The sequence below is a fragment of the Streptomyces sp. G-G2 genome (assembly GCF_030063135.1).
Taxonomy (GTDB): domain Bacteria; phylum Actinomycetota; class Actinomycetes; order Streptomycetales; family Streptomycetaceae; genus Streptomyces.
The window spans coordinates 55,970-113,170 of the sequence record NZ_JASISO010000022.1; the positions used below are offsets into that span (position 1 = coordinate 55,970).

Annotated in this window: 55 protein-coding genes and 1 pseudogene (2 of these 56 only partly in view); 50 read left to right on the forward strand and 6 right to left on the reverse strand. The window is 72.9% G+C overall.

The window, feature by feature from the left end:
- The 5 genes from QMF80_RS18925 to QMF80_RS18945 all read left to right on the forward strand — a co-directional run.
- Positions 1–254: the 3' end of an ABC transporter permease gene (locus QMF80_RS18925; protein ID WP_283454811.1), read on the forward strand. It extends 862 nt beyond the left edge of the window; the window shows 254 of its 1,116 coding nt (coding positions 863–1,116); its start codon lies off the left edge, out of view; it ends in the stop codon at positions 252–254.
- Positions 251–1,516, forward strand: coding sequence for an ABC transporter permease (locus QMF80_RS18930; RefSeq protein ID WP_283454813.1), 1,266 nt, complete (start codon positions 251–253; stop codon positions 1,514–1,516). Before QMF80_RS18925 ends, QMF80_RS18930 begins: the two co-directional genes overlap by 4 nt.
- Positions 1,513–1,911: a cytidine deaminase gene (locus tag QMF80_RS18935; RefSeq protein ID WP_283454814.1), complete on the forward strand. Its 399-nt coding sequence runs from the start codon at positions 1,513–1,515 to the stop codon at positions 1,909–1,911. The genes QMF80_RS18930 and QMF80_RS18935 overlap by 4 nt, the downstream gene beginning before the upstream one ends.
- Before the next feature lie 109 nt (positions 1,912–2,020).
- Positions 2,021–3,298: a thymidine phosphorylase gene (locus QMF80_RS18940; protein ID WP_283454816.1), complete on the forward strand. Its 1,278-nt coding sequence runs from the start codon at positions 2,021–2,023 to the stop codon at positions 3,296–3,298.
- 106 nt (positions 3,299–3,404) lie between these two features.
- Complete coding sequence (locus QMF80_RS18945; RefSeq protein ID WP_283454817.1) at positions 3,405–3,758, forward strand: STAS domain-containing protein; 354 nt, start codon at positions 3,405–3,407, stop codon at positions 3,756–3,758.
- Here QMF80_RS18945 and QMF80_RS18950 read toward each other — a convergent pair.
- The gene (locus QMF80_RS18950; RefSeq protein WP_283454818.1) at positions 3,672–4,649 is read right to left on the reverse strand and encodes a sigma-70 family RNA polymerase sigma factor; all 978 of its coding nucleotides are present in this window, start codon (positions 4,647–4,649) and stop codon (positions 3,672–3,674) included. The two genes, QMF80_RS18945 and QMF80_RS18950, sit on opposite strands and share 87 nt — an antisense overlap.
- Positions 4,650–4,753: 104 nt before the next feature.
- On the reverse strand, positions 4,754–5,815 hold the full coding sequence (locus tag QMF80_RS18955) for a ScbA/BarX family gamma-butyrolactone biosynthesis protein (RefSeq protein WP_283454819.1): 1,062 nt from the start codon (positions 5,813–5,815) through the stop codon (positions 4,754–4,756).
- 460 nt (positions 5,816–6,275) lie between these two features.
- On the opposite strand from QMF80_RS18955, the gene QMF80_RS18960 reads away from it, so the two are divergent.
- Entirely contained in the window at positions 6,276–6,917 is a 642-nt protein-coding gene (locus QMF80_RS18960; protein ID WP_283454820.1) for a ScbR family autoregulator-binding transcription factor, read from the forward strand.
- A gap of 78 nt (positions 6,918–6,995) precedes the next feature.
- On the opposite strand, the gene QMF80_RS18965 is transcribed toward QMF80_RS18960, so the two are convergent.
- The gene (locus QMF80_RS18965; protein ID WP_283454822.1) at positions 6,996–7,700 is read right to left on the reverse strand and encodes a TetR family transcriptional regulator; all 705 of its coding nucleotides are present in this window, start codon (positions 7,698–7,700) and stop codon (positions 6,996–6,998) included.
- 158 nt (positions 7,701–7,858) lie between these two features.
- Here QMF80_RS18965 and QMF80_RS18970 point away from each other — a divergent pair, with 158 nt between their 5' ends.
- The 22 genes from QMF80_RS18970 (at position 7,859) to QMF80_RS19075 (ending at position 30,602) form a co-directional block, all read left to right on the forward strand.
- Positions 7,859–8,740, forward strand: coding sequence for a helix-turn-helix domain-containing protein (locus QMF80_RS18970; protein ID WP_283454824.1), 882 nt, complete (start codon positions 7,859–7,861; stop codon positions 8,738–8,740).
- An 18-nt stretch (positions 8,741–8,758) separates the two neighbouring features.
- Positions 8,759–9,616, forward strand: a complete 858-nt coding sequence (locus QMF80_RS18975; RefSeq protein WP_283454826.1) for an MBL fold metallo-hydrolase — start codon at positions 8,759–8,761, stop codon at positions 9,614–9,616.
- A 179-nt stretch (positions 9,617–9,795) separates the two neighbouring features.
- Complete coding sequence (locus QMF80_RS18980; protein WP_283454827.1) at positions 9,796–10,443, forward strand: AAA family ATPase; 648 nt, start codon at positions 9,796–9,798, stop codon at positions 10,441–10,443.
- 40 nt (positions 10,444–10,483) lie between these two features.
- Positions 10,484–11,278 (forward strand): AAA family ATPase, encoded by a 795-nt coding sequence (locus tag QMF80_RS18985; RefSeq protein WP_283454829.1) that lies wholly within the window; start codon positions 10,484–10,486, stop codon positions 11,276–11,278.
- Positions 11,279–11,314: 36 nt separating this feature from the next.
- Positions 11,315–12,796, forward strand: coding sequence for an MFS transporter (locus QMF80_RS18990; protein ID WP_283454831.1), 1,482 nt, complete (start codon positions 11,315–11,317; stop codon positions 12,794–12,796).
- 225 nt (positions 12,797–13,021) lie between these two features.
- On the forward strand, positions 13,022–13,774 hold the full coding sequence (locus QMF80_RS18995) for an HAD family hydrolase (protein ID WP_283454833.1): 753 nt from the start codon (positions 13,022–13,024) through the stop codon (positions 13,772–13,774).
- Positions 13,771–15,120, forward strand: a complete 1,350-nt coding sequence (locus tag QMF80_RS19000) for a class I adenylate-forming enzyme family protein (protein WP_283454834.1) — start codon at positions 13,771–13,773, stop codon at positions 15,118–15,120. The genes QMF80_RS18995 and QMF80_RS19000 overlap by 4 nt, the downstream gene beginning before the upstream one ends.
- Entirely contained in the window at positions 15,117–15,887 is a 771-nt protein-coding gene (locus tag QMF80_RS19005) for an SDR family NAD(P)-dependent oxidoreductase (RefSeq protein ID WP_283454836.1), read from the forward strand. The genes QMF80_RS19000 and QMF80_RS19005 overlap by 4 nt, the downstream gene beginning before the upstream one ends.
- Positions 15,881–16,165, forward strand: coding sequence for an acyl carrier protein (locus tag QMF80_RS19010; protein ID WP_283454838.1), 285 nt, complete (start codon positions 15,881–15,883; stop codon positions 16,163–16,165). The genes QMF80_RS19005 and QMF80_RS19010 overlap by 7 nt, the downstream gene beginning before the upstream one ends.
- 3 nt (positions 16,166–16,168) lie before the next feature.
- The gene (locus QMF80_RS19015) at positions 16,169–17,236 is read left to right on the forward strand and encodes an AvrD family protein (protein WP_283454840.1); all 1,068 of its coding nucleotides are present in this window, start codon (positions 16,169–16,171) and stop codon (positions 17,234–17,236) included.
- 134 nt (positions 17,237–17,370) lie between these two features.
- Entirely contained in the window at positions 17,371–18,111 is a 741-nt protein-coding gene (locus QMF80_RS19020; protein WP_283454842.1) for an AAA family ATPase, read from the forward strand.
- Positions 18,108–19,583 (forward strand): MFS transporter, encoded by a 1,476-nt coding sequence (locus QMF80_RS19025; RefSeq protein WP_283454843.1) that lies wholly within the window; start codon positions 18,108–18,110, stop codon positions 19,581–19,583. The genes QMF80_RS19020 and QMF80_RS19025 overlap by 4 nt, the downstream gene beginning before the upstream one ends.
- 1 nt (position 19,584) lies before the next feature.
- Positions 19,585–20,031 carry an ester cyclase gene (locus QMF80_RS19030; protein ID WP_283454845.1) on the forward strand — a complete coding sequence of 149 codons (447 nt, stop codon included), beginning with the start codon at positions 19,585–19,587 and terminating at the stop codon, positions 20,029–20,031.
- Complete coding sequence (locus tag QMF80_RS19035; protein WP_283454847.1) at positions 20,028–20,927, forward strand: FAD binding domain-containing protein; 900 nt, start codon at positions 20,028–20,030, stop codon at positions 20,925–20,927. The genes QMF80_RS19030 and QMF80_RS19035 overlap by 4 nt, the downstream gene beginning before the upstream one ends.
- Positions 20,924–21,451 carry a (2Fe-2S)-binding protein gene (locus QMF80_RS19040; protein ID WP_283454849.1) on the forward strand — a complete coding sequence of 176 codons (528 nt, stop codon included), beginning with the start codon at positions 20,924–20,926 and terminating at the stop codon, positions 21,449–21,451. The genes QMF80_RS19035 and QMF80_RS19040 overlap by 4 nt, the downstream gene beginning before the upstream one ends.
- Positions 21,448–23,832, forward strand: a complete 2,385-nt coding sequence (locus tag QMF80_RS19045; RefSeq protein WP_283454851.1) for a xanthine dehydrogenase family protein molybdopterin-binding subunit — start codon at positions 21,448–21,450, stop codon at positions 23,830–23,832. Before QMF80_RS19040 ends, QMF80_RS19045 begins: the two co-directional genes overlap by 4 nt.
- Positions 23,829–24,233: an acyl carrier protein gene (locus QMF80_RS19050; RefSeq protein WP_283454852.1), complete on the forward strand. Its 405-nt coding sequence runs from the start codon at positions 23,829–23,831 to the stop codon at positions 24,231–24,233. Before QMF80_RS19045 ends, QMF80_RS19050 begins: the two co-directional genes overlap by 4 nt.
- Positions 24,230–25,000, forward strand: coding sequence for a 4'-phosphopantetheinyl transferase family protein (locus QMF80_RS19055; RefSeq protein ID WP_283454853.1), 771 nt, complete (start codon positions 24,230–24,232; stop codon positions 24,998–25,000). The genes QMF80_RS19050 and QMF80_RS19055 overlap by 4 nt, the downstream gene beginning before the upstream one ends.
- Before the next feature lie 216 nt (positions 25,001–25,216).
- Positions 25,217–26,413: an IS701 family transposase gene (locus tag QMF80_RS19060; protein ID WP_283454854.1), complete on the forward strand. Its 1,197-nt coding sequence runs from the start codon at positions 25,217–25,219 to the stop codon at positions 26,411–26,413.
- A gap of 35 nt (positions 26,414–26,448) precedes the next feature.
- Complete coding sequence (locus QMF80_RS19065) at positions 26,449–27,570, forward strand: ParB/RepB/Spo0J family partition protein (RefSeq protein WP_283454855.1); 1,122 nt, start codon at positions 26,449–26,451, stop codon at positions 27,568–27,570.
- A 19-nt stretch (positions 27,571–27,589) separates the two neighbouring features.
- Positions 27,590–29,182 (forward strand): MFS transporter, encoded by a 1,593-nt coding sequence (locus QMF80_RS19070; RefSeq protein ID WP_283454856.1) that lies wholly within the window; start codon positions 27,590–27,592, stop codon positions 29,180–29,182.
- Between the two features lie 37 nt (positions 29,183–29,219).
- Positions 29,220–30,602 (forward strand): FAD-binding oxidoreductase, encoded by a 1,383-nt coding sequence (locus QMF80_RS19075; protein WP_283454858.1) that lies wholly within the window; start codon positions 29,220–29,222, stop codon positions 30,600–30,602.
- 69 nt (positions 30,603–30,671) lie between these two features.
- On the opposite strand, the gene QMF80_RS19080 is transcribed toward QMF80_RS19075, so the two are convergent.
- Both QMF80_RS19080 and QMF80_RS19085 read right to left on the reverse strand, forming a co-directional pair.
- Entirely contained in the window at positions 30,672–31,064 is a 393-nt protein-coding gene (locus QMF80_RS19080; protein WP_283454859.1) for a VOC family protein, read from the reverse strand.
- Entirely contained in the window at positions 31,061–31,795 is a 735-nt protein-coding gene (locus QMF80_RS19085) for a class I SAM-dependent methyltransferase (RefSeq protein ID WP_283454861.1), read from the reverse strand. Before QMF80_RS19085 ends, QMF80_RS19080 begins: the two co-directional genes overlap by 4 nt.
- A 304-nt stretch (positions 31,796–32,099) precedes the next feature.
- Between QMF80_RS19085 and QMF80_RS19090 the strand changes: the two genes are divergently transcribed.
- The 22 genes and pseudogenes from QMF80_RS19090 to QMF80_RS19195 all read left to right on the forward strand — a co-directional run.
- The gene (locus tag QMF80_RS19090; RefSeq protein WP_283454862.1) at positions 32,100–32,924 is read left to right on the forward strand and encodes an SDR family NAD(P)-dependent oxidoreductase; all 825 of its coding nucleotides are present in this window, start codon (positions 32,100–32,102) and stop codon (positions 32,922–32,924) included.
- Between the two features lie 60 nt (positions 32,925–32,984).
- Positions 32,985–34,187, forward strand: a complete 1,203-nt coding sequence (locus QMF80_RS19095) for an acyl-CoA dehydrogenase family protein (protein ID WP_283454863.1) — start codon at positions 32,985–32,987, stop codon at positions 34,185–34,187.
- Positions 34,188–34,216: 29 nt separating this feature from the next.
- Positions 34,217–34,723 (forward strand): PhzA/PhzB family protein, encoded by a 507-nt coding sequence (locus tag QMF80_RS19100; RefSeq protein ID WP_283454865.1) that lies wholly within the window; start codon positions 34,217–34,219, stop codon positions 34,721–34,723.
- Positions 34,724–34,734: 11 nt separating this feature from the next.
- The gene (locus tag QMF80_RS19105) at positions 34,735–35,358 is read left to right on the forward strand and encodes an isochorismatase family protein (protein WP_283454867.1); all 624 of its coding nucleotides are present in this window, start codon (positions 34,735–34,737) and stop codon (positions 35,356–35,358) included.
- The gene (locus QMF80_RS19110) at positions 35,355–37,226 is read left to right on the forward strand and encodes an anthranilate synthase family protein (protein ID WP_283454869.1); all 1,872 of its coding nucleotides are present in this window, start codon (positions 35,355–35,357) and stop codon (positions 37,224–37,226) included. The genes QMF80_RS19105 and QMF80_RS19110 overlap by 4 nt, the downstream gene beginning before the upstream one ends.
- A complete protein-coding gene (locus QMF80_RS19115; RefSeq protein ID WP_283454871.1) occupies positions 37,223–37,591 on the forward strand; it encodes a hypothetical protein in 369 nt (122 codons plus the stop codon). Before QMF80_RS19110 ends, QMF80_RS19115 begins: the two co-directional genes overlap by 4 nt.
- A complete protein-coding gene (locus tag QMF80_RS19120) occupies positions 37,584–38,447 on the forward strand; it encodes a PhzF family phenazine biosynthesis protein (RefSeq protein WP_283454873.1) in 864 nt (287 codons plus the stop codon). Before QMF80_RS19115 ends, QMF80_RS19120 begins: the two co-directional genes overlap by 8 nt.
- A 15-nt stretch (positions 38,448–38,462) precedes the next feature.
- A complete protein-coding gene (gene phzG, locus QMF80_RS19125) occupies positions 38,463–39,167 on the forward strand; it encodes a phenazine biosynthesis FMN-dependent oxidase PhzG (RefSeq protein ID WP_283454875.1) in 705 nt (234 codons plus the stop codon).
- Positions 39,168–39,271: 104 nt separating this feature from the next.
- Positions 39,272–39,793: a flavin reductase family protein gene (locus QMF80_RS19130; RefSeq protein ID WP_283454876.1), complete on the forward strand. Its 522-nt coding sequence runs from the start codon at positions 39,272–39,274 to the stop codon at positions 39,791–39,793.
- Positions 39,794–39,855: 62 nt separating this feature from the next.
- The gene (gene wrbA / locus QMF80_RS19135) at positions 39,856–40,479 is read left to right on the forward strand and encodes an NAD(P)H:quinone oxidoreductase (RefSeq protein WP_502962880.1); all 624 of its coding nucleotides are present in this window, start codon (positions 39,856–39,858) and stop codon (positions 40,477–40,479) included.
- A 109-nt stretch (positions 40,480–40,588) separates the two neighbouring features.
- On the forward strand, positions 40,589–42,166 hold the full coding sequence (locus QMF80_RS19140) for an amino acid adenylation domain-containing protein (protein WP_283454879.1): 1,578 nt from the start codon (positions 40,589–40,591) through the stop codon (positions 42,164–42,166).
- Positions 42,163–42,453 carry a phosphopantetheine-binding protein gene (locus QMF80_RS19145; protein WP_283454881.1) on the forward strand — a complete coding sequence of 97 codons (291 nt, stop codon included), beginning with the start codon at positions 42,163–42,165 and terminating at the stop codon, positions 42,451–42,453. The genes QMF80_RS19140 and QMF80_RS19145 overlap by 4 nt, the downstream gene beginning before the upstream one ends.
- 7 nt (positions 42,454–42,460) lie before the next feature.
- The gene (locus QMF80_RS19150; protein WP_283454882.1) at positions 42,461–43,477 is read left to right on the forward strand and encodes a 3-oxoacyl-ACP synthase III family protein; all 1,017 of its coding nucleotides are present in this window, start codon (positions 42,461–42,463) and stop codon (positions 43,475–43,477) included.
- A 145-nt stretch (positions 43,478–43,622) separates the two neighbouring features.
- Positions 43,623–44,723: an AMP-binding protein gene (locus QMF80_RS19155; RefSeq protein ID WP_283454885.1), complete on the forward strand. Its 1,101-nt coding sequence runs from the start codon at positions 43,623–43,625 to the stop codon at positions 44,721–44,723.
- On the forward strand, positions 44,723–46,102 hold the full coding sequence (locus tag QMF80_RS19160; RefSeq protein ID WP_283454887.1) for an aldehyde dehydrogenase family protein: 1,380 nt from the start codon (positions 44,723–44,725) through the stop codon (positions 46,100–46,102). The genes QMF80_RS19155 and QMF80_RS19160 overlap by 1 nt, the downstream gene beginning before the upstream one ends.
- Positions 46,103–46,194: 92 nt before the next feature.
- Positions 46,195–48,180, forward strand: coding sequence for an FAD/NAD(P)-binding protein (locus QMF80_RS19165; protein ID WP_283454889.1), 1,986 nt, complete (start codon positions 46,195–46,197; stop codon positions 48,178–48,180).
- Positions 48,177–49,598: a nitrosuccinate lyase gene (locus QMF80_RS19170; RefSeq protein ID WP_283454890.1), complete on the forward strand. Its 1,422-nt coding sequence runs from the start codon at positions 48,177–48,179 to the stop codon at positions 49,596–49,598. Before QMF80_RS19165 ends, QMF80_RS19170 begins: the two co-directional genes overlap by 4 nt.
- Positions 49,595–50,806, forward strand: a complete 1,212-nt coding sequence (locus tag QMF80_RS19175) for a 3-deoxy-7-phosphoheptulonate synthase (protein ID WP_283454893.1) — start codon at positions 49,595–49,597, stop codon at positions 50,804–50,806. The genes QMF80_RS19170 and QMF80_RS19175 overlap by 4 nt, the downstream gene beginning before the upstream one ends.
- Positions 50,803–52,179, forward strand: a complete 1,377-nt coding sequence (locus tag QMF80_RS19180; RefSeq protein ID WP_283454894.1) for an ATP-grasp domain-containing protein — start codon at positions 50,803–50,805, stop codon at positions 52,177–52,179. The genes QMF80_RS19175 and QMF80_RS19180 overlap by 4 nt, the downstream gene beginning before the upstream one ends.
- A complete protein-coding gene (locus QMF80_RS19185) occupies positions 52,176–53,525 on the forward strand; it encodes an MFS transporter (RefSeq protein WP_283454896.1) in 1,350 nt (449 codons plus the stop codon). Before QMF80_RS19180 ends, QMF80_RS19185 begins: the two co-directional genes overlap by 4 nt.
- An 89-nt stretch (positions 53,526–53,614) precedes the next feature.
- Complete coding sequence (locus QMF80_RS19190) at positions 53,615–54,412, forward strand: LuxR family transcriptional regulator (protein ID WP_283454899.1); 798 nt, start codon at positions 53,615–53,617, stop codon at positions 54,410–54,412.
- A gap of 19 nt (positions 54,413–54,431) precedes the next feature.
- Positions 54,432–55,448: pseudogene (locus tag QMF80_RS19195) on the forward strand (histidinol-phosphate transaminase); the annotation flags it as partial.
- Between the two features lie 88 nt (positions 55,449–55,536).
- On the opposite strand, the gene QMF80_RS19200 reads toward QMF80_RS19195, so the two are convergent.
- Positions 55,537–57,201: the 3' portion of a class I adenylate-forming enzyme family protein gene (locus QMF80_RS19200; RefSeq protein ID WP_283454901.1), read on the reverse strand. Its footprint extends 18 nt past the window's final position; 1,665 of the gene's 1,683 nt are visible here — the last part of the coding sequence; its start codon lies beyond the right edge, outside the window; its stop codon occupies positions 55,537–55,539.

The window sequence follows — 57,201 nt, forward strand, 5'->3', positions numbered from 1 at the left end:
TGGGCCGCAACAGCCCGGTCGGCATCCTCTTCGCCGCCTTCCTGATGTCCTTCATCGACAAGGCTTCGGCCGGTCTGGACACGGCCGGGTACGCGAAGGAGATCGGCACGATCATGAAGGGCCTGATCGTGATCGCCGTCGTCGTCTCGTACGAGCTCGTCCGCCGCTACGGCATCCGCCGCCAGCAGCAGAAGGTCGGCGAGGAACTCGCAGCGGGCGGCGCCCTCAAGACCGACAAGGAGGTCGCGGCGTGAGCACCAGCACCGTTTCCGCGACGAGCGCGGCCCCCAAGAAGCAGGCCGGCCGCAAGAAGCTCACCCTGCCCTGGATCATGCTGATCATCGCGGGCGGCCTGGCGGTCGTCTCGCTGGTCCGCGTGATCAGCGGGGCGAACGACCTGACCTCCGTGGGCCAGGTCTCCGGCGCCCTCTCCCTCGCCGTTCCGATCGGCCTCGCCGGCCTCGGCGGTCTGTGGGCCGAACGCGCGGGCGTCGTCAACATCGGCCTCGAAGGCATGATGATCCTGGGCACCTGGTTCGGCGCCTGGGCGGGCTACCAGTGGGGCCCCTGGACCGGCGTGCTCGTCGGCATCGCGGGCGGCGCCATCGGCGGCCTGCTGCACGCGGTCATCACGGTCACCTTCAACGTGAACCACATCGTCTCCGGTGTGGCCATCAACATCCTGGCCCTCGGCTTCACCCAGTACCTGTCGAACTTCACGTTCTCGGACGCGCCCGGCGGCTCCTCCAAGCAGTCGCCGCGCGTCGAGCCGATCTACCAGATCACCGTGCCGGGGCTGTCCGACTGGATGGCCACCCTGCAGGGCAAGCACTGGTTCTTCGTCTCGGACCTCGCCGGAGTCATCGGCGGTCTGGTGACCAACCTGTCGCTGCTGACCGTCCTGGCCCTGCTGCTGGTCCCCGGCACCTGGTGGGTGCTGTGGCGCACCACCTTCGGACTGCGGCTGCGCTCCTGCGGCGAGAACCCGGTCGCCGCCGAGTCCCTCGGCGTCAACGTCTACAAGTACAAGTACATCGCCGTGATCGTCTCGGGCGGCCTCGCGGGCCTCGGCGGCGTGTTCCTGTCCATCGTCGCCAGCCCGATCTACCAGGAGGGCCAGACCGGCGGCCGCGGTTACATCGGTCTCGCCGCGATGATCTTCGGCAACTGGATGCCGGGCGGCATGGCGCTGGGCGCGGGCCTCTTCGGCTTCACCGACAGCCTCAAGCTGCGCGGCGGCGCCGAGAACGTCCACGCGATGCTGCTGCTGATCGCGATCCTCCTCGTCCTGGCCGTCGCCTGGCAGCTGTACAAGAAGAAGTACGTCCCGGCGGTCGTGTCGGCGGTCTGCGCCGCGGGCCTCTTCCTCTGGTACGTCCTGACCGACGCGGTGCCGAGCCAGTTCGTGGACGCGGCCCCGTACCTGACCACCCTGCTGGTGCTCGCCCTCTCGGCGCAGCGCCTGCGGATGCCGAAGGCGGACGGCCTGCCGTACCGCAAGGGGCAGGGCAAGTGACGACCGCGCTCAGTCCCGACTGGGAGGCCCTGCGGGTGGCCGCCCGGGACGCCATGTCCCGGGCCTACGCCCCCTACTCCGGCTTCCCGGTCGGCGTCGCCGCCCTGGTCGACGACGGCCGCACGATCACCGGGTGCAACGTCGAGAACGCCAGCTACGGGCTCAGCCTGTGCGCCGAGTGCGGGCTACTCTCGGCCCTCCAGGCCACCGGGGGCGGCCGCCTCACGCACTTCACGTGCGTCGACGGCAAGGGCGAGATCCTCGTCCCGTGCGGCCGCTGCCGACAGCTCCTGTACGAGTTCGGCGGCCCCGAACTCCAGGTGGAGACGCCCGAGGGCGTCCTGCCGCTGGCGGCCATGCTGCCGCAGGCCTTCGGGCCCGACCACCTGAGATAGCCGTGCGGACGGCCCTTCGCCCCTGGGGGCGGAGGGCCGTCGTACGTCCCCCCCTTTGACCACTTCGTTCAACCCCTCATCTCTCTATGCGCGTAGAAGGAAGTCATCCATGGACGTCATCTCCGTCATCCGGACCAAGCGTGACCGCGGCGAGCTGAGCCCGGAGCAGATCGACTGGGTCATCGACGCGTACACGCGCGGTGTCGTCGCCGACGAGCAGATGTCGGCGCTGGCGATGGCCATCCTGCTCAACGGCATGAACCGGGCCGAGATCGCCCGCTGGACCGCCGCGATGATCGCGAGCGGCGAGCGCATGAACTTCGACTCGCTCTCCCGCCCGACCGCCGACAAGCACTCCACCGGCGGCGTCGGCGACAAGATCACCCTGCCGCTGGCCCCGCTCGTCGCCGCCTGCGGCGCGGCCGTACCGCAGCTGTCGGGCCGCGGGCTCGGCCACACCGGCGGCACCCTCGACAAGCTGGAGTCCATCCCCGGCTGGCGCGCGCTGCTCTCCAACGAGGAGATGCTGCACGTCCTGGACACCACCGGCGCGGTGATCTGCGCGGCGGGCGACGGGCTGGCTCCGGCGGACAAGAAGCTGTACGCGCTGCGCGACGTGACCGGCACGGTCGAGGCCATCCCGCTGATCGCCTCCTCGATCATGTCGAAGAAGATCGCCGAGGGTACGGGCTCCCTGGTGCTGGACGTGAAGGTCGGCTCCGGCGCCTTCATGAAGAACATCGAGGACGCGCGCGAGCTGGCCCGGACCATGGTGGGTCTGGGCACCGACTCGGGCGTCAAGACGGTCGCGCTGCTGACCGACATGTCCACCCCCCTCGGCCTGACCGCGGGCAACGCGCTGGAGATCCGCGAGTCGGTGGAGGTGCTCGCCGGCGGCGGCCCGGCCGACGTGGTCGAGCTGACCCTGGCGCTGGCCCGCGAGATGCTGGAAGCGGCCGGGATCCGGGACGCGGACCCGGCCAGGGCGCTGGCCGACGGCTCGGCCATGGACGTGTGGCGCCGGATGATCGCGGCCCAGGGCGGCGACCCGGACGCGGCCCTGCCGGTGGCCCGGGAGCAGCACGTGATCACCGCCCCGGCCTCGGGCATGCTGACCCGCCTGGACGCCTACGCCGTGGGCGTGGGCGCGTGGCGCCTGGGCGCGGGCCGCGCCCGCAAGGAGGACCCGGTGCAGGCGGGCGCGGGCATCGAGCTGCACGCGAAGCCGGGCGACGCGGTGACGGCGGGGCAGCCGCTGATGACCCTGCACACCGACACCCCGGAGAAGTTCGAGTACGCCGTCGCGGCGCTGGAGGGCTCCTTCGACATCGCCCCGGCCGGTACGGGCTTCACCGCGACCCCGATCGTGCTGGACCGCATCGCCTAAACGGGGACCGTACCGCCCGTACCGCCCTTACGGTCCTGGGGGCCCGCTCAGCCGTCGACCCCCGTACCCCGCGATGAGTTTCGCGGGGTGCGGGGGTCAACCGTTCGTGGATACGAAATGGTTCGTGCTGCCCGGGCCCGGGATGACGCCCGCGGAGACGCGGGAGGCCGCAGCCAGGCTCCGTGGCGGGCTGGGGGTGGTGTGTGACGTCAGCGCCGTCACCGAGCCCGGCCTGGCGGCCGTGGAGGCCCTCGCGCGGCTCGCGCTGGAGGCCCGCCGGGGCGGGGCGGCGCTGAGCGTCACCGGGGCCGGAGCGGGCCTGCTGGGCCTGCTCCGGCTGACCGGCATGACCGTCATGGGCGGCTCCGACGGGCTAGCCGAGGTGTTCGGGGAGCCCGAAGAGCGGGAACCACCGCCCGGTGTCGAGGAAGGCGTTGAGGCCGACGATCCGGCCCTCTGAGACCTCCAGGACCTGGAGCGCCCACGGCGTGTGACCCGGGCCGTCCTGCGCCGGGCGGTACTGGCCGAAGGCGGGCATGCCGTTGGCGGTGGTCGCCACCAGCCGCGAGCCGCGGCAGCCGATGCCCTGGTTCAGGTGCCAGGCGGCGATGTCCTCGTGCCCCTGGAGCCACAGGTCGTACGGCGGCATCGACAGCACCGCGTCCTCGTGCAGCAGGGCGGTGAGCCGCGAGATGTCGTACGCCTCGAAGGCGGACAGGTACTGCTCCAGCAGCTTGGCCTGGTCGGCGTCGAGCGGGTCCGCCGGGTCGCTCGGGCGCGTCCGGGTCGTGGCCATGGTGGCCCGGGCCCGCTGGAGGGCGCTGTTCACCGAGGCCACGGTGGTGTCCAGCAGGGTGGCGACCTCGTCCGCCTTCCAGGCCAGGACCTCGCGCAGGATCAGTACGGCCCGCTGCTTGGCGGGCAGGTGCTGGAGGGCGGCCACGAACGCCAGCCGGACCGATTCCTTCGCCAGCGCCAGCTCGGCCGGGTCGGCCGTCTGCGGCAGCACCCGCGCGTCCGGCACCGGCTCCAGCCAGGTCACCTCGGGGCGTTCGCGCAGGACCGCGGAGGCCTGGTGCTGCGGGGCCGTGAGGTCCATCGGGCGGGCCCGCTTGCTGCCCGCGGCCAGCAGGTCCAGGCAGACGTTGGTGGCGATGCGGTACAGCCAGGAGCGCAGCGAGGAGCGCCCCTCGAACCGGTCGTAGGCGCGCCAGGCACGGATGTACGTGTCCTGCACGGCGTCCTCGGCGTCGAAGGCCGAGCCGAGCATCCGGTAGCAGTACCCGGTCAGCTCCCTGCGGTATTCGTCCATCGCGGAGTCCAGCTCCGGCTTGGTCGCGAGGTCACTCATGTCGGTCGAACCCCCTGGTAGATCCCGATACTTCGGAACCTACCCGAGGGGTCCGACAACGGCAGCCCGGCGACGGTTGCGGCCGCCGGGAGGGGGCAGACGCGCTAGGCGGAGATCGCCGGAGCGGCGGCCGGGCGCAGCGCCGCGTGGGTCGCCGCGTGGGTCACCGCGTGGGTCACCGGCGGGCCGGTGACGGGCCGGCGGGCGGGCAGCGGAGTCGTGCTGACACGCGCGGTGAACAGCTCCTGGCCCTCCTGGTGGATGGAGACCCGCACCCGCCCGGTGCCCGGTTCCGGCTCCGCTTCGACCCAGCACGGTGCGTCGAGTTCGGCGAAGCGCGTGAATTTGGTGTCCATCGCGGCGGCCATGGCCCGAGCGGGCCCGGCGACGACGTGGGCGGCCTGCCGGGCGGCCTCCAGCATGAGCGCTCCGGGCACGTGGTCGACGGGGTGGTCGAAGAGCACCGGGTGCTCGGTGTCCACGCGCAGCTGCCAGCGGCGCGGCGAGGTGGTGGCGGCCAGGACCACGTTCTCCCGCAGCTCGTGGCCCACCAGCTTCGGGGAGATGGGCAGCGGCACCGGAACGGTGGCGGCGGTGTCCACATCGGCGTAACCGGCCCGCAGTCTGCGGTAGATGGCGGGGGCGTGGCTGCTGAAGCGGGTCTGGGCGCTGCCGAGCCAGACGCCGTCGCGGCGGGCCTCGACGTGCAGGGAGAGCGCGCCGAGCTTGCCGCGGCGCTGTACGACGTCGTGGCAGTTGACGTACAGGGTGACCTCGGCGGGCCGCAGGCGGGCCTCCAGCGCGGCGGCGCCGGGGGCTATCGCGTAGCGGAAGTGCTCCCAGATCAGGTGGTGCCCGAAGGGAACGGTGTAGGCGGCGTGCGAGAGCAGCGGGAAGATCTGGCGGACGGTCTCGGCGAACAGGAGCGGGTCGTGCAGGCCGTTCTGGGAGCGGTAGAAGCAGTGGGCGCGGGGCCACTGGGCGGTGATGGTGAAGGAGTCCTGGTCGTCGCGGTGCCAGCCGGTCAGGAGCACCTCCGACAGGGCGGACTTGTGCACGTACTCGCGGGGGACGGTGGTGGTGACGGTGGCGGGCGGTTCGGCCGGCCCGCCGAAGGGGAGCTGCGGGATGGCGCCGGACTCGTAACGGGCGTACTCGAACTCCATGTGTATCCCCCTGAGATGGCCGTGCAGGAACAGGTGTTGAGCAGGCGTGGATCGGGTGTGGGGCTGGGGTGGCGCGGTGGCGGTGCCTGGGCGGTGCCGGGTGGCGCGGTGGCGCTGGGCGGTGCGGGCGGCGCGGGTGGCGCGGGTGGCACGGAAGTGGTGCAGGTGCGGGGCGCAGTGCCGGGCAGGTGCGGGGTGGTTCCTGAACGGACCGGCCGGGGATCCCCCGGTGGACGATGTTCCGGGGTGGCCAGCTCGAATTAAACTAGAGAGTGCTCGTTTTGTTTGTCGAGCGGGAACGGGTGGAAAGTCGAGAGTGGCTTGAACTGGCTGCCGGAGGATGCGTTCATCGGAGGGGAGGCCCTACCCGGCCGGCCGGGCCCGCTGGCATAACATAGAGGGCGTTCGTTTTTTTCGAGGGGTGCTCACATCATCCGACCCAGGCGCAAGTGGAGAGACCGTGTCGCAGGCCAGGCAAGCCCGAGCCATCCGGACCCGAGAGAAGATCCTCAGGGCTGCCGCTGAAGTGTTCGACGAACACGGTTTCTCCGGCGCGAGCATGAACAAGATCGTGCGCACCGCCGACACCACCATGGGCGCGATGTACTTCCACTTCGCTTCCAAGGAGGAGATCGCGAAGGCGGTCATGGCCGAGCAGGCGACCGACCTGTCCTTCACGGACGGTGAGGACGGCCTGCAGCGGCTCGTCTACATCAACCTCGAGCTCGCCCACCAGATGCGCACCAATGTGCTGTTCCGGGCCGGTGTGCGGCTCGCCGTGGAGCAGGGCGAGTTCGGTATGCGGGACGCGGCCCCGTACCGCATCTGGATCGACCTCTTCCGGGGGCAGCTCGAAGCGGCCCGCGCGCGCGGCGAGCTACTGCCCGGGGTGGACGCGGAGGACTTCGCCGAGATCCTCGTCGGCGCCTACACCGGTACCCAGCTGATGTCGAACATCACCACCGGCCGGGAGAACCTGATAGGGCGGATCTCCGCCCTCTGGGGTTACCTGCTCCCGTCCATCGCGGCCCCCGGGGTGATCGCCCGGCTCGACCTGACGGGCAAGGCGCGGACCGGTGGACGGGGCGCGGCCCGGCTCTGAGCGGAGCCGGGATCCGTTAGTCCGTGGCCGCTCCGGGCGGCCCGGACCGGTGGGGAAACCTGTCGAGCGGGGGCGTTTTCAGGCCACCGAGGGGTTCTTGCCGGGTGTCGAGGGGTCCGCTGCCCGGTCACCAGACCCGGAGGTTGCGGACGTACGGGAGATTCCGGACCACAGGACCTCCCATACTTCGGCCAGTCGGCCACGCACGCTCCAGCCACTGCCCGAGGCGGACTCGTACTGTCGCTGTACGGACACCTCCAGGTTGGAGACGAGGCAGGCGACGAGCACCCCGACGAGCTCCGGGTCCGCGCCCGCGCCCGCCCGCCGCTCCAGCTCGCCGCCGCGGTAGGCCCGCGTCAGCAGCGAGCGCACGGCAGGGGTCCACGCGTCGTACCAGTCGGCGGTCACCGGCAGCTCGCGCGAGAGCCGCGCCGCGGCCCGGACGACCGGCTGCTTCTCCAGCAGCCGGGCCAGGGCCTGGGTCACCTCGGAGAGCGCCTCCAGGGCGGAACCGCCGGGACCGGTGGACGCCGCGGCCTCCTCGACGGCGTCGGCGGTCAGGTCGTGGCCGCGCTCGCACACCGCCTCCGCGAGGTCGTTCTTCGCGGGGAAGTGGAAGGTGAGGGCGCCGATGGTGGCCATCGCCGACCTGCTGATCCGGGTGAGCGAGGTGCCCGCGTACCCCCTGCGGGCGAATTCCTCCCCTGCCGCCTCGATGAGCAGGTTGCGGGTCCGGCCCGCCCGCTCCTGCTTCGTACCTGCACGTTCGTGGTGTGTCGTCATGGCTGGCCCCTTGCTGGACGGTGGTCGGCGTCGTTCCGGCCCCCCGGCCGTGCGCTGCACTTGTAGCATCCCAGAAAAACAAAGCGAGTACTCTCTATGGTGTAGAAAAAAGAGCGAGCGTTCTCTACGCTTACCGGGGAGTGAGGAGGAGATGCACGATGACTCGTAACGCACCGCGGCTCGTGGACCCGAAACTCGCCGAACTGGGAAACTTCCTCGCCGAGCGCCGGGCCGACGTCACCCCCCAGCAGGTCGGACTCCCCGGAGGAGCGGCCCGCCGGGTACCGGGACTGCGCCGCGAGGAGGTCGCGATGCTCGCGGGCATCGGGGCCTCCTGGTACGCCTGGATCGAACAGGGCCGCGCCCGGAACGTCTCGCCGGAGATCCTCGCGGCCATCGCCCGGGTCCTGCGCCTCGACGAGGCCCAGCGCCTCTACGCCATGCGCCTCGCCGGATACGCGGCCGTCGGCCGCCCCCAGCGCTGCGCCGACGACGACCTGCCGCTGCTGCTCCAGGTCGTCGACGGCTTCCTGCCCAGCCCCGCCTACGTCCTCGACCACTGCTGGGACGTCACCGCGGCCAACTCCACCGCCACCCGGCTGCTCGGGCTCGGCGGCGAGGGCGCCAACTACCTGCGCACGCTCTTCCTCGACCCCGCCGCCCGCGACCGCTTCCCGCAGTGGGATCAGGAGGCAGCCGCGGCCGTCGCCGCCTTCCGCGCACAGGGCGGCGAACTGCTCGCCGACGCGAGACTCGGCGCGCTGGTGCGCGAACTCACCGAACAGAGCACGGTGTTCGCGGCCCTCTGGGCCCGCCACCGGGTCGCCGACCGGGCCGAGGGGGCCCATCGGCTGCGCCACCCCGATCTGGGGGAGCTGGAGTTCACCAAGGTCTCCCTGTGCGTCAACGGTCGCGCCGGGCTCCAGCTGATCCTGCTCAGCCCGCAGTACGGCACCGCCGAGTTAACCGAGCAATGGGCCGCCTCCGGGCGGACCGACGCCCTGACCCGCCCCCTGGGCGGGCGCGGCGTCATCGTCTGAGAAGAGGACCGATCCGCCATGACGACCGCCACCCGGTGGAACACTCCGGCCACCACCCCGCGCACCCTGCGCTTCGGTGAGCACACCGTCACCTGGCTGCCCGACGGGTACGTCCAACTGGACCCCCGGCGCTGGCTCCCCGGCACCACGGCCGAGGACTGGACCGGCGAGAACGCCGAACTCCTGGACTCCGAAGGCTTCCTGGCCGCTTCCATCGGCGCCCTGCTCATCCAGCACGGCGACCGCGCGATGCTCGTCGACGCGGGCTTCGGCCCCCATGACATCCCCGCCGCGCACACCCACCCCACCCTCGGCGTGCTCGTCGGCGGACAGCTCCCCGCGGCCCTCGCAGCCGTCGGCGTGGACCCCGCGGCCATCGAGCTGATCGCCTTCAGCCACCTGCACGACGACCACTTCGGCTGGGCCTTCCGCCCCGGCCAGGGGCTCGCGTCCCCCTTCGTCAACGCGTCCTTCGCCGCCTCCGCCGCCGAATGGGCCAACTGGGCCCAGCCCACCGATGGTTCACCCCGGATGCGGACCGTCGGGGACGGCGAGGAGATCTTCCCCGGCGTGACCGTCCGGGCCGCCCCCGGCCACACCGCCGGGCACACCTCCTTCGTCCTCAGCTCGGGCGAGCGGCGGCTGATCGCCTTCGGGGACGTCTTCCACACCCCGGCCCAGTTCGCCCGTCCCGACTGGAAGGTGGCGATGGACTCCCTGCCCGAGCAGGGCGTAGCGTCGCGCCGCGCGCTGCTGGCCGAGCTGGCCCGTCCGGGCACCGCCGCCTTCGCCAATCATTTCTCCGACGTGGTATTCGGACGGCTCGGTGATCATTCCGGTACGCCCTGCTGGGAACCTTTGGAAGAATTTTCCTGAAAAACGCCACGGTACTTGCAGATCTTCCGTCCCGGCTTCACTATTCATGAAGCCGGGGCTTTCTGTGCGTGCCAGTCGGCTCTTCGCCCTGCCCGGCCTATTGCTGCTGGCAACAGGTGCCGTGCTCATACCAGCAAGAGAGGCTGTGCATCAGCCCGGGCTGCTGAAATGATTTCTGCATGAGCCAGAGAATCGCCATTGTCGGCGCCTACGGATCTGGAAAGACCCTCCTCTCCGAGGCCCTCTCCGAAGTGACCGGACTTCCCTACACCCAGGGCACCGCCATGCGCGAGCCCATCGGTGGGGAGGGAAAGCACATCTGGAACTGGACCGAGGGTGAGCTGCTCCAGCTCACCGTGAAGCGCTATGCGGAGCGCACCCTCAACGAGGCGGCCCACCCGGCCGGCTTCATCAGTGACGGATCGATGATCCACGAGTGGGTGTTCGCCAAGCTCCGCCTGGTCCTGGGCCCGAACCCGGGCACCGAGCAGTCGGTCGACAGCCGCTTCCGCAGCGAGGTCACCGCGGCCTACGAAGACGTCGCGGACAACATCGGCAAGCTCGCTGTCCGGCACGCGAAGAGTGCGTACGACGTGTTCTTCCACCTGCCGATCGAATTCCCGCTGGACGAGGACAACCGTCCCATCAACGAGATCTTCCGCACGCTTTCGGACGAGGTCCTGCTGCCCGCCCTCGCGGACACCGGGATTCCGGTCCACACGGTCACCGGCACCCCCGCCGAGCGGCTGGAGCGGATTATCGAGATCACCGGCCTGCCCACCGTCGTCGACATCGACAAGGCGCTCGCAGCCGTTCAAGGAAAGTAGTTCAACCCACCCCAAGCGCCACCAGAGAAAGGCACCGAAAATGCAGCTCGAGGTTCCCAAGTGGGGCGACAAGCCCGATCTCAAACTGGCGATATCCGGCACCTACTCGTCCGGTAAGTCGACCACCACGGAAGCCCTCGCCATCGCGACCGGTATCCCGCGGACGCACGCCAAGACCTCCCGTGAGCTGCTCGTCGACCTCGTCCCCGGTAAGACGGTGATGGAGTTGAACGCCATGGAGCTGGTCAAGCTCGGCCTGCGCCGTTACGAGGAGCGCCTGGTCAACGAGTCGGGTACGGGCGCGTTCATCTCCGACGGTGGCGTCTTCCACGAGTGGGTGTACTTCGAGGCCCGCATGCGGGTCGGCATCAACCCCGGCATGCCGTGGTGGTTCCAGGGCGTCAAGAAGACGCTGGGCGTGGTGTCCAAGGGCTTCTACCAGAGGTACACGGACACCCTCGGCGACATACAGAAGGACCGCGCCAAGCGGTCCTACGACGCCTACGTCCACCTGCCCGTCGAGTTCGACATGGACCGCGACGGCCACCGCCCGGTCTCCGAGGAGTTCCGCCGTCTCTCCGACGACCTCCTGGTCGGCGCCCTGGACGAGATCAAGATCCCGTACCGCATCGTCGGCGGCCCGATCCCGCAGCGCATCGAGAAGATCGTCGAGATCTTCGAGCTGCCGGTGGTCGTCCCGATCAAGGAGGCCATCGAGGAGGCGGAGCGCCGCGTGGCGGCCGACATCTCGGACCTCCAGAGCAACCTCGCGTACATGGAGTCCATGCGGAAGAAGTCCTTCGGCCGCAGGCTCGCGTACGCCTTCCGCTACTGATCCACCCCCCTGACCGTCCGACCGGAAGGAAATGGCGTGCCCACCAGCGTGCAGGCCAAGCCGCGTCGTCTCGGAGCGATTCTCGGCCTGTTGGCCTTCGCCCAGATGATCATCGCGATCGACTACAACATCATGTTCGTGGCCCTGCCCGACATCGGCAGCGACCTCGGATTCTCCGCCCAGAACCTGCAGTGGGTCATTTCGGCCTACTCGGTCGCCTTCGGCGGCTTCCTGCTGCTCGGCGGACGCGCCACCGACCTCTTCGGCCGCAAGAACATGTTCCTCTTCGGCCTCTTCCTCTACGCGGCCTCCTCGATCCTCGGCGGCCTCGCCACCGAGTCCTGGCTGCTGGTCGCGGCCCGTGTGGTCCAGGGCCTGGGCGGTGCGTTCCTCGCGCCCGCCACGCTCTCCCTGGTCACGACCCTCTTCGCCGAGGGCACCGAGCGCAACCGGGCCCTCGCGGTCTGGGGCGGCGCGGGCGGCTTCGGCATGGTGCTCGGCGCCATCCTCGGCGGCATCCTGACCGACGCCTTCGGCTGGCAGGCCGTCATGTGGGTCAACGTGCTGTGCGCCGGAGCGGCCATGGCCTACGGCCTCACCGCCCTGCCCACCACGGCGAAGACCAACGCCCGCGGCTTCGACCTCCCCGGCGCCGTCAGCGGCACCGTGGCCTCGACCCTGCTGGTGTTCACGCTGGTCAACGGCCCCGAAGCGGGCTGGGGTTCGGTCACCACCATCGGCAGCCTGATCGCCTCGGTGGCCATGTTCGCCATCTTCCTCACCATCGAGTCGAAGACCAGCGCCCCGATGATGCCGCTGCGGCTGTTCACCAACCGCAACGTCTCCGTCGGCACCTCGATCACCTTCCTCTTCATGGCGACCTTCGGTGCCTACGCCTACTTCCTCACCCAGTACTGGCAGGTCGTCCAGGGCTACAGCGCCTGGGCCACCGGCTTCGCCTTCCTCCTCCCCTCCGGCTGCGTCCTCATCGGAACCGTGGCCGCCGGGAAGCTCATGAACTCCTACGGCGCCCGCAAGACCCTGCTCATCGCGCTCACCGTGGGCCTCGTGGGCACCGTGGCCCTCGCCCTGACCCTGACCCAGGACAGCTCGTACGCGGTCATCGCCGCACCGCTGGTCGTCCTCTCCCTCGGCCAGGGCGTCATCTTCACCGCCATGTTCGCCGCCTCCACCACCGGCATCGCGAACGAGGACCAGGGCATCGGCTCGGGCATCGCCACCACCGGTCAGCAGATCGGCGGCGCCGTCGGCCTCGCGGTCCTCATCGCCATCGCGGCCTCCGCCGCGGGCGGGGACGGCGCCACCGACCCGGCCAGGCTCACCGACGGGATCCTCGCCGCGACCTGGGCCACCGCCGCGGGCATCGCGCTGACCTTCCTGGCCACCCTCGCCCTCAAGAAGCCCACGGCCACCCAGGTGGCCGAGGCGGCGCCCGCGGAAGCGGTCACCGTGGGCGACCCGATCACGGTGGCGGCCCCCGTCACCGAACGCGTCTGACGCACCCACCCCCGCTGCGTCCGGCGCCGCCGCGTGCGGCTCCCTCCTCCTCACTTCCCCCGTGGGGGAGGGGGCCGCCCGCGAAGCGGCACACCACAGCCGCACGAACCGGCACACCGCACGAACCGGCACACGCACGAGCCGGCGCACCGCACGACCCAGGACACCGCACCACGCGCATCGCACCACATACCGCACCATCCCGGCCGGAAGTGGAGAGACGCAGTGAACGGCTACCGCACCGCATTCTTCGACGTGGACGGCACTCTCACCACCGCCCCGAGCATGTTCCGCTTCCTGCGCCACTACCTCGCCGCGCTGGGCAACCCGCCCCACGAGTACGACAGCCGCCGCCGTGAACTCAAGGCGATGAACCAGGTCGGCTGCCCCCGTACGGTCACCAACCGCGCCTACTTCGCCAACCTCGAAGGCGCCTACGCCACCGAGGTCTCCTTCCACGCCGAGGACTGGTTCCGCGACGAACTGCGCTCCGGCGCCTTCTTCCACGACCAGGGCGTCGCCGCCCTGCGCCGCCACCAGGACGACGGCACCCGGATCGTGTTCGTCTCCGGCTCCTTCCCCGCCGTCCTCGACCCCATAGCCGAGCACCTCGGCGCCGACGAGGTCTGGTGCACCGAACCCGACATCGCCTGGGGCCGTTACACGGGCCGGCTCACCCGGCCCCCGATGCTCGCCGACGCCAAGGCCGAGGTGGTCAGGGCCGTCGCCGCCCGCCACCGCACCACACCGGCCGAGTGCATCGCGTACGGAGACCACATGTCCGACCTGCCGATGCTCAGAGCCACCGGGGCAGCGGTGGTCGTCGGCGGCGACAAGGTGCTGCGCACCCACGCACGTATCCACGGGTGGTCCCTGCTGCCCGCCGCGCCGGTTCCCCCGGCGCTCGACCTGCCGCAGTGGCACAGCGACCGGGAGACGGCCGCTCACGACGAGGTGAAAGAGGTGGAAAGCGTATGACGTCATGGTTCTTCGACCGGATGCGGAACTTCGGTGAGGCCGATGCCATCGTCTTCAACGGTGTGAGTTACAGCTACGCCCAGCTGGCCAGACTGACCGGTGAGTGGGAGAGATTCCTCGACCGGGGCGGCGTCCACGCCGGCCAGGTCGTCGCCCTCGAAGGCGTCAGCAGCGTCGAGGCCTGCGCGGGCCTGCTCGCCCTGATCGAACGCGGCGCGATCATCGTCCCGATGACCCCGCTGCCGCCCGCCAAGCGCGCCGAGTTCCACGAGGTCGCCGAGGTGGAGACGGTCATCACGATCGACTCCCAGCAGTGGCGCCGCAGCATCGAGATCACCGGGCGCTCCTCCGAGCACGAGCTGTACGACCAGCTCCGCACGGACGGGGTCCCCGGACTGGTCCTCTTCAGCTCCGGTACCACCGGGCGCAGCAAGGCCAGCGTCCTCGACTTCTCGAAGGTCCTGGCCAAGTACGGGCCCCCGACCCGCCCCCGGCGCACCCTCGGGTTCCTCAACCTGGACCACATCGGCGGCATCAATACCCTGCTCCACACTCTGAGTCAGGGCGGTGCGCTCGTCACCATCGACGAGCGGACCCCGGACAAGGTCTGCGCGGCCATCGAGTCCAACGCCATCCAGATCCTGCCCACCACCCCGACCTTCCTCAACATGCTGCTGATCTCCCGGGCGTACGAGCGGCACGACCTGTCCTCGCTCCAGCTGGTCAGCTACGGCACCGAGCCCATGCCGGAGGGCACCCTGACCCGGCTGGGCAAGGCCCTGCCGCGGACCCGGCTCAAGCAGACCTACGGCCTGTCCGAGCTGGGCATCATGCCCACCAAGTCCCGCGACGACGGCAGCCTGTGGGTCAAGCTGGGCGGCGAGGGGTTCTCGTACCGCATCGAGGACGGGATCCTGTGGATCCGCTCCGACATGGCGATGCTCGGCTACCTCAACGCCCCGGCGCCCTTCGACGACGAGGGGTTCTTCAACACCCAGGACGCGGTGGAGACGGACGGGGACTACGTCCGGATCCTGGGCCGCAAGTCCGAACTCATCAACGTCGCGGGGGAGAAGGTCTACCCCAGCGAGGTCGAGAACGTCCTGCTGGAGCTGGACTACGTCGCCGACGCCGTCGTCTCCGGCCGCCCCAGCCACGTCACCGGCCACGTGGTCAAGGCCGTCGTCCGGCTCATCGCGCCGGTCGACGACGAGCGGGCCACCGCCCGGGCCATCCGTGAGTACTGCGCGCAGCGCCTGGAGGCCTTCAAGGTGCCGGTGGTGGTCGAGGTGACCACGGCGGAGACGCACTCCGACCGGTTCAAGAAGATCCGGAGCGCCGTGTGAGCACGTCCGAGCCGACGAGCGCGAAGCCGGCCGACGAGCCCGGCGACGGGCGGGTCGCGGTGGTCAGCGGCGGCAGCCGGGGACTGGGCCGGGTGCTCGCCGAGCGGCTGCTGGCCGCGGGCTGGCGGGTCGCGACCTTCAGCCGCAAGCCCAACGAGTTCACCGAGGAGACGGCCGGGGCCCACCCCGAGGCCTTCCTCTGGCAGTCGGTGGACCTCCACGAGGCCGGGGAGATCCGGCAGTTCACCAAGGCGGTCCGGGACCGCTTCGGCCGGGTCGACCTCCTGGTCAACAACGCGGGGGTGCTGCACCAGGAGCTGTTCCTGACCGTCGCTCCCCAGCGGATCGAGGACCTGCTGGCCGCGAACCTGACGGCGCCCGTACACCTCACCCAGGCGTGCGCGCGGCTGATGATGCGCGGCGGCGGATCCATCGTCAACATCTCGTCCATCAACGCCATCCGCGGCTACCGCGGGGTCGCCGTCTACGCGGCGGCCAAGGCGGGCCTGGAGGGGTTCGGCCGGGCACTCGCCCGGGAACTGGGGCCCGTGGGCATCAGGGTCAACACCGTCACCCCCGGGTTCTTCGACAGCGAGCTGACCTCGGACGTCACCGAGCGGAACCGGGACAAGATCCAGCACCGGACTCCGCTGGGCCGGCTCGGCAGCGCGGAGGAGATCGCCGATTCGGTCCTCTTCCTCGCCTCTTCACACGCACGTTTCATCACCGGTCAGTCATTGGTCATCGACGGAGGAATCACATGCTGAACGAGCAGAACATCCAGCAGATCATCGAGCGCGAGATCCAGTCCGTGGTCCTCAGCTCGGAGGAGGACGAGGTATCGCTGGACGACGAGCTGCTCAAGTCCGGGGTGAACTCGCTGATGCTCGCCCAGCTGCTGATCCAGCTGGAGACCGAGCTGGGCGTCGACCCGTTCGCCGCGGACCTGTCCATCACGGAGATACGGACCCTGCGCGAGCTGGTCGGTGCCTACGAGGCGGCTCTCGAGCGTGCGGCCTCGGCCGGTGCCCCGGCGGGTGCGTGAGACGTGTCCGCCGTCAAGCAGGCCGAAACCCCACAGAAGCTGTTCCTGAAGTCGGTAGACGACTATCTCGGACCGGGCGAGGGGCGCTTCTTCTCGCGAGGCTACCAGCGGGCCGAGTACCTGGTCCGTGACGTGGTCGCCACCCCGGTCACCGTCGAGCGGCCGGGCATCCGGGCCACCGTCGACGTCAGCTACCCCGCCGACTGGTCCCGCAAGAAGAACGGTACGGACCTGCGCCCCCACCTCAGCACGGTGGACGCGCTCGTCCTCGGCGTACAGCTCGCCGAACTGCACCTGGTCCACGCCTACGGGCTGAGCGGCGACGCCCGCAGCAGCATGCGGCTGCGCAAGGTCGTCCTGCGGGCCGGCGGCGCTCCGCAGGAGGACCTGCTGCGGATCCCCGCCTCCTCCCGGCTGATCCGCACCGACGACGTCCCCGGGGTTCCGGGGCGGCGGCTGTCCGTCCACGACGGCGCGGTCGGCGAGCTGCGGGTGCGCTGCGAGATCGAGCACGACGAGGGCGTACGGGCGCAGGCCGAGGGCTACTTCGGCAGCCTGGACGAGGGCCTCGGCGAAGGTGCGCGGCGTTTCTACGGCGACGGCTTCAAGCGGCGGCGCCACGTCATCCGTGACGTGGTGGTCGACATGGAGGAGCTGGCGGCCACGGCCGGGGTGCACTTCGTCCCCGGTCCGGCCGAGGGGCCCGAGGGGCCCGGCGCGCTGGGCGTCGACGCGGCCACCGAGCCGTCGGTCTCGCTCGTCGACGCCTTCGTCGTCAACCTCCAGCTGGTCCAGGTGCTCATGTACGAGCTGGACCGGGTGGACCGGGCCAGCAGCAACACGCTGTGGATGATGCAGACCGTCCTGACGGCGGCGGACACGGCCCTGCCGTTGCCGACCCGGGGGGACGAGGCGCAGGCCGCCGCCGCACGGCTGATCGCGAAGCGGGTCCTGCCGCTGCGCGGCGGGGTGTGGCGCAGCGTGGACATCGAGGCGAGCCTCGGCGGAGTCGGAGTGCGGGCCTCGTTCGCGCACGAGCTCCCGCCGCAGGCGGCGGCCTCGGCGGGCTGACCGGCCCGGTCCGGGGCATCGGGGCCTCCGCCCCCGCGGCCCCCCGCCCCCCTCGCCGGCGGGGCCGGAACTGCCCGCTGCAGTCCGGCCCCGCCCGGCGGGTCATCGAAACGAACATCACTAAGGAGACACCGATGCGGTTGTCCGTGTCCGGTACCTATTCCGCGGGGAAGACCTCCACGGCCACCGCCCTCGCCTCCTACACCGGTCTCGCCTTCGCTCCCGCCCGGGCCATCCGGGAGATACTGCCCGACGCCGTGCCCGGGAAGGCGCTCGCCGAGGTGACCCCCGCCGAGTACCTCCAGCTCGCCGTGCGCAGGCACGTCGGGCGGGTGCAGAACGAGGCCCGCCTCGGGGTGGGCGGCGCCGGATTCGTCTCGGACGGGTCCTCGCTCCAGGAGTGGATCTACGCGGCGGCCCGGGTCCGCTTCGGGATGGACCCCGCGGCCCCCGCCGCGACCGCTCCCGCCACCGCGGCCATGGGCTTCTTCGCCGAGGCCGTCGACCAGCTCGGGCACGCCATGCGCCAGCACGTGAAGGAGACCTACGACGGTTTCGTGCACCTGCGGGCCACGCCCGGGGCGGTCAAGCGGGGCGGGCACCGCCGGATGCACCCCGAGTTCCGCGCCTTCTGCGACGACATGCTGCTGCGAGCCCTGGAGGACCTGGACGTGACCTACCACGTGGTCGAGGGGCCCCGGCCCGAGCGGCTGGAGAAGATCGCCGACCTGTTCGGCCTGCCCGTCGTACGCCCCGCCGACGAGGCGATCGAGCTCGCGACCCGGGCGTACGAAACCATCGACTGGCGCCTCGAGGGTGAGCGCGCGCAGAGCGCCGCCTCCCTCGTCGCCGCGGCCGCCGGGGGGACCAAGTGAGCGCGCAGACCGCTGTCGAAACCCCGTACGCGCGGCGCTGGCTGATGCTGCCCGTCGTCCTGGCCGCCCTGTTCATGGCCCAGTTCGACCTGTACGTCGTCAATGTGGCCGCCCCCACGCTGGAGCGGCAGCTGGGCGCCGGACCGGTCGCCCTCGAACTCATCGTCGCCGGATACGCCTTCACCTACGCCAGCGGCCTGATCACCGGCGGCCGCCTCGGCGACATCCTCGGCTCCCGGGGCATGTTCCTCGGCGGGGCCCTCGCCTTCACCGTGGCCTCCCTGCTCTGCGGCATCGCCCAGAGCCCCGGCCAGCTCGTCACCGCCCGGCTGCTCCAGGGCGTGACCGGTGCGGCCATGGTGCCGCAGGTGCTCGCCCTGATCACCGGGGTGTTCAGCCCGGCCGAACGGCCGCGCGCACTGGCCTGGTTCGGGTTCACCGTCGGGGTCGGCGCGGTCGCCGGGCAGGTGCTCGGCGGGATGCTGCTCCAGGCGGGCTCCTCCGGCCTCGGCTGGCGGGCGATCTTCCTGGTCAACGTGCCCGCGGGGCTGCTGACCTTCCTGCTGGCGCGCAAGCTGATCCCCCGGCGGGCCGCCGGAGCCGCCAAGGGCGGCGGGCTCGACCCCATCGGGGCGATCGGGATCCCGGCCGGGCTCGCGCTGGCGCTCGTACCGATGATGCTCGGCGGCGCCAAGGGCTGGCCGCTGTGGACGTGGCTGTCGCTGGCCGCCGCCGTGCCCGTGCTCGCCGCGACCCTCGGGTGGGAGCGGAGCCTGGCCCGCCGGGGCGGGCGACCGCTGCTGGACCTCTCGCTCTTCCGGATCCGCTCCTTCCACCGCGGTCTGGTGGTCAGCGGGGCGGTCTTCGGGGCGTTCTTCAGCTTCATGTTCGCGCTGACCCTGGTCCTCCAGTCCGGGCTCGGGCTGAGCCCGCTGGCCGCCGGGTTCTCCTTCGCCCCGCTCGGTCTCGCCTTCGCCGGAGCCTCCATGGCCGCGCGCCGGATCCCGCCCGTGCGGGCCGCCCGTACGGTCCTCAGCGGCACCCTGATCGCCGCCGCCGGACTGGTCGTCCTGCTCGGCGAACTCACCTGGGCCGCCGACCGGATCAGCGCCCTGCGGCTGCTGCTCCCGATGATCCTGATCGGCCTCGGCAACGGACTGGCCGTGCCCGCCCTGACCGGAGCCGTGCTCACCGGAGTCGGTCCCGGCCAGGCCGGAGCCGCCGCCGGAGTGCTCACCACCGCCCAGCAGTTCGCGAGCGCGGCCGGGGTGGCCCTGCTCGGCTCGGTCTTCTTCACGGTGCTCGGCTCCGGGGAGGGACCCAGCGCGTACGCCATCGCACTGCGCTGGGTCGCCGGGATCGGACTGGTCCTGGTACTGATCGCCGCCGCCGCGAGCCGGGCCCTGCCCCGGCCGGAACAGCCGGCCGCGGAAGACAAGAAGAACCCGTCGAAGATCCTGGGGAAGGTGTGACATGCCGGGGACGGCCCTGACTGCGGAGGAGCGCAAGGCGAAGGCCGCGCAGCTCTTCGAACGGATCATCACGCACGGCGAGCTGGACCTCGCCGACGACCTCTTCCACGAGGACTTCACCTGGCCGCAGTTCGGCCTGCACGGCCCCGAGGGCGTCCGCACCTGGGTGCGGGCCTTCCGGACCAGCTTCCCCGACATGGTGGACACCGTCGTCGAGCAGTGGACGGAGGGCGACACCGTCATCTCCCGGGTGGAGTGCACCGCCACCCAGCTCGGCGCCTTCCGCGGGCTGCCGCCCAGCGGTCGCAAGGCGACCTTCGGGGCCCTGGGCATCGACCGGTTCCGCGGGGACAAGATCATCGAGCGGTCGGCGCACTTCGACCTGGCCGACCTGATGCGCAAGTACGGGCACACCGAGCTGAGCGTGCCCCCGCGGGACCGGCCGTGAAGCCCGCCCCGTTCGACTACGTCCGTCCCGCCAGCGCGGCCGAGGCCGTCTGGGCGCTGGCCGCGGCCCACGAGGCCGGGCGCGAGACCCGGGTGCTCGCGGGCGGCCAGTCCCTGGTGCCGCTGCTCAACCAGCGGCTCGTACGCCCCGACCTGATCGTCGACCTCGGCCGGGTGCCCTCCCTCAACGGCATCCAGAGCGGCCCCTGCGGCATCCGGATCGGCGCGCTGACCCCGCACGCGAGCGTCGAGCGCAGCACCGACCCGGTGCTGCACGGGCGCCTGCCGGTGCTGCCCGAGGCGGCCGCGCTGATCGGGCAGCTGCCGGTGCGGGTGCGCGGCACGGTCGGCGGGAGCCTCGCGCACGCCGACCCGGGCGCCGAGTGGTGCCTGCTCGCGGTGCTGCTGGGGGCCGAGCTGACCCTGCTGGGGCCGGACGGCACCCGGGTGGTGGGCGCCGACGCGTTCCTGCGGGGGCGCCACCGGACGGCCCTGCGGCCCGGGGAGATCCTGGTCGAGCTGCGCTTCCCGGCCGCCGAACCGGCCGCCGCGCTGGTCGAGTACGCCTCCTCACCCGGCCGTACCCCCGAGGTGGCCGCCGCCGCGGCCCTGGTCCTGGACGCCGACGGACGCGTCGCCGCCGCCCGGCTCGCCCTCGCGGGCCCGCTGGAACGCCCGGTGCGGATCCCGGCCGCCGAAGCCCTGCTGATCGGGACCCGTCCCGGCCCGGAGGCCTTCGCCGTGGCCGCCGCCAAGGCCGTCCGGATCACCGGCGCGGCCGGTGACCTGGGCACGCTGGCCGCCGTCCTGGTCCGCCGGGCGCTGGCCGAGTCCGCCGCGCGGGCGGCCGTACTGGCCCCGGTGCGCCGGCCCGCCCCGGAGCTGGTGCCGGTATGACCGCCGACGCCTTCACGGCCGCGCCCGTCGCGATACCGGTGAAGCTGACCGTGAACGGTGAGCCGCACGCCCTCGAGGTCGAGGCGCGGCGCAGTCTGGCCGACGTACTGCGCCGCGAGCTGCGGCTCACCGGCACCCAGGTGGGCTGCGAGACCGGGGTGTGCGGCTCCTGCACCGTGCTGCTGGACGACGAGCCGGTACGGGCCTGCGCGCTGCTCGCGGTACAGGCCGACGGGGGCTCCGTGGAGACCGTCGAGTCCCTGGCGCCGCTCGACGGCGAACTCGGGCCGCTGCAAAGGGCGTTCCGCGACAACTTCGCCCTCCAGTGCGGCTTCTGCACCCCCGGGTTCCTGATGCTCGCCACCGCAATGCTGCGCCGTGACCCGGAGCCCGGTCGGGCCGCCGTGCGCGGCTGCGTCTCGGCGAACCTGTGCCGCTGCACCGGCTACCAGCCCATCGTGGACGCGGTCTGCGCGGCCTCGGCGGCCGCTTCCGTCGCCGCCGCGCGCGGGGAGGCGTCATGAGCGCGGGCGTGACGGAGGCGACCGGCGTGACGGGCGCGGTGGGGCGGTCCGTGCCCCGGCTGGAGGACGACCGGCTGCTGCGCGGCCGGGGCCGCTTCCACGACGAGGTGGTGCGCCCGGGCCAGCTGTGGATGCGCGTCGTACGCTCCCCCCTCGCCCACGCCCGGATCCTCGGCGTGGACACCGCGCGGGCCGCCGCGCTGCCCGGGGTGGCCGCCGTCCTCACCGCCGGGGACCTGCCGCCCGGCCTGCGGATCCCGGTCCGTCAGCCGCACCCCGGACTGGACTTCACTCCCTACCTCCAGCCGCCGCTCGCCACCGGGCACGTCCGGTACGCGGGCGAGCCGGTGGCTGTCGTCCTCGCCGAGGACCCCTACCTCGCGGAGGACGCCGCCGAGCTGGTCCGCCTCGACCTGGCGGAGCTGACCCCGGCGCTGGACGCCCGTACGGCCGCGGCCGGACCCCCGTCGGAGTCCCTGCCCGGGGCGCCCCCGCCCCAGGTCGGCACCGTCGACTTCGGCTACGGCGACGTGGACGCCGCCTTCGCCGCCGCCGCCCACGTCGTCAGCGCCGACCTGCGCACCGGCAGGCACAGCGGCACCCCGCTGGAACCGCGCGGCCTGATCGCCGAACTCGACGACCGCGACGGACCCGGCGGCCGGATCACCATCTGGGGCGCCGCGAAGATCCCGCACATCAACCGGCGGGTGCTGGCCGGGCTCCTCGCCGTCCCCGAACACCGCATCCACATGCGGGAGACGGACGCGGGCGGCAGCTTCGGCATCCGCGGCGAGTTCTACCCCGAGGACTTCCTGGTCCCCTTCCTGTGCCTGCGCACCGGCCGCCCGGTGAAGTGGAGCGAGGACCGCGCCGAGCACATGAGCGCGGCCAACCACGCGCGCGAGCAGGAGCACCGCATCGAGCTGGCCTTGGACGAGGGCGGGCGGCTGCTGGGGCTGCGGGACGAGGCCTGGCTGGACAACGGCGCGTACATCCGCACCCACGGGGCGGTCGTGGCCGCGCTGACCGCGTCGATGATCTCGGGCGCCTACCGGGTGCCCGCGTGCCGCTCGCGCGTGCACATCGTCACCACCAACAAGACGCCCATCGGCACCTACCGGGCTCCCGGCCGCTTCCAGCACAACTTCGTGCGCGAACACGCCCTGGACCTGGCGGCCACCCGGCTCGGCCTGGACCCGGTGGAGCTGCGCCGGATCAACCTGCTGACCAGCGCCGAACTCCCGCACCAGCGGCCGATGCAGGTCTTCGGCTCGCCCATGGTCCTCGACGGCAAGGACCACCTGGAGCACTTCGACAAGGCGCTGCGGGACGTCGGTTACGAGCGCTGGCGGGCCGAGACCCGGGCCGCCCGGGCGGCGGGACGGCTGGTCGGCACCGGCTGCGCGGTGATCCTGGAGAAGGCCGGGCTCGGCTACGACAGCGCCGTCGTCGACATCGGGGTGACCGGCGCGGTCCGGGTCTCCATGGGCGGCGCCAACGTCGGCCAGGGCATCGAGACGGTGATGGCGCAGATCGCCGCCGACGAACTCGCCGTCCCGGTGGAGTCGGTGCGCGTGGTGCTCTCCGACACCGACGTCCTGCCGGACGGCGGCGGCACCTTCGGCAGCCGCTCCACGGTCGTGGGCGGCGAGGCGGTGCGCCGGGCGGCGGTCGCGGTCCGCGAGAAGGCCGCCCGGGTGGCGGCCGGGCTGCTGGACGTCCCGCCGGAGTCCGTGCGCCTGGTCGCGGGCGGCCTCGGCTCGCACTCCGGTCCTGGCGAGGTGGGCTGGGCGGCGCTCGCGGCGGCCTCCTTCACCCCGCGCTGGATCAGGACCGGCGAGGAGGTCGGCCTGATCGGCCGGGCGACGTACGCCGCGGACGGGATGACGTACCCCTACGGCGCCCACTTCGCGCAGGCGGAAGTCGACCCGGGGACCGGCGAGGTGCGGCTGCTGCGCTACGCCATGACCTACGAGATCGGGCGCGCCGTGCACCCCGAGGCGGTCCGCGGCCAGCTCATCGGCGGCGCCGTGCAGGGCATCGGCGGCGCGCTGTCGGAGGAGTTCCGCTACGACGCGCGCGGCAGGCCGCTCTCCCTGACCCTCGACGACTACGTGTGGCCGCGCGCCGCCTCGCTCCCCGAAATCCAGGTGGAGATCTACGAGGACGCCCCGGCGCCCGGCAACCCCCTCGGCCTGCGCGGCGCGGGCGAGGGCGGCACCGCGGGCAGCGGCGCCGCCGTCGCGGGCGCCGTACGCGACGCTCTGGGGCTGCCCGGCGATGTCGGCGCCCTCCCGCTGCACCCCGCGCGGGTGCGCTCCCTGATGTCCGTGCGCCACCCGGCGCACGACCCGAAGAGAAGGAAGAAGGAGGAGCTGTGACTACGAACCAAGCGGTTCTCGACTGGCTCAATACCGAACCGGACTGGGATGCCCCGGCCGGCCGGGACCCGATGGTCCCGGTCACCGACGGCCCGGTCTCCGCGGACGTGACCGCACCCTCGGCGGCCACGCTCGCATCGGTGACCGGAGCCGAGCGCATGGACATGGTCTTCGACTACGTGCGCCGGGAGGTCGCCCGTTCCGTGGGCGTCACCCCCGCCGCGCTGGACACCGAGCGGACGCTGGTCAGCGTCGGCGTCGGCTCCATGCTGGGACTGGAACTCCAGTACCGGCTGCGGTCCTCCCTGGGGGTCGCGCCGGAACTGACCGAGCTGCTCATGGCCAAGGACACGCACGCGCTGGCCGCGATGGTCGTCGCGCTGCTCGGGGCCGGCGGATGACCGCGAAGCTGGCGCCGCCGGCCGGCGCTGATGTCTGGCTGCTCAGGCAGCCGAAGCCGGATGACATCACCGGCGTGCTGGAGATGACGGAACTGGACGAGAACGAACTCCAGCGGGCCCGCGCCTGCCGCCGGCAGTCGGGCGGCTACCTGTACGCGGCGGCGCACATCGCGCTGCGCCGGGTACTCGCCACGTACGTGGGGGAACCGGCCGGGTCGCTGGAGTTCGGCCGCGGTCCCTGCCCGTGCTGCGACCAGCAGCACGGCCGGCCGATCCTCCTGCGACCCCAGTCCGAGCTGCACTTCTCGCTGTCGCACAGCAGCGGGATCGTGCTGATCGGGGTGGCGACCGTACCGATCGGGGTCGACGTCGAGAAGGTGCCGACGGCCGAGACGGCCCGGGTGTGCACGGCCGCGCTGCACGCGGACGAGCGCGCCGAGCTGGCGGAGGTCCCCGAGTGCGCGGGCACCTCGGCCTTCGGCCGTCTGTGGACCCGCAAGGAGGCCTACCTCAAGGGGCTGGGCACCGGCCTCGGCCGGGACCTGTCCCTGGACTACCTGGGGTGGGAGTCCGAACGGCACCCCAAGGGCTGGTCGGTCGTCGACGTCCCGGCGGGCCCCCGCCACACGGCGGCGGCGGCGATCGGCTACGACGGGGCCCCGGCGGGCCCGGTCACGCTGCGCTGGCTCCCGATAGAGAGCCTGTTCAGCGGCACCCGCGCCGACCTGACGGGCCGCGACTCGGTCCTCGCGGAGCTGGCCGCCTGACCGCGCCCCGCCTGCGGGCCGACCGTACGAGAGCCCCTCGCCCGGATCTTGAATCCGGACGGGGGGCTCTCTCTGCGGGTGGGCCGGGAGGCCCTCGCGGAAGTGACAAAGTCGTTTCGGGGGTGCAGCGGGGTCGCAAAACATAGAGAACACTCGCTATTCTTTATTTCGCTGGCCAACCGACCCGACCCGCCTCGCCGGAGGGAGCTGCCCGCCATGCCGACCGCCGACCTACTCGCCCGGCGTCTCTTCCACTGCTTGCCCCGCACCGATCAGCGCCGTTGGGCCGGTGCCTACCTGTCCGGGCTGCTGGGCACGCCCGGGAAGAAGTCCGTGCGGAACATGGCCCGCTCCACCGCCGCCCTCGGGGCCGCCTCGCAGTCGCTGCACCAGGTCGTCAACGCCAGTACCTGGGACTGGAACCCGGTCCGCCGGGAACTGGCCGCCTGGTGCGGGGAGCGGGCCGGGGTGCGCGCGCTGCGGATGGTGCCCGTGGTCATCCCCAAGCGCGGCCAGTGCTCCGCCGGAGTGCACCGCCGCTTCGACCCCGCGGGCGGCCGCACCCTCAGCTGCCAGCTCGCGCTCGGGCTGTTCCTCGTCACCGACCTGGGCAGCGTCCCGGTCGACTGGCGGCTGGTCCTGCCGGGCCGCTGGAGCGAGGACGACGAGCTGTGCGAGCGGGCCCGGATACCGGCAGCCGCCCGCTCCGCGGCCGCCGCCCTCCCCGGGCTCGGCCTCGACCAGGCCGCCGAGGCCGCCACCGCGTACGCCGCCGCCGCGGGCGTCCCCGTCGTCGCCGAGGCCGCCACCGAGGCCCCCGCCGACGCGGTCCGGCTCGTCGCCGGACTGGCCGCGCGGGGCCTCGGCTTCGCCGTCTCGGTACCGCCGGCCACGCCCGTACTCTGCGGCCCGCCCGGCGACCGCGCCCCGCACACCACCACCGTCGCCCGGCTCGCCGCCCGCCTCGGCCCCGCCGCCTCCCCCCTCGCGGGCGGCAGGCTGCGCCGGGCGCCCGCCCTCATCCGGGTCCCCGGTGTGGCCCGCCCGCTGGCGCTGCTCACCGAATGGGGCCCGGCCGTCCCGGAGCGGCCCACCGGGCACTGGATCGCCGACCCCGACGGCCGATCGCTGGCCGCCGCCCGGTTCTCCCTCTCGGCCGCCACCTCGCTGTCCCTGGCCACCTCGATGGAGGTGCTGGAGGACTGCGGGCTGCTCGACTTCGAGGGCCGCTCCTTCCCCGGCTGGCACCGCCACATGACCCTCGTCGCGGCCGCCGCCGCCCACCGGCTGCTCGGCGGCCCGCGCCCGGCGGCCACCCGGCCCTCCCTCCCCGGCCACGGCCCCGCCCACACCCATGCCCTCGCTCAAGCCCACGCCCATGTACCCGCACCCGCCCATGCGTTCAGCGGCTGACCGCGCTCCGCGAACCAAGGACTAGGAGTCGAAGAATGACCGTCGACACGGCGGCAGCCCCCTTCCGCGCGATCACGCTGCCCACCCTCACCGCCCTGCCCGCCGCCCTCACCGCCCTGCGCCCGGTCACCCTCCCCGCGCCCGCCGCGGTGCTGCAGACCGGCTGCGTCCCCGTGCACGCGCTGCTCGACGCGGAATCCCCCCGGCTCGCCGGGGTGGACCAGGACCACGTCCGCCTGCTGGCGGCCCTGGAGACCGAGCTCCCGCCGATCGTCGTCCACCGCGCCACCCTGCGCGTGGTCGACGGGATGCACCGGCTGCACGCGGCCCGGCTGCGCGGCCGGGAGTCCATCGCCGTGCGCTGGTTCGACGGCACGGAGCGCGAGGCCTTCCTGCTGGCGGTCGAGACGAACAACCGGCACGGGCTGCCGCTGACCCTCTCCGACCGCCGCGAGTCCGCCCGCCGCATCCTGCGCGCCTGGCCCGACTGGTCGGACCGCGCGGTCGCCGCGAAGGTCGGCCTGTCCGGCAAGACCGTCGGCGTCCTGCGCCGCACGGCCGCCGAGCAGGGCGAGACCGGCGCCCCCGGCGAACTGCCCGCCGCCCGGGTGGGCTGCGACGGCCGGGCCCGCCCGCTCAACGCCACCGAGGGCAGGCTGCGGGCCATGGACTACCTCGCGGTCCGCCCCGAGGCCTCGCTGCGCGAGATCGCCCGCTCCGCCGGGATATCGGTGGAGACCGCGCGCGACGTGCGCGACCGGCTCGGCCGCGGCGAGGGCCCCCTGCCCGGCAGCGGCACGGGCCTCCGTACGGGCGTACGCGTCCCCGCGCCGGACGCCGAGGGCGCCGCCCCCCGCCCGGGCCGGGCCGCCGACCGGGCCGCCGTCGACCTCCCCCTCGTCCTGGACTCCCTCAAGCGCGACCCCACCCTCAAGTACAGCGACGAGGGCCGCGCGATGATCCGCTGGCTGGAGGCCCGGATGATCCGCGAGGGCGAGAGCGGAGTGGTGCTGCGCGCCCCCGACCACCAGGCCCCGAAGATCGCCGCCATGGCCCGCGCCTGCGCCGCCCACTGGGACGAGATAGCCACCGAACTGGAACACCGGGGCGCCGGAGCGAGTGCCGGCGCGCACCGAACCGGGCCGGACCACCGCTGAGAGAAGATGAGTTGACCCGATGACGACCCCCGCGGCCACCCCCGCGACCGCCACTGCCGCGAAGAATCCGTGGGCCGCGCTGGCGGCGCTCTGTGTCGGCTTCTTCCTGATCATGATGGACACGACGATCGTGACCGTCGCGATCCCCGGCATCATGAGCGGCCTGAACGCCGACCTCAACCAGATCACCTGGGTGCACAGCGTCTACCTGCTCACCTACGCCGTCCCGCTGCTGGTCGCCGGACGCCTCGGCGACCGCTTCGGCCGCAAGCCCGTCTTCCTCGCCGGCATGGCCGCCTTCACCGCCGCCTCCTTGTGGTGCGGGCTCTCCGGCAGCGCGGGCATGCTGATGACCGCCCGCGCCGTCCAGGGCGTCGGGGCCGCGCTGATGGCCCCGCAGACCATGGCCTTCGTGACCACCCTCTTCCCCGCCAACCGGCGCGGCGCGGCCCTCGGCGTCTGGGGGGCCGTCGCGGGTCTGGCCACCACCGTCGGGCCGCTGCTCGGCGGGTTCCTGGTCGGCTCGGCGGGCTGGCAGTGGATCTTCCTGGTCAACGTGCCGATCGGTATCGCGGGACTCGTCATGACCGTCAAGCTGGTGCCCGGGGGCCAGCCCCGCAACCACCGTCGCTTCGACCTCCTGGGCACCCTGCTCTCCGGACTCGGCCTGTTCGCCGTGGTGTTCGGCCTGCAGAACGGCCAGCACTACGACTGGGGCACCGTCGCGGGACCCGTCACCGTGCCCGTGGTCATCGGCTCGGGCGTGGTGCTGCTCGTGGCGTTCGTCCTGTGGCAGCGCTTCAACCCGCGCGAGCCGCTGATGCCGCTGGAGCTCTTCCGGCGCCGCCACTTCTCCAGCGCGGCGTTCGCCGCGGCCGCCATCGGCTTCGCCGTGACCGGGCTCTACCTCCCCCTCACCCTCTACATGCAGGCCGTCATGGAACTCTCCCCGCAGCAGGCCGGCCTGCTCATGGTCCCCGTCGCCGTCTCCAGCGGCCTGGCCGGACCGCTGGCCGGGACCCTCTCCGACCGGGTGCCCGGCAAGTGGGTGGTCCTCGCGGGCTTCCTGATCTTCGCGGCGGGCCTCGGCATGATCGTCCTCGCGATGCGCCCGGACGGCGGGGTCTGGCAGCTCGCGGGCGCCCTGTTCTTCGCCGGGACCGGCACCGGGGCCGCCTTCGCGCCCATGGCCAATGTGGCCACCGGCTCACTGCCCGTCGCCGACATCGGCGCGGGCGCCGGGATGTACAACTCGATCCGCCAGGTCGGCTGCGTCATCGGCGCCGCCGCCGTCGGCGTGCTGATGCAGGCGCAGCTGTCCTCCCGGCTCGCCACCGAGACCCTCGCCGAGAACGCCACGGCCGCCGAACGCCACGCGTTCCACGCCGGGTTGGCCGAGGCCGCGGGGACGACCCTGATGCTGCCGGTCGCCGTTCTGCTCGTGGGCGCGCTCGCGTGTCTGCTGATGCCGTCCGGGAGGAGCGCCGATATGGCGGAGCCCGGCCAGAAGCCCGGCCAGAAGCCCGGTCCGGATTCCGCTCCGGAATCCGGACCGAAGTCCGCTCCGGAGCCCGCGAATTTCCCGGATCCCGATCTGCAACAGGTCGGCTGAACGACCGCATTGCGTGCCATCGAAAGGAATGCTCCTGATGTCCCATGACACCACCCCCATTGATTTCACCCCCCTCGCGGATTCGGTGACCGGACCGGTCTTCACCCCCGGACAGGAGGGTTACGAGGAGGAACTCACCGGATTCCAGACCGGATACCGGCACAGCCCCGCCGCCGTCCTGGGCGCCGCGAACGCCGAGGACGTCCGCGCCGCGGTCGCCTTCGCCGCCGAGCGCGGCCTCGCGGTCGCCGTCCAGGCCACCGGCCACGGCGTCACCGTCCTCGACCGGGGCGGCCTGGTGATCAGTACCCGGCGGCTGACCGGCATCACCGTCGACCCACAGGCCCGTACCGCCCGGATCGGGGCGGGCGCCCGCTGGGAGCAGGTCGTCGAGCTGACCGCCCCGCACGGGCTGGCCCCGCTCAGCGGCTCCGCCGGGCACGTCGGCGTGGTCGGCTACACCCTGGCGGGCGGACTGGGCCTGCTGGCCCGGGAGTTCGGTTACGCCGCCGACCTGGTCGAGGCCGTCGAGGTGGTCACCGCCGACGGTCAGGCCCGCCGGGTCACCGCCGACAGCGACCCCGACCTCTTCTGGGCGCTGCGCGGCGGCCGCGACAACTTCGGCATCGTCACCGCCCTGGAGATCTCGCTGCTGCCGGTCGCCACCGTCTACGGCGGCGGGATGTACTTCGACGCCGCGCAGGCCGAGCAGGTCCTCGCGCACTTCCGCAGCTGGACCGCGACCGCCCCCGAGAGCGTCACCGCCTCCCTCGGCATGATCGAGTACCCGCCGATCCGGGTGTTCCCGGAGCCGCTGCGCGGCCGCCACGTCGTGCACATCCGCTTCGCCACCACCGACCTCGCGGGGGGACCCGAACTGGTGCGGCCCTGGCGGGAGTTCGGCGCCGAGATCATCCACGAGCACCTGGGTGAACTGGCCTACCCCGAGGTCGGCTCCATCTACGCCGAGCCCACCTTCTCGCACGCCTACGACGGCAACAGCGTCCTGCTGCGCGAGCTGACCCCGGAGGTGCTGGACGCCGTACGCACCCTGGCGGGCCCCGGGTCGCCGGTGGACTGCATCGTCGACCTGCGCCACCTCGGCGGCGCCCTGGCGCGGCAGCCCGAGGTCCCCAACTCGGTGCCGTTCCGCGAGGCCGCCTACATCCTGCGCGTCCTGTCGGGCTCGGACGAGGCCCCCCTGGACGAGATCCGCGCCGCGCACGCCGCCCTGGACGAGGCGGTGAAGCCCTGGACCCTGGGGCGTTCGCTGAACTTCGTCTACGGGGAGCGCACCGCCGACGCCTACGCGGGGGAGCTGTACGACCCCGCGACCCGGGCCCGGCTGGCCAAGCTCAAGGGCGTCTACGACCCTGGCAACCTGTTCCGCACCAACTTGAACATCGAGCCCGCCGCGTAGTACCCGGCGGACACGACTGCGTCCCGGGACCGGCGATCCGGTCCCGGGACGCAGTCGTGTCCGCGCGCCCTACGCGGCGGGGGAGCCCAGCCCCACCCGGTTGCCCGCCGGGTCGCGGACGTAGGCGACCCGCTCGCCCCAGGGCGTGTTCTCCGGCTCCTGGACCACCGGGGCGCCCGCCGCCCGCAGGGCGTCCACCACGGCGTCCACGGCGTCCACGAACACGAACAGGTCGACCCCGCCGGCCGGCCGGTCGGCCGCCCTGTCGTCCCGGCTCACCGCCAGCTCCGTCTCGTCCCGGCGCAGCGCGACGAAGTCCGGCTCGCCCTTCGCGGGGTGGCGGTGCCCGGCCTGGAAGCCCAGCCGCTCGTAGAAGGCGGCGGTGGCCCCCACCCGGCGGGCGCGCAGCACCGGAAAGGCGCGCCGCACCGGGGCGGGGGCGCCCGGGTGGACCGCGCTCATGCCGCCGCTCCGGCCCCGGCCCCCGCCTCGCCGCCGTCGGCGCGGTCGGCGAACAGCTTCCACACCGGCAACCGGGTGCGGCCCTTGGCGTCCAGCTCGGGGCGCCTGCCGGTGCGCTCGAAGAACTTCTCCATGCCGGCCGCGACCCCCGCGTACTCGGACAGCTCCAGCGAGGTGATCGTCCAGCCCGCCGCGGTCAGCGTGGAGCGCAGCTCCTCCTCCGACACCGACAGCGGCGCGGGCATCCCGCCCGGCACGTCGGCGAAGCACAGCACGCTCAGCCGCGCCCCGGGCCGGGTGACCCGGTGCAGGGCCGCCGCGTACAGGGGGCGGGCGGCGGCCGGGAGGGTGTGGAAGAGGGCGCTGTCGAGCACGGCGTCGAAGCGGCCCTCGTAGCCGGCCAGGGAGGTCGCGTCGGCGACGGCGAACTCGATGTCGAGGTCCCCGGCCCGCGCGCGGGCCTGCTCGATGGCGGCGGAGGCCGCGTCGACGGCGGTCACCTCGTAGCCGCGGCCCGCCAGGAAGACGGCGTTGTCGCCCGGGCCGCAGCCGACGTCCAGGACCGCACCGGAGAACCGGCCGAGGCCCTCCAGCGCGACCACGTCGGGCTGGGCCTCGCCGATGTCCCACGGGACGACCTTGATGGCGGCCCCTTCGAGCAGCTCGCCGCCCGTGTAGACGGCGTTGAAGTCGGCGGCGGCGTAGTCGTACGTCTGTTCCGTGGCGCTCACGCGAATCTCCTTGCGGTGAATTCGATCTCGATCCTCGAGGGCTGTCCCGAAATCCCCGGTGGGCGCGCGGCGGCGGCTGCGGCGCCTCGCCGCGGGACAGTCCTCGGGATGCGGAATTCCCGTCAGTATCTCCCGCCAACTCCCTTGTCCGATACGGCTATTGATGTCCACGGGCGACCCGCGCTGTGTCCGTCCGAGGAAATTCCGCACTTGGACGGGGTGTCCGAATTCCCTTCGTGGACACGTCCGCCGTACGTCGGGATGAATGGACCCCCAAGCCTCCCCGACGGGTTAAGGAGCCGCAGTGACTGCCGCAGTGACTGGCAAGGTCTGGTTCATCACCGGCACGTCCCGGGGCTTCGGCCGGGTCTGGGCCGAGGCGGCCCTCGAACGGGGCGACCGCGTCGCCGCCACCGCCCGCGACCTCGCCTCCCTCGCCCCCCTCGTCGAGGCGTACGGGGACGCGGTGCTGCCCCTCCAGCTCGACATCCGGGACCGGGACGCGGCCTTCGCCGCCGTCGGAGCCGCCCACGCCCGCTTCGGACGCATCGACGTCGTCGTGAACAACGCGGGCTACGGGCTCTTCGGCGCCGTCGAGGACGTCACCGAGGAGCAGGCCCGCGCCCAGCTGGACACCAACCTCTTCGGGACGCTGTGGGTGACCCAGGCCGTCCTGCCGGTCCTGCGGGCCCAGGGCAGCGGCCACATCCTCCAGATGTCCAGCATCGCCGGACTGGCGTCCTGGCCGATGCTCGGTCTCTACCACGCCTCCAAGTGGGCGATCGAGGGCCTGACCGACTCCCTCGCCCAGGAGGTGGGGCGCTTCGGCATCCACGTCACCCTGGTCGAGCCGGGCCCGTACACGACGGACTGGCGCGGGAGTTCGGCCGTGTGGGCCGATCCCTCCGAGGCCTACGCCGACGTCGCGAAGGCCCCGTCGGCGGGCTCCGCCCCCGGCGACCCGGCCGCCACCGCGGGCCCGGTGCTGGAGCTGGTCGACCACCCGGACCCGCCGCTGCGGGTGCTGCTGGGGGCGACCGTACTGGACACGATCACCACCGCGTACGAGGAGCGGCTCGCCGGGTGGAAGCAGTGGGACACCCTCGCCCGCGCCGCCCAGGGCAACTGAACTCCGCCGCCCCACCGCACCTGACGGACCCCGACCGACCCCGCTGAAGGGAAGAAGACCGTGCAGAGTGAAGCCGTGAACGGCGTGGCCCCGGGCCGCGAGGAGCTGGTGGCCCGCGCCGCGGCACTGCGCGCGGACCTGTGGGAGGACGCGCCGCAGAGCGACAGCGCGCGGCGGCTGACCGGTCGGAGCATCGACGCGATCACCGGCGCGGGCCTGATGCGGCTGATGACCCCGCGCCGCCTGGGCGGTTACGAGGCCGACATCCGCACCCTGCTGGAGGTCGCGAGCGAGGTGGGCCGCGGCTGCGGTTCGGCCGCCTGGATCACCGGAGTGCTGAACGCGGGCAACTTCGTCGCCTCCCTCTTCCCGCGCCAGGTGCAGGACGAGGTGTGGAGCCTGAACGCGGACGCCCGTACCGCCCTGGTGCTCGGGATGCCGGCCCGGGGGATCGAGCGCGCCGACGGCGGGGTGCTGGTCACCGGCGAGTGGGCCTACGTCTCGGGATCCCTGCACGCCGACTGGGTGGGGGTGCTGATCGCGGTACCGGTGGAGGGCGCCGACCCGGTGGTCCACTTCGCCCTGATGCGGGCCGACGAGGTCCAGATCAAGGACACCTGGCACTTCGCCGGGATGCGCGGCACCGGCAGCAACACGGTCGTGGCCGCGGGGGTCTTCGTACCCGAACGCCGCCTGCTGCCCTACCTGCCGCTGCTCAACGGCGAGACGGACGGGCTGGTCGACCCGGCCAACCGCTACCGCAACAGCCTGGTCGGGCTCTTCTCCATCGGCCTGCTGGGCTCCCTGCTCGGCGGGGCCACCGCCGCCTTCGACTTCGTCCGCGAACAGGCCCCCAAGCGGCCCGCCGCGGGCTCCCGGTACCCCAACCAGGCGGAGTCCCCCTCGCTCCAGCTGGACCTCGCCGAGGCCGCCACGAAGATCGAGACGGCGAAGCTGCTGGCCGCGAAGATCGCCGACACGGCCGACGAGGCCGCCTCCGCCGGACGGTTCCCGGACGTCCTGACCCGGGCCGCCGCCCGCCAGTACTCCACCCAGGTCGCCCAGTTGTGCCGGGAGGCCGTGGACATCCTGATGACGGCCTACGGCTCCTCCGCCTTCAACGAGTCCAACCCGCTCCAGCGGATCTGGCGGGACGTGAACGTCGGCAGCCGCCACGCGGGCTTCGGCATGGGCATCCCGCAGCAGCTCTACGGCCGGGCCCTGGTCGGCCGCGACCCGCGCGAGATCAGCCTGCTGGTCTGACGTCTCCCTCCCCTCCGGAAAGGAACACCATGTCTTTCGAGCAGTCGGCCGACGAGCAGACGGCGAACGAGCGGGCGGCAGCCGAGCAGACGGTCCGCGAGCACAACCGCTCCCTCGTCGAGCGGTACATGAACACCCGCGGCCAGGACCGCCTCCAGCGCCACCTCCTCTTCACCGAGGACGGCGTCGGCGGCCTGTGGACCAACGAGACCGGCGAGCCCATCACCATCACCGGCCGCGACCGGCTCGGCGAGCACGCCGTGTGGTCCCTGCGCTGCTTCCCCGACTGGGCCTGGACCGACGTGGAGATCTTCTCCACCCAGGACCCGAACCGCTTCTGGGTCGAATGCCGGGGCGAGGGAAAGATCGTTTATCCCGGATATCCGGTGGGCCACTACACCAACCACTTCATCCACTCCTTCCTCTTCGAGGACGGAAAGATCAAGCAGCAGCGCGAGTTCATGAACCCCTGCCAGCAGTTCCGCGCCCTCGGGATCGACGTCCCGCAGGTACGGCGCGAAGGAATCCCCACGTAAGGAGATGCCCGATGCCCGGCCTGCCCCCCGTCGAGTCCTATCCGCTGCCCGCCGCCACGGAGCTTCCCGCCAACACCGTCACCTGGACCCCTGACCCCGGCCGGGCCGTGCTGCTCGTCCACGACATGCAGCGCTACTTCCTCGCCGCCCTGCCCGACCCGCTGCGCGCCGACCTCGTGCACAACGCCTCCCAGCTGCGCAAGCGGGCCGCCGCCCTGGACGTCCCCGTCGCCTACACGGCGCAGCCGGGCCGGATGTCCGAGGAACAGCGCGGCCTGCTCAAGGACTTCTGGGGCCCGGGCATGCGCACCGGGGACACCGACCGCGAGGTGGTCGCCGAACTGGCGCCCGACGCGGGCGACTGGGTCTTCACCAAGTGGCGCTACAGCGCCTTCTTCCGCTCCGGCCTGCTGGAGCGGATGCGGGCCGAGGGCCGCGACCAGCTCGTGCTGTGCGGGGTCTACGCCCACATCGGGGTGCTCGCCACCGCCATGGACGCCTTCAGCAACGACATCCAGCCCTTCCTCGCCGCCGACGCCGTCGCCGACTTCTCCGCCGTCCACCACGCCTCGGCCCTGGAGTACGTGGCCCGGCGCTGCGGCCGGGTCATACCCGCCGGGGAGGTCTTCGCATGAGAGACCTCCTCGCCCGGATACTCGCCGGTGAGGTCGCGGACTTCGCCCTGCTGCACCGGCCCGAACTGGCCCCCGGCACCGTCGAGGTGCTGGCGGGCCCCGTCAGCACTCCGGACGCGCTGGCCGACGTACCGCTCGACGGCGACCAGGTGCTCGTCCTCGTGCCCTACCGCCAGCTCGCCGAGCGCGGGTTCGCCGCCCCCGACGACGGGGCGCCGCTGCTCGCCCTGACCGTCACCGAACGCGAGACCCTTCCCCTCGCCGCGCTGCCCGGCCGGATCGCGGACCAGCCGGTGCGGCTGACCGGCGGCGCCTTCGACGTGGACGACGCCCAGTACGCGGCGACCGTCCGCCGGATCGTCGCCGACGAGATCGGCGCCGGCGCGGGCTCCAACTTCGTCATCAAGCGCTCCTACGGCGCGGCCATCGAGGACTACGTCCCGCACCGGACCGCGCCCGCCCTCTTCCGCCGGCTCCTGGAACGCGAACAGGGCGCCTACTGGACCTTCGCCATCCACACCGGCGGCCGCACCTTCGTCGGCGCCACCCCCGAACGGCACCTCTCGCTCGCGGGCGGCACCGCCGTGATGAACCCCATCAGCGGCACCTACCGCTACCCGCCCACCGGCCCCACCCTCGACGGGGTCACCCGCTTCCTCGCCGACCGCAAGGAGGCCGACGAGCTGTACATGGTCGTCGACGAGGAACTGAAGATGATGGCCCGGATCTGCGCGTCCGGCGGCCGGGTCACCGGACCCCACCTCAAGGAGATGGCCCGCCTCGCGCACACCGAGTACTTCATCGAGGGCACCACCGACCGCGACGTGCGCGAGATCCTGCACGAGACGATGTTCGCGCCGACCGTCACCGGCAGCCCCCTGGAGAGCGCGGCCCGGGTCATCCGGCGCCACGAACCCGCGGGCCGCGGCTACTACGGCGGGATCGCCGCCCTCATCGGCCGCGACCCGGCGGGCGGACGCACCCTGGACTCCGCCATCCTGATCCGCACCGCCGACATCGGCGCGGCCGGCCGGATGCGGATCGGCGTCGGCGCCACCCTGGTGCGCCACTCCGACCCCGAGTCGGAGGTCGCCGAGACCCGCGCCAAGGCCGCCGGGCTGCTCAGCGCCCTGGAGTCGGACTCCGCGGTGCGCTTCGGCGCCCACCCCGAGGTACGGGCCGCACTGGAGGCCCGCAACACCGGGATCGCCGCGTTCTGGCTGCGCGGCTGCGCCGAACGCGGGGACCGCGGCGCGTGGGAGCCCGGGCTCGCCGGGCTCAGCGCCCTGGTCGTCGACGCGGAGGACACCTTCACCGCGATGATCGGCCAGCAGCTCGCCTCCCTCGGCCTCGCCGTGTCCGTGCGCCGCTTCGACGAGGCCTACGACGTCGGCGACCACGACCTCGTGGTCCTCGGCCCCGGGCCGGGCGACCCGCGCGACGCGGCCGACCCCCGGATCGCCCACCTCAACGGCGCCATCGGACAACTCCTGGACCAGGAGCGGCCGTTCATCGCGGTCTGCCTGAGCCACCAGGTGCTCAGCCTGCGCCTCGGCCTCGACCTGGTCCGCCGCGCCACCCCCAACCAGGGTGTGCAACGGGAGATCGACCTCTTCGGGACCGACGAGCGGGTCGGCTACTACAACACGTACGCCGCCCACAGCCCCGAGGACAAGATCGACGCGGGGGACCTCGGCGTCGTCGAGGTCAGCCGCGACGCGCGCACCCGCGAGGTGCACGCCCTGCGGGGGTCGCGCTTCGCGTCCATGCAGTTCCACGCCGAGTCGGTGCTCACCGTCGACGGTCCCCGCATCCTCGGGCAGGCCCTGCTGCGGGCCATGGGGAAGCTGGAGGTGGCGGCCCGATGAGGGTGGACATCGCCTGGTGGGAGCTGGCCGGGACGGGACAGAGCATCGAGTCGCTGCGCGAGCACCTGCGCGAGGAGGCGGTGGACGCCTGGGTCGACGTACCCGGACTGGTCCTCAAGCTGTGGATCGCGGACCGGCCCGGCGACCGCTGGGGGGCCGTGATGCTGTGGACCGAGCGCCCCGCGGACGGGGCCCTGCCCGCCAACCGAGCCGCCGAACTGATCGGCGGTCCGCCCACGCACCGTTCCCGGTTCGAGGTCGAGGCCGCGGTGGAGGGCGCACACCCCCTCGTCACCCTCCACGGGCTCGGCTCCGCGTTCGCCGACGCCACCTCACTCAGTCAGGGAGCGCTTCCCCATGCATGACTACATGGTCGTGGATGCCTTCGCGCGCAACCCGCTCGAAGGCAACCCCGTGGCCGTCTTCTTCGGCAGCGAGGACCTCACCGCGGACCGGATGCAGGCCATCGCGCGGGAGATGAACCTCTCCGAGGTCACCTTCGTCCTGCCGCCCGACGCGGACGAGGCCGACGCCCGGGTCCGGATCTTCACCCCGGTCAACGAACTGCCCTTCGCCGGGCACCCGATGCTCGGCACCGCCGTCGCCCTGGGCCTGTCCCGCAAGGCGCTGGGGGTGGGCCGCAAGGAGGAACGGCTGCGGCTGGAGACCGGGATGGGCGTGATCCCCTTCGACGTCGGCATGGACAACGGGGACGGCTCGGTCATCGTCCAGATGCGCCAGCCGCACCCGAGCTGGGAGCCGTACGAGCACGCGGAGGAGCTGCTCGCGGCCCTCGGGGTCGAGAGTTCCATCGCCCCGGTGGAGATCTACCACAACGGCCCCCGGCACGTGTTCGTCGGCCTGGAGAGCGTCGAGGCGCTCTCCGCGCTGGAGCCCGACCACCGGGCGCTGTCCCGCTTCCCCGACATGGCGGCGAACTGTTTCGCCGGGGCGGGGGAGGAGTGGCGCACCCGGATGTTCTCCCCGGCCTACGGGGTGGTGGAGGACGCGGCGACCGGCTCGGCGGCGGGTCCCCTCGCCATCCACCTGGCCCGGCACGGGCTGGCCCCCTACGGCCAGCGCATCAAGATCACGCAGGGGGTGGAGATGGGCCGCCCGTCCCGGATGTGCGCCACCGCGCACGGCCAGGCGGACCGGGTCAACGGGGTACGGGTGGGCGGCTACGGCACGGTCATCGCCCGCGGAACGATCTACGTCTAAGGAGCGGCAGCGGCCATGACCACGACCACGACGACCACCACCTCACCGGAGAGCACCCCGGCCCCCGCCGCGCGGCCGGGCCTGGACACCAGCAAGTACGAGTCCCTGACCGGCGCCACCGACCTGCCCTTCCCCGAGTACGACGCCCCGCCCGCCGAACCCCTCGCGCTGGCCCGGCAGTGGATCGCCGACGCCGCCGCGCGCGGGGTCCGCGAGCCCCGCTCGCTGGCCCTGGCCACCGCCACCCGGATGGGCCACGCCTCCAACCGCATCGTCACCATCGCCCGCGAGAACGAGCGCGGCTTCGTCTTCACCACGCACAGCACCAGCCGAAAGGGCCGCGAACTGGCCGACAACTGCTGGGCGTCCGGCGTCCTGTACTGGCGCGAGAGCGGTCGGCAGCTCATCCTCTCCGGCCCCGTCACCCCCCTGACGGCGGCCGAGTCGGACGAGCTGTGGGCCGCCCGGCCGACCCCGCTGCACTCGATGACCACCGCGTCCCACCAGAGCGACCAGGCCGGTGACCTGGACGTCCTGCGGGAGGAGGCGCTGCGGCTCGCGCAGGGCGGGCGGCCGCTGCCCCGTCCGGAGCGGTTCACCGGCTACCTGCTGGAGCCCGCCGAGGTCGAGTTCTGGAACGCGGCCTCCGACCGGCTGCACCGCAGGCTCGCCTACACCCGCCTCGGCTGCGACTGGCACACGAGCCGCCTCCAGCCCTGAATCCCGACGGCCCCTCCCACCCCTTCCACCCCTTCCACTCCTCGCCTTTCGTCCCCCGCCCCACATCCCTCATCCCCACCCGACCGGAAAGGAAGGACGGTGCCATGGAGCGCTCCCTGCTCACGGGCACGATGGCCCGCGTACCCGGCCCGGTGACCGTGGTGACCACGATCGACGGCGACGGCAAGCGCTGGGGATTCACCGCCAGTTCGTTCAGCTCCGTCTCCCTCGACCCGCCGCTCGTCTCGGTCTGCCTCGACAAGAGCGCCAGTACCCACGCCGCGTTCGCCACCGCACGCCACTTCCTGATCAACGTGCTGACCGAGGAGCAGCACGCGGTGGCCCGCCGCTTCGCCACCTCGGGGATCGACCGGTTCGCCGCCGGGGACATGGAGACCTGCGAACTGGGTCTGCCGGGGCTGCACTTGGCCGGGGTCAGGGTCGCCTGCTCGATGCACTCGGCCGTCGACGCCGGCGACCACACCATCCTCCTCGGCTGTGTCGAGGAGACGTACACGAGCGACCGCACCCCGCTCGTCTACTACAACCGCGCCTTCGCCCGGCCCACCCCGAACGCGTCCCGGGCCGAGCAGGACTTCAGCGCCTGCCACATCGCCGACTGGTGAACCAACGAGCCGAGGAGCCGTACGCCGTGACCACCGCAGCGCCGACCGAAGCGCCCACCGCCGTGCCCACCGACCCGAGCCTCGCCGTGAACGTCGCCGTGATCTACTACTCGGCCACCGGTCACGTCACCGAGATCGCCCGGGAGATCGCCGAGACCGCCGAGAAGGCGGGCGCCGAGGTCCGGCTGCGCAAGGTCGCCGAACTCGCCCAGCAGTCCGCGATCGACGCCAACCCGGTCTGGGCCCGGCACGCCGCCGAGACCGCCGCCATCCCGGTGGCCACCCCCGACGACCTGCTGTGGGCCGACGCGGTCCTCTTCGGCTCGCCCACCCGCTTCGGCAACGTCTCCGCCCAGCTCAAGCAGTTCCTCGACTCGCTCGGCCCGGCCTGGAGCCAGGGCCTGCTCGCGGACAAGGTCTACGGCGGCTTCACCTCCACCGCCAGCCCGCACGGCGGCCAGGAGTCCACGCTGCTCGCCCTGACCGCCTCCTTCCACCACTTCGGCGGCATCGTCGTCGCCCCCGGCTACACGCACCCCGACAAGTTCACCGACGGCAACCCCTACGGCACGGCCCACTGGTCCGGCGGCAAGGGCTCCCGGCCCGTGGACGACACCACCCGCAACGCCGCCCGCGCCCAGGCGGAACGTGTCGTCCGCTTCGCCCGCGCCGTGAAGCACGCCTGACCTCGCCGCCCGCGCCTGACCGCGCCTGACCGCACCGCCCGCCCCGACCCCGCCCGCCCCGACCCCGCCCGACCCGCCCGACCCGTTCGCCCGCACCCCGGAGCCCGCCATGACCATCGCCACCATCGGCCCGCCGCACACCGAACGCGCCACCGACTACCGCTCCCTCACCGACCTCCTCGCCGGGTCCGTCGCGCGCTTCCCGGAGCACACCGCGATCTCCGCCGACGGGATCTCGTACACCTACCGCCTGCTCGACGGCTGGGCGAACGCCATCGCAGCCCTGCTCGTGCGCAGCGGAGTGGTCGGCGGGGACCGGGTCGCGCTGCGGCTGCCGCCGGGTGCCACGGCCGTCGCCGCGATGATCGGCGTGATGAAGGCGGGCGCCGCCTACGTGCCGCTGGACGTGCGCAACCCGCCCGCGCGCAACGAGTTCATCGTCTCCGACAGCGGGGTGTCCGCCTTCCTCGGCGACCCCGACGGCTGCCCGACCGGCGGGATCCCGGTCCTCGCCGAGGCCGCCCTCGCCGCCCTGCTGGACGGGCCCGTCGTCGCCCCGCCCGCCGGACCGGGCCCGGACCCGAGCGCCATCGCCTACATCATCTACACCTCCGGGACCACCGGCCGCCCCAAGGGCGTCCTGGTCCCGCACGGCGCCGCCGGGGTGCTGCTGGCCGGCGCCGACGGGCCGTTCGCCTTCAACGAGCGCGACAGCTGGCTGCTGTTCCACTCCATCTCCTTCGACTTCTCCGTCTGGGAGATCTGGGGCGCCCTGTCCACCGGCGCCCGGGTCGTGGTGCTGCCCGCGGGAACCGCCCGCTCGCCCGAGGCCACCCTGCGCTTCATCGAGCAGGAGGGCGTCACCGTCCTCAACCAGACCCCGACCGCTTTCAGCGCCCTCACCACCATGGTGCTGCGCGAGGACACCTCACTGCCCGCCCTGCGCTACGTGATCTTCGGCGGGGAGAAGCTGACCCCCGAGACGGTCCGCGCCTGGTCCAAGCGGTTCGGCCTGTCCCACCCGGCCCTGGTCAACATGTACGGGGTCACCGAGGCCACCGTGCTGAGCACCTACCACCCCGTCGTCGAGGAGGACCTCGACCGCGACGACCTGCCCATCGGCATCCTGCTCTCCGGCACCGCCCGCGTGGTCACCGTCGACGGCCGCGAGGCCGCCCCCGGCGAGGAGGGCGAGCTGTGGCTCGCCGGACCGCAGGTCACCGACGGCTACCTCGGCCGACCCGAACTGACCGCGGAGCGCTTCCCCACCGTCGACGGCGTCCGCCACTACCGCAGCGGCGACCTCGTCAGCCGCCGCCACGACGGCCGCTTCGTCTACCGCGGCCGCGCCGACCTCCAGGTCAAGCTGCGCGGCCACCGCATCGAACTCAGCGACATCGAACTCGCCGTCCAGGCCCACCCGGACATCGCCGACGCCGTCGTCTGGGTCCACCCCTTCAAGCCCGGCGACGACCGCCTCGCCTGCGCGTACGTCGTCACCGAGGACGCCGAGGACCCCGGCGCCCGCACCCTGCGCGGACACGTCCGCGACCTGCTGCCGTCGTACATGCACCCGTCGGTCTACCAGGCGCTGCCGCTGGCCTACCTGCCGCGCACCGTCAACGGAAAGGTCAACCGGGCCGAAGTGGCCCGCATCTGGGAAGAGCAGAGGAGCCAGTCCGCATGAGCATCCCGCAGCACCACACGTCCGCCGCACTGCCCGGCGAGGTCCGCGAAGCCACCCGCGCCTGGGTCGCCGAGCTGCTCGAAGAGCCCGACGTCACCCTGGAGGACACCTTCCTCGAACTGGGCGGCCACTCCGCCCTCGCCCTCCAGCTCGGCCGCTACGCCCTTGAGCGCTTCGGCAACGAGTACGACCTGCTCGTCCTCTTCGAGCGCTCGCTGGGCGAGGCCGCCGACGAGCTGACCGAGCGGATCGCCCGGATCACCGCCGCCGACGCGGAAGCCGCCTGAGGCCGCCGTGGTCGACATCGGAATCGTCTCCTTCGGCTACGCCTTCGGCGAGGACCAGGACGTGGCCACCGCGGCCGCCGACTACGTCAGCGACCCCGAACGCGTCGTGAAGTGGGGCTACCGCACCTTCCACCGGGCCGCCGACGGCGTCACCGGCACCGACCTCTCGCGGTCCGCCGCCGAACAGGCCCTCTCCCGGGCCGGGATCACCGCCGATGCCCTGGACCTGGTCGTCGTCGCGATCACGGACATGCCCGAGTACTCCTACTGGGACAGCGCCTCGGCCCTGGCCCGGGAACTGAAGACCGGCCGCACCCAGACCCTGCTGCTCCAGGAGGGCTGCGGGTCCGGGGTCAACGGCCTCTTCTACGTCGCCTCCACCCTGGCCGTGCAACCCGAGGCCGAATACGCCCTGTTCGTCGTCGTCAACCGGGTCAGCGAGTTCCACCGCAACCGGATGAACGTCATCAACACCGTGCTGTCCGACGCGGCCGTCGCCGTCGTCGTCCGGCGCGGCCACCCCGGCACCCGGTGGCTGGCCACCGAGCAGTTCACCGACCCCGAGTACAGCGACCTGCTGCGCCTCGACTTCGGCGGGGCCGTCACCCCGCTGCCGCCGCCCGGCTGGACCAGCGCCGACGCGCCCTCCGCCTACGACCAGGTGCGCGAGCAGTTCGGCGGCAACCCCGCCGCGCTGCGCACCTTCATCGGCGAGCGCTACACCCGCCTGGTCGAGGTCATCGAGGGCGCCTGCGCCCGGGCCGGGGTCGCGCGCACCGACATCGACCACGTCATCTACCTCAACGACGTCCCCGCCGGCATCGCCGCCGTGGCCGGCCCGCTCGGCATCCCGCTGGAACGCACCAACGCGGCCCTTGCCCCCGACCACGGCCACATGGGCGGCGCCGACCAGCTGATCTCGCTCGGTCTCCAGCTGGAGAGCGGCGAACTGAACCCCGGCGACCTGGTGGCCCTGTGCGGGATCTCCACCGGCCGCTGGTGCGCCACCTTGATCCGCGTCTAGCCGTCCCTCCCGCTCCTCACGGAGCGCGTGCCCGCTCACCCGGGCCACCAGACCAGCGCGTACGCCGGCGGGGCCGTCCATTCCCCCGTGCCGGGCCCCGCCGGCGTACCCGCTGCACCACCAGCCTCGCCCGAAGGAGAGCACCGTGCCCTCGCCCGCCAACCCGATCCTGGACCTTCCGTACGACGTGCAGCCCGATCCGGACGAGTTCCTCCAGGCCGCGATGGAGTGGCACTTCAACCCGGAGACCGGGTCGCCGTTCTGGCTGCGGCGGGCGGAGACCCTCGACTTCGATCCGCGGACCGAGATCAAGGTCCACGCGGACCTGCGGCGCTTCCCCGACGTCACCGGCGAGCTGCGCCACGTACGCGCCGAAGACCTCATCCCGCGCGGCTACGGCCCGGGCCCCGACATCGTCGGCGTCTTCGAGAGCGGCGGCACCACCGGCGCCCCCAAGCGCGTCGTCCTCACCCGGGACTGGCTGGACCGCATGGTCGCCTGGTCCAACGCGAACATCGACGCCCACGGCTTCCCGCGCGGCGAGAACTGGCTCGGCCTGGTCCCCACCGGCCCGCACATCGTCGGCGAGTTCTTCCACCGCTCCGCCACCACCCACGGCGCCCGCGGCTTCACCATCGACCTCGACCCGCGCTGGGTGAAGAAGCTGATCGCGCAGGGCCGTGGCGCCGACGCGGGCGCGTACGCCCTGCACCTGCTGGAGCAGGCCGAGTTCGTGCTGCGCTCCCAGGACATCGGGGTCCTCACCATCACCCCCTCCGTGCTGGAGCGGCTGGCCGGGCGCGAGGACCTCGTCGAGCTGGTCAACCACAAGGTCAAGGCGATCCGCTGGGGCGGCACCCAGCTCGACCCCGACTCCCGCCACCTGTACAAGACGGAGATCTTCCCCGACGTCGCCATCTGCGGGAACTACGGCAGCACCATGATCCTCGGCTTCGCGGGCGAACGCGCGGGCCTCCCCGACGACGAGCCCTGCGTCTTCGACCCGCTCAGCCCCTACGTCACCTTCTCCGTCGTCGACCCCGCCACCGGCGAACCCGTCGCGTACGGCGACCGCGGCCAGGTCCTGGTCAGCCACGTCAGCAAGGGCTTCCTGCTCCCCAACAACCTGGAGCGCGACCTCGCCACCCGGCTCCCCGCCAACGGCGCCCTCGTCGGGGACGCCGTCGCCGACATCGCCCCCGTCGCCACCTTCGAGGACGAGCCCGTCATCGAGGGGGTGTACTAGTGAGCGCCGTTCCCCGCCTCGACGCCCTCGGTCCCCGCGGCTCCTTCCGCGCCCGCAAACGGCTCACCGTCCACGACGTCGCGGGCGCCCCCGCGGCCGAACTCAGCCTGGTCCCCGCCCTGTTCGTGGACCGCGCCGCCAAAGCCCTGCACCGGGCCCGCCCGCTGCCCGCCGACGAACGCGTCGCCGCCGTCATCCGGGCCGCCCACCTCTTCGCCACCGCCGACCTCGACGGCCAGAGCGTCACCGCCTACGAGCGCGCCGTCAGCCGCGTCGGCGGCGTCCCGCTGGCCGTCGTACGGGCCACCACCGCCGCCATCGCCGCCCGCCTCACCCGGATCTACGACAGCCTCACCCAGGCCCGCCCCGCGGGCACCGCCGAGGACTGGCGCTCCCCCCTCACCCGCACCGGCGGGGCCGTGTGGACCCGGCGCGGCGAGACCTTCGCGGTCCTCGCCGCCGGGAACCACCCCGGCACCCAGAGCCTGTGGCCCGAAGCCCTCGCCCTCGGCTACCGGGTCGCGGTCCGCCCCTCCCGCCGCGAACCCTTCACCCCGCACCGCCTGGTCACCGCCCTGCGCACCGCCGGATTCGGCGACGACCAGATCGTGCTGCTGCCCACCGACCACGCCGAGGCCGACACCCTCGTACGGGCCGTGGACCGGTCCCTGGTCTACGGCGGCGAGGACGTCGTCCGCAAGTACGGCGGCGACCCCGCCGTCCTCCTCCAGGGCCCCGGCCGCAGCAAGATCCTGATCACCGCCGACACCGACTGGCGCGAGCACCTCGACACCGTCGTCGCCTCCGTCGCCGGACACGGCGGCACCGGCTGCGTCAACACCACCACCGTCCTGGTCGAAGGCGCCGACGCGGCCACCGCCCTCGCCGAACGCCTCGCCGAACGTCTCGCCGTCCTCCCCGCCCTGCGCCCCGAGGACGACAAGGCGGTCCTGCCCGTCCAGCCCCTCGACAGCGCCCTCGCCATCGAGCGCTACCTGCTCTCCCACACCGAGGGCACCCGGGCCTGGCTCGGCGGCGACGGCATCGCCGAGGAACTGGGCGACGGCAGCGCCGCCCTGCGCCCCGCGGTCCACCAGCTGGAGCGCGCCGACGCCCCCCAGGCGTCCATCGAACTTCCCTTCCCCTGCGTGTGGGTGGCCCCCTGGACCGTCGCCGACGGGATCGCCCCGCTGCGCGGCAGCCTCGTGGTCACCGCCCTCACCCGCGACACCCAGCTCCTCGACGACCTCGTCACGGAGCCCTCCATCGGCAACGTCCACGTCGGCGACCACCCGACGTACTGGATGGGACCCGGACTCCCGCACGACGGCTACCTCGCCGAATTCCTCATGCGCAGCAAGACCGTCATCCGCGACTGAAAGGAACGGCCATGTGTACCCCGTGCGGACTCTCCGACGTCGGCTGGAACATCCCCTCCGCGTGACCCGCGGCCCGAACAGAAGGATCAGCCATGCAGCACAGCCATGCCCAGATCTGCATTGTCGGGGCGGGCCCCCGGGGCCTGTCGGTCCTCGAACGCCTCTGCGCGCAGGAACGCAAGTCGCCCGCGCACGACGCCCTGACCGTCCACATCATCGACCCGGCCCCGCCCGGCGCCGGAAACGTGTGGCGCACCGCCCAGCCCCGCCACCTCCTGATGAACACCGTCGCCTCGCAGATCACCCTCTTCACCGACGACAGCGTCACCATCGAGGGCCCCATCGAGGAAGGCCCCAGCCTGTACGCGTGGGCCCGCCGCCTGGACCCCACCGATCCCGGGCACGAGGAGCGCTACGGCGCCCAGACCCTCGCCGAGGCCCGCGAGCTGGGCCCCGACACCTACCCCACCCGCGCCTTCTACGGCCACTACCTCCAGTGGGCCTTCGAAGAGGCCCTCGACGCGGCCCCCGACCACGTGGACATCCAGGTCCACCGCACCCGGGCCATCGCCCTGCACGACTCCACCGTCCCCGGCGGCGCCCAGAGCGTCGAACTCGCCGACGGCACCCGCCTGTCGGGCCTGTCCGCCGTCGTCCTCGCCCAGGGCCACCTGCCCGCCAAGCTCACCCCCGAGGAGCAGCGGCTCGCCGACTTCGCCGCCGAGTACGGACTCTCGTACACCGGCCCCGCCAACCCCGCCGACACCGACCTGACCGGCATAGGCCCCGGGCGGCCCGTCCTGATGCGCGGCCTCGGCCTCAACTTCTTCGACTACATGGCCCTGTTCACCCTCGGCCGCGGCGGCTTCTTCGAGCGCAGAGCGGACGGCAGGCTCGTCTACCGCCCCTCCGGCCTGGAACCCAAGATGTACGCCGGATCCCGGCGCGGCATCCCCTACCAGGCCCGCGGCGAGAACGAGAAGGGCCCCGACGGCCGCTACGCGCCCCGCCTGCTCACCGTCGCCCGCGTCGACGCGATGCGCGCCGCCGCCAAGGAGGGCGACTGGATCCACTTCGGCATCCACATCTGGCCGCTGATCCAGAAGGAGGTGCAGAGCGTCTACTACGAGCGTCTCCTCGCCGCCCGTGGTGAGGACCCCGCCGCCGTCGCCTCCTTCACCGACCGCTACCTCACCGCCCCCGACGAGGATGCCGAGGACCTCCTGCTCCTCGAAGCGGGAGTCGAGGAGGGCCAGCGCTGGAACTGGGAGTCCCTCTCCCGCCCCTACGGCGACCTGCGCTTTACCGGTCGCGACGACTTCCGCCGCTGGATGCTCGCCTACCTCCTGCGCGACGCCCACGAAGCCCGCGCGGGCAATGTCAGCGGCCCCCTCAAGGCCGCCCTCGACGTCCTGCGCGACCTGCGCAACGAGATCCGCATCGCCGTCGACCACGGCGGCCTCGAAGCCAATTCCCACCGCGACGAACTGGAGGGCTGGTACACCCCGCTCAACGCCTTCCTCTCCATCGGCCCGCCCGTCTCCCGCATCGACGAGCTGATCGCCCTCGCCTCCGCCGGCATCGTCGAGTTCACCGGCCCCGGCCTGCGCGTGCGCACCGACACCGAAGGGGAGGACGGCCCCTCCTTCGTCGCCGTCGCCGACGGCGTCGACGCGGACGAGATCCGTACGACCGCCCTCATCGAGGCCCGGCTCCCGCACCCCGACCTGCGCCGCACCACCGACGCGCTGCTCGTCCAGCTGCTGGAGAGCGGCCAGTGCCGGCCCTACAAGATCCGCGGCGCCTGCGGCATCGAGTACGAGACGGGGGGCCTGGCCGTCTCCGAACGCCCCTACCGCCTCATCGACGCCGAGGGCCGCGAGCACCCCCGCCGCTTCGCCTACGGCGTCCCCACCGAATCCGTGCACTGGGTCACCGCCGCGGGCATCCGCCCCGGGGTCGGCTCTGTCACCCTGGAGGACTCCGACGCCATCGCCCACGCGGCCCTGGCCCTGCCCGCCGTGACCCAGTCCCTGGCGGGCGCCTCCGGAGCCCCGGCCGGGGAGGCCCGGACATGACCGCCCCCGGCCCGGCTCCCGGCACGGGCGAGGGCACCGACGTGGGGCTGCTCTCTCCCGTACGGGCCGGCACCCCGGCCGAGGCCGCGACCTCCGACACCGGCTGGCTCCAGGCCATGCTGGACGCGGAGGCCGCCCTCGCCCGGGCCCAGGCCCGCCTCGGGACGGTCCCCCCGGAGGCCGCCCGGACGATCACCGCCGCCGCGCGCGCCGACCGCTTCGACGCGCGCGCCCTGGCCCTGGCCGCCCGCGAGACCGCCAACCCCGTCGTCGGGCTGGTCGCCGCCCTCACCGCGCTCCTCGACGGCGACCCCGCCGCGGAGTACGTCCACCGCGGCTCCACCAGCCAGGACATCCTCGACACCGCGATGATGCTCGTCGCCGCCCGCACCCTGACCGGGCTCCGCGCCGACCTGCTGCGCACCGCCGAAGCGCTGGGCCGCCTCGCCGCCCGCCACCGCGACACCCCGATCGCGGGCCGCACCCTGGCCCTGCACGCCGTGCCCACCACCTTCGGGCTCAAAGCGGCGGGCTGGCGGCACGGGCTCCTCGACTCCGTGCGCCGCATCGACCGGCTCCTGGACGACGGGCTGCCCGTCTCCCTCGGCGGAGCCGCCGGAACCCTCGGCGGCTACCTGGAGTACGCCCGGATCGCCGCCCCCGGAACCGATCCCGACACCTTCCACGACCGGCTCGCCACCGCCTTCGCCGCCGAGACCGGCCTCGCCGCGCCCCTGCTGCCCTGGCACGCCCTGCGCACCCCGGTCGCCGACCTGGGCGCCGTACTCGCCCACACCACCGGCACCCTCGGCAAGTTCGCCGCCGACGTGCTGCTCCTGGCCCGCACCGAGACCGCCGAGGCCGCCGAACCCGCCCCGGCGGGCCGCGGCGCCTCCTCGGCGATGCCCCACAAGCGCAACCCCGTCCTGGCCACCCTGATCCGCTCGGCCGCCCTCACCGTCCCCGCCCTGGCCTCCGTACTCGCGCAGGCGCTCGTCACCGAGGAAGAACGTTCCGCCGGTGTCTGGCACAGCGAATGGCACACCCTGCGCGAATGCCTGCGCCTGGCCGGGGGCGCCGCCCACACCGCCGTCGAACTCGCCGAAGGACTCGAACCCGACCCCGCCCGGATGCGCGCCAACCTCGCCCTCACCGGCAGCGGCATCGTCACCGAGCGGATCGCCGCCGTCCTCGCCCCCCACCTGGGCAAGGCCACCGCCCGACGGCTGCTCACCGAGGCCTCGGCCACCGCCCGCACCACCGGCACCCCCGTGTCGGAGGTCCTCTCCCGCAACCTGCCCCACCTCACCGGCCTCACCCCGGAGCACCTGCGCGACCTGCTGGAACCCGCCCAATACACCGGGGTGGCCGGTCCGCTGACCGACCGGGCCCTGAAGCGAGGAGCGAGTACACGATGATCACTGCCCCGAGCGGGACCCTCCAGTCCGCCCAGCAGCCCGACTGGCCCGACGCCGACATCCTGGCCACCGTCACCGAACGCCTCTCCCAACTCCCGGCCCTGGTACCACTGCCGGAAGCCGACGCCCTGCGCGAGCGGCTGGCCGCCGCCGCCCGCGGCGAGGCGCTCCTGCTCCAGGGCGGCCACTGCGCCGAGGAGTTCGGCCCCCGCGCACTCGGCGAGGCCGAGAGCACCGTCACCACCCTGCGCCAGATGGCGGAGATCATCTCCTACGGCGCCGCCGTGCCCGTCGTACCGCTGGGCCGGATGGCCGGGCAGTACGCCAAACCGCGCTCCAGCCCCACCGAAACCCGCGGCGGCGTCCAACTCCCCGCCTACCGGGGCGACTCCGTCAACGGCCTCGGCTTCACCGCCGCCGACCGCGCCCACGACCCCTGGCGGATGGAGACCGCCTACCGCACCGCCGCCCGCACCCTGGAGCGCATCCGCCGGCTGCCCGGCGCCGACGACGAGCCGCCGGGCGCGGGCGGGGGCGCCGACGCGCCCTTCCCGGTCAGCCACGAGGCCCTGCTCCTCGACTACGAGACCCCGCTCGTGCGCACCGATCCCGACACCGGCCGCCGCTACGCGGGCTCCGGCCACCTGCTGTGGATCGGCGAGCGCACCCGGCAGCTCGACGGCGGGCACGTCGCCTTCGCCGCCTCCGTCGCCAACCCCATCGGCGTCAAGGTCGGCCCCGGCGCGAGCGCCGACGAACTCATCGCCCTCACCGAGATCATCGACCCCGACCGCGAGCCGGGCCGCCTCACCTTCATCACCCGCATGGGCGCCGACCGGGTCCACGACGTCCTGCCCGGCCTCATCGAGAAGGTCGAGGCATCCGGCGCCAAGGTGCTGTGGGTGTGCGACCCGATGCACGGCAACACCCAGGTCGCCCCCGGCGGCCTCAAGACCCGCAGCCTCGGCGACATCACCGCCGAGATCCGGGCGTTCGTCGAGATCCACCGCTCGCTGGGTACGCACCCCGGCGGCCTGCACCTCGAACTCACCGGCAGCCACGTCACCGAATGCGTCGGCGGCACGGACCCGGTGACCCTCGACGACCTCGACCGCAACTACACCACCGCCTGCGACCCGCGCCTCAACCGCGGCCAGGCACTCGACATGGCCTTCCTGGCCGCCGACCTGTGGAGGCCCGCACGATGAACAGCAGCCCCGTCACCGACACCCTGCCGCCGCTCTCCGGGAGACCCGCGGCCTTCCTGCTCACCGGATCCTTCCTGGCCATCTGCCGGGCCCCGCGCTACCTCAGCGAACTCACCGCGCGCGGACTGAAGATCCTCGTCATCACCCCGTCCGTGTGGCGGGAGCAGGCCCTCGCGGGCCGGAGCGAACCGGGCCACCCGGCCGCGGACATCGCCGACATCTCCTTCGTCGACGGCTCCGTCGACCGCGAGGGATCCTTCACCCCCGGCGTCGTCGCGGCCGTCCGCGGCTGGGAGTCCTCGTACGAGATCATCGGCGCCTACGCGGCCGGCGAGACCCTCGTCGAGCCCACCGGCCTGATCGCGGACGCCCTGGGCCTGCCCGGCCCCGGCCTGCGGGCCAGCCGGGTCTGCCGCAGCAAGTACCTCCAGCGGCTCCACCTGGGCGAGTTCAACCCCGCGGCGGTCGTCCTGCCGCCCGGGGCCCGGGACGGCTTCGACCCCTCGTCGGTGCCGTTCCCCGTCGTGGTCAAGCCCGCCACCCGGCACTCCAGCTCCGGCGTCGCGACCGCCGCCGACGCCGGGCAGCTCACCGCCCTCCTCGCCGGATACCCCGAGCACGAGACGATCCTGGTCGAGGAGAAGGTCCCCGGCCAGGAGTTCTCCGTCGAGGCCCTGATCCAGCACGGCAAGGTCGTCTTCGAGTCGGTCACCGTCAAGGAGACCACCGACTCCCACGCCGACACCTTCGTCGAGCTGTCCCACACCGTCTCCGGCGCGGTCGGCCTGGAACGCAAGACCCTCCTCGCCGCCAACCGCTGCACCCTGAAGCTGCTCGACTTCAAGGACGGCATGACCCACTCCGAGTGGCGCCTCGATGCGGGCGGCCACCCCCGGCTGATGGAGATCGCCGCCCGCACCCCGGGCGACGGCCTCACCGTCCTCTACCACCTGGCCACCGGCCGCCCGCTGGAGCCGGAGATCATCAAGATCGCCCTCGGCGAGCCCGCCGAGTACCCCAAGCCCGTACGCCACGCCCGTCAGGTCTACCTCGAACACGACCCAGGCATCCTCGACGAGATCAGCGTCGACTGGCCCGGCGTCGGCGTCGAATGGGCGGGCGAGGGCGACCTGTGGCCCGAGGTCCCCGTCGGCCGCCCCAACGATCCGCCCACCCTGCGCGCCGTCTTCGCCCAGAAGGAGAAGGGCACCGAGACCGGCCCCCTGCTCAGCTCCGAGGACCGCGTCGCGAACTTCTTCATCGACGCCCCCACCGGCGTCGCCCTCGACGCGCTGGAGGCCCGTGTCCGGGCCGCCGTCACCATCCGCACGTCACCCGCCGGACCGGAACCGAAGGCGGTGTCCGGAGCGTGACGCACACCGCACCAGGGCCGGGCGCCGAGACCCCCGCGGACTCGGCCCCGGCCACCGGGACCCCGGCCGCCGGGACCCCGATCACCGGGACCCCGGCCGCCGGCACCACCCGCGCGGCCGGGGCACCGGCCGCGCGGGCCTCCGTACGCGCCACCTTCACCGAGGCCCCGCTCGCCGTGAAGACCCTGCTCGCCGGGGTGTTCATCAACCGGCTCGGCGGGTTCCTCAACATCTTCCTGGTCCTCTACCTGACCTCGCTCGGCCACTCCACCGGCCGGGCCACGCTCGCCCTCGGCGCCTACGGCGCGGGCACCGTCATCGGCGTACTCATCGGCGGCTCCCTCTCGGCCCGCCTCGGCGCCCGCGACACCACCGTCGCGGGCATGGCCGGCTCGGCCGTCCTCACCGCCGCCCTGCTCTACCTCAGCGACTACGGCGCCCTGCTCGCCGTGATCGTCCTCGCCGGGCTCGCCGGGCAGATGTTCCGGCCCGCCTCGGCGGCCCTGCTCTCCGAACTCGCGGGCCCCCAGCGCCAGGTCATGGTCTTCGCCATGTACCGGTTCGGGCTGAACCTCGGCGCGATGGCCGCCCCGCTCATCGGCTTCGGCCTCTACCGCCTCGGCGGCGGTTCCTACGCCCTGCTGTTCTGGGGCGAGGCACTGATCGCCCTGGCCTTCGCCGTCCTCGCCCTGCGCACCCTGCCCGCGGGACGCGGCGCCACCGCACCGGACCCGGCCGACGCCTCCCCGGCGCCCGCCGGAAGCTACCTGGCGGTCCTGCGCGACCGCCGCTTCACCCTCTACCTGCTCGCCACGGTCCTGCACACCGCCGTCTACGCCCAGTACCTGTCCACCCTGCCGCTCGACGTCACCGCCGCCGGGCTGGGCATGCTCTGGTACACCGTCGCGGTCTCCCTCAACGGCCTCCTGGTCATCGCCTTCGAGCTGCTGCTCACCAAGGTCACCCAGGACTGGCCCGTCCGGCTCACCATCGGTCTGGCCTTCGCCCTGCTGGGCGCCGGAGTCGCCCTGTACGGGCTGCCCATGGGCCCGGCCGTCATCGTCACCGGCACGCTCGTCTGGACCCTCGGCGAGATCATCGGCGGGCCCGCGATCTTCTCGTACCCCGCCGTGATCGCCCCCGAGCGGCTCAAGAGCCACTACCTCGGCAGCTTCCACTTCGCCTTCGGCCTGGGCTCCGCGCTCGGACCGGTGGCGGGCGGCTGGCTGTTCGCCTCCCTCGGCCACTCCTTCTGGTACGCCGTCGGCGCCGTCTCCCTCCTCGCCACCGCCCTCGCCCTCCTGGCGCTGCGCGGCGGTCCGGCCGTACCGGAGGCGGGGGAGTGAGCACCACATGACGCAGAGCGGGCCGCGGGGCATCCCCGCGGCCCTGCCCGTTGTCCGCGCACGTCATCCCACCCACGAGAGGTGAAATCATGCACACCAACCAGGGCGCCACCTCCACGATCGACCCGCTCGACACCCTGCTGCGGATGGCCGACACCCTCGGCAGCCTGTCCCGGTACGCCGCGGAGAGCGCCGAACACGCCACCGCCGGACCACCCCCGGCCCCCGCCCCCTCCGCCGGAATCGAGTACCTCCACGGCGGACCCGAGATAACCCGGGCCATCCACGACGCCTTGCGCGAGGCCCGACACGAGATACTCACCGCCCAGCCGGACGGCCCCCGCCCCGACGCCACCCTCGACGAGGCGTACGAGGCCGTCCGCGGCCACCTCGCCCGCGGCGTCGCCATGCGCACCCTCTACCAGCACAGCTCGCGCTTCCACGAGGCCACCAAGCGGTACGTGAGCTGCGTACAGGAGCAGGGCGCGCAGGTCCGCACCCTGCCCGAGTTCTTCAACCGCATGATCGTCATCGACGGCGAGGTCTCCTTCATCCCCGCCGACGACGACCGCACCTCCGCCGTCCTGGTCCGCGACCCGGCCGTCAACGGGTTCCTCACCGACGTCTTCGAGAAGGCCTGGGACCGGGCCGAGCCCTACCCCTTCCGTCCGGTCCGCGCCGCGGACGCCGCCTGCGAGGTGATCCCGGACCTGCGCCGGGCCATCCGCAAACTCCTCATCGAGGGCCGCTCCGACAAGGCCATCGCCCGCCGCCTCGGCATCAGCCTGCGCTCGGTCCAGGGCCACGTGTCCTGCCTGCGCGACGAGTTCGGGGCCCAGCACCGCTTCCAGCTGGGCTACCTGATGGGCATCGCCGAGCACTCCTGAGCCACCGCACACCCACCCGCCCCTCACCGCGAAGGACCCTCCCGTGCACCAGCTCTCCGCCAACGAGAACCCCTACCCGCCGCTGCCCTCGGTCGCCGCGGCGCTCGCCGACGCGGCCGACCGGGTCAACCGCTACCCCGACCGGTTCTCCACCGAACTCACCGCCCGCCTCGCGGAGCGGCTCGCGGTCCCCGCCGCGCACCTCGCGCTCGGCGCGGGATCGGTCGGGGTGCTCCAGCACCTCCTCCAGACGTTCGTACGCGAGGACGGCGACGAGGTCCTGTACGCCTGGCCCTCCTTCGAGGCCTACCCGCACCTCGCCGACATCGCCCGCGGTGTCAGCGTGCGGGTCCCGCTCGGCCCCGGCGCCGTCCACGACCTCGGCGCGATGGCCGCGGCCATCGGGGAGCGCACCCGCGTGGTCGTCGTCTGCAACCCGAACAACCCGACGGGCACCACCGTCCCCGGCTCCGACCTGGAGCGCTTCCTGGACCGGGTGCCCGCCGGGGTGCTGGTCGTACTCGACGAGGCCTACCGGGAGTTCGTCACCGACCCCCTGGTCGCCGACGGGACCGACCTGTACCGCGACCGCCCGCACGTGGTCGTCGTACGCACCTTCTCCAAGGCGTACGGTCTCGCGGGCCTGCGGATCGGGTACGCGATCGCCCACGAGCCGGTGGCCGCGCGCATCCGGTCCGCCGCCGTGCCCTTCGGGGTCAACAGCGCCGCCCAGACGGGCGCGGTGGCCTCCCTGGACGCCGAGGCCGAACTGCTCGCCCGGGTCGGCGCCCTGGTCAAGGAGCGGGAGCGGACCGCGCAGGCCCTCGCCGACCTGGGGCTGCCCGCCCCGCGCAGCGAGGCCAACTTCCTCTGGCTCGAACTGGGCGCCCGTACCGAGGAGTTCGGGGCCGCATGCGCCGAAGCCGGGGTGGCCGTAAGGGCCTTCCCCGGCGAAGGGGCGCGGCTCACGATCGGTACCCCGGAGGCCAACGACACCGCTCTCGCGGTGGCCGCCGCCTTCGCTCCCCGATCCTGAACCGCGCCTCGTCATCTCGACTCCCTCGCCCTGTCCCGGGTCCGCCCCTCGTCGGTCCGGGACAGGGCCGTTTTCTGGGTGGTTGCGCTCAGCCGGCCGCCGCGAGGGTCTTGCCCGCGCCGTCCTGGAGGTAGGCGCCGAGGTCGGCGTACTTCTCCCGCAGCTTGCGCTTGAGCACCTTGCCGGTGACTCCGACCGGGAAGTCGCTCTCGTCCGCGGCGACTTCGAGGAGCCGCAGCGCCGGGTGACCGGCCGCCTCCAGCGCCTCGTTCGCGCGGGCCAGCAGCTTCCCGACGTCCTCGGCGCCCTCCTTCGTGGTGACCACGGCGACCGGGACGATCTCCCCGGCCTCGCTGCCCGCGACGACCGCGACGTCCTCGAAGGCGGGTACGTCGCTGAGCAGCACCTCCTCCATGAGTACGGAGTACGCGGGCCCGGTGGCGGTCTGGATCTGGTCGGCCGCCCGGTCCACGAGGAAGAAGTCGCCGTTCGCGTCCTTGTACGCCATGTCGCCCGGCAGCCAGTGCCCCGCCAGCTTGTAGCGGTAGGTGGTGGCCGAGTCCCCCCAGTACCCGGGGGTGATGGCCGGGCCGCGGGCGGCCAGGAAGCCGACCTCGTCGATGTCGGCGTGGCTGCCGTCCTTGCGCAGGATCGCCACCTCGGCGACGCCCACGGGCTGGCCCGCGCAGCGGTCGTTGCGCTCGGAGTCCCTGGTGCGGATCTTCAGCAGGACGCCCCAGCCCAGCTCGGTGGTGCCGAGCCGGTCGAAGAACTGGGCCGAGGGCAGCTCGGCGGAGCGCAGCGAGAGCACCTTGTTGATGTGGGCCTGGTGGACGGCGTCACCGATGGACACCCAGGAGTTGACGCTGTCCAGGGCGCCGTCGGCGTTGTCCAGGGAGGCCAGTTCGGCGTAGGAGTGCGCGAAGGCCATCACCGCGGTCGGCCGGTGCGCGGCGACCGTCGCCGCCAGGTCCGCGCCGCTGCGGTCGCTGTGCGCGACGACCGGGGTCCCGGCCAGCACCGCGTACACGGTGAAGGCGATGCAGCCCAGGTGGGACTGCGGGAGCGCGGTCAGCATCAGCGCGCCCGGGTTCTCCTTGAAGTCGACCAGGCGGAACTGCGGTCCGGCCACGATGGTCTTGTGGGTGTGGATGGTCGGCTTGGGCCTGCCGGTGGTCCCCGAGGAGTGCAGGATCACCACCGGGTCCTCGTCCACGTGCTGCCAGTACGCGCTCTCGGGCAGCTCGGCCGCGGGCGGCGCGGGCAGCGTCTCCTCGGCCTCGGTCCACTCCAGCGCGTCCAGGATCGCGCTGTTCGCGGTGAGGCCGTCGAGCCGCGCCCGGTCGGCGTACAGGCCCACCGGGGCGGTCTGCTCCAGCAGGGACTCGGCGATCGCCGGAGTGGCCTTGCTGTTGATGAGGACGGCTATCGCGCCGATCTGGGCGAGCGCGTAGAAGTGCACGGAGTACGCGAAGGAGTCCTCGAACCAGACGGCCACCCGGTCCTTGGGCTGCACGCCCCGCTCCAGGTACCAGGCGGACCAGGACTGGGCGAGCTGGTCGATCTCCAGGAGGCTGTAGTCGTACTGCTCGACCCCCTCCAGGTTGGTGATCGGGCGGGTGGAGTGCACGAAGGGGGTCTTCGGGCTCGGGCTGGCGGCGAGCGCGGAGCGCAGCAGGTTGCCGCCGCCGACGCTCTCGTCGGCCGCGAGCGCGATGCGCTGTGCGGGGTTGAGGACGGTCTCGGCGAAGCC

Excerpts from the sequence above, each read along its gene's own strand:
- QMF80_RS18940 (WP_283454816.1), top strand. The coding sequence starts at position 2,021 with ATGGACGTCATCTCCGTCATCCGGACCAAGCGTGACCGCGGCGAGCTG.
- QMF80_RS18950 (WP_283454818.1), bottom strand. The coding sequence starts at position 4,649 with ATGAGTGACCTCGCGACCAAGCCGGAGCTGGACTCCGCGATGGACGAA.
- QMF80_RS18955 (WP_283454819.1), bottom strand. The coding sequence starts at position 5,815 with ATGGAGTTCGAGTACGCCCGTTACGAGTCCGGCGCCATCCCGCAGCTC.
- QMF80_RS18965 (WP_283454822.1), bottom strand. The coding sequence starts at position 7,700 with ATGACGACACACCACGAACGTGCAGGTACGAAGCAGGAGCGGGCGGGC.
- QMF80_RS18970 (WP_283454824.1), top strand. The coding sequence starts at position 7,859 with ATGACTCGTAACGCACCGCGGCTCGTGGACCCGAAACTCGCCGAACTG.
- QMF80_RS18975 (WP_283454826.1), top strand. The coding sequence starts at position 8,759 with ATGACGACCGCCACCCGGTGGAACACTCCGGCCACCACCCCGCGCACC.
- QMF80_RS18980 (WP_283454827.1), top strand. The coding sequence starts at position 9,796 with ATGAGCCAGAGAATCGCCATTGTCGGCGCCTACGGATCTGGAAAGACC.
- QMF80_RS18985 (WP_283454829.1), top strand. The coding sequence starts at position 10,484 with ATGCAGCTCGAGGTTCCCAAGTGGGGCGACAAGCCCGATCTCAAACTG.
- QMF80_RS19000 (WP_283454834.1), top strand. The coding sequence starts at position 13,771 with ATGACGTCATGGTTCTTCGACCGGATGCGGAACTTCGGTGAGGCCGAT.
- QMF80_RS19010 (WP_283454838.1), top strand. The coding sequence starts at position 15,881 with ATGCTGAACGAGCAGAACATCCAGCAGATCATCGAGCGCGAGATCCAG.
- QMF80_RS19020 (WP_283454842.1), top strand. The coding sequence starts at position 17,371 with ATGCGGTTGTCCGTGTCCGGTACCTATTCCGCGGGGAAGACCTCCACG.
- QMF80_RS19030 (WP_283454845.1), top strand. The coding sequence starts at position 19,585 with ATGCCGGGGACGGCCCTGACTGCGGAGGAGCGCAAGGCGAAGGCCGCG.
- QMF80_RS19040 (WP_283454849.1), top strand. The coding sequence starts at position 20,924 with ATGACCGCCGACGCCTTCACGGCCGCGCCCGTCGCGATACCGGTGAAG.
- QMF80_RS19045 (WP_283454851.1), top strand. The coding sequence starts at position 21,448 with ATGAGCGCGGGCGTGACGGAGGCGACCGGCGTGACGGGCGCGGTGGGG.
- QMF80_RS19055 (WP_283454853.1), top strand. The coding sequence starts at position 24,230 with ATGACCGCGAAGCTGGCGCCGCCGGCCGGCGCTGATGTCTGGCTGCTC.
- QMF80_RS19060 (WP_283454854.1), top strand. The coding sequence starts at position 25,217 with ATGCCGACCGCCGACCTACTCGCCCGGCGTCTCTTCCACTGCTTGCCC.
- QMF80_RS19065 (WP_283454855.1), top strand. The coding sequence starts at position 26,449 with ATGACCGTCGACACGGCGGCAGCCCCCTTCCGCGCGATCACGCTGCCC.
- QMF80_RS19070 (WP_283454856.1), top strand. The coding sequence starts at position 27,590 with ATGACGACCCCCGCGGCCACCCCCGCGACCGCCACTGCCGCGAAGAAT.
- QMF80_RS19075 (WP_283454858.1), top strand. The coding sequence starts at position 29,220 with ATGTCCCATGACACCACCCCCATTGATTTCACCCCCCTCGCGGATTCG.
- QMF80_RS19080 (WP_283454859.1), bottom strand. The coding sequence starts at position 31,064 with ATGAGCGCGGTCCACCCGGGCGCCCCCGCCCCGGTGCGGCGCGCCTTT.
- QMF80_RS19100 (WP_283454865.1), top strand. The coding sequence starts at position 34,217 with ATGTCTTTCGAGCAGTCGGCCGACGAGCAGACGGCGAACGAGCGGGCG.
- QMF80_RS19105 (WP_283454867.1), top strand. The coding sequence starts at position 34,735 with ATGCCCGGCCTGCCCCCCGTCGAGTCCTATCCGCTGCCCGCCGCCACG.
- QMF80_RS19110 (WP_283454869.1), top strand. The coding sequence starts at position 35,355 with ATGAGAGACCTCCTCGCCCGGATACTCGCCGGTGAGGTCGCGGACTTC.
- QMF80_RS19115 (WP_283454871.1), top strand. The coding sequence starts at position 37,223 with ATGAGGGTGGACATCGCCTGGTGGGAGCTGGCCGGGACGGGACAGAGC.
- QMF80_RS19120 (WP_283454873.1), top strand. The coding sequence starts at position 37,584 with ATGCATGACTACATGGTCGTGGATGCCTTCGCGCGCAACCCGCTCGAA.
- phzG (WP_283454875.1), top strand. The coding sequence starts at position 38,463 with ATGACCACGACCACGACGACCACCACCTCACCGGAGAGCACCCCGGCC.
- QMF80_RS19130 (WP_283454876.1), top strand. The coding sequence starts at position 39,272 with ATGGAGCGCTCCCTGCTCACGGGCACGATGGCCCGCGTACCCGGCCCG.
- QMF80_RS19140 (WP_283454879.1), top strand. The coding sequence starts at position 40,589 with ATGACCATCGCCACCATCGGCCCGCCGCACACCGAACGCGCCACCGAC.
- QMF80_RS19145 (WP_283454881.1), top strand. The coding sequence starts at position 42,163 with ATGAGCATCCCGCAGCACCACACGTCCGCCGCACTGCCCGGCGAGGTC.
- QMF80_RS19165 (WP_283454889.1), top strand. The coding sequence starts at position 46,195 with ATGCAGCACAGCCATGCCCAGATCTGCATTGTCGGGGCGGGCCCCCGG.
- QMF80_RS19170 (WP_283454890.1), top strand. The coding sequence starts at position 48,177 with ATGACCGCCCCCGGCCCGGCTCCCGGCACGGGCGAGGGCACCGACGTG.
- QMF80_RS19175 (WP_283454893.1), top strand. The coding sequence starts at position 49,595 with ATGATCACTGCCCCGAGCGGGACCCTCCAGTCCGCCCAGCAGCCCGAC.
- QMF80_RS19180 (WP_283454894.1), top strand. The coding sequence starts at position 50,803 with ATGAACAGCAGCCCCGTCACCGACACCCTGCCGCCGCTCTCCGGGAGA.
- QMF80_RS19190 (WP_283454899.1), top strand. The coding sequence starts at position 53,615 with ATGCACACCAACCAGGGCGCCACCTCCACGATCGACCCGCTCGACACC.